This is a genomic window from Dermacoccus sp. 147Ba, from assembly GCF_004151355.1.
In the GTDB taxonomy this organism is placed as follows: Bacteria; Actinomycetota; Actinomycetes; order Actinomycetales; family Dermatophilaceae; genus Dermacoccus; species Dermacoccus abyssi.
Map to the genome: position 1 here is coordinate 1 of NZ_SEHL01000004.1, position 56,690 is coordinate 56,690.

Annotated in this window: 52 protein-coding genes, 2 tRNA genes and 1 other RNA gene (1 of these 55 running past the window's edge); 15 read left to right on the plus strand and 40 right to left on the minus strand. The window is 68.0% G+C overall.

Going from position 1 to position 56,690, the window contains the following annotated elements; all coding sequences use genetic code 11:
- Nucleotides 1-34: 34 nt before the first annotated feature.
- Nucleotides 35-1,156, minus strand: a complete 1,122-nt coding sequence (locus tag EVU97_RS06305) for a D-alanine--D-alanine ligase family protein (protein ID WP_129664419.1) — start codon at nt 1,154-1,156, stop codon at nt 35-37.
- A 74-nt stretch (nt 1,157-1,230) separates the two neighbouring features.
- Here EVU97_RS06305 and EVU97_RS06310 point away from each other — a divergent pair, with 74 nt between their 5' ends.
- Entirely contained in the window at nt 1,231-2,322 is a 1,092-nt protein-coding gene (locus tag EVU97_RS06310) for a PLP-dependent aspartate aminotransferase family protein (RefSeq protein ID WP_129664421.1), read from the plus strand.
- Nucleotides 2,323-2,341: 19 nt separating this feature from the next.
- Here the strand turns inward: EVU97_RS06310 and EVU97_RS06315 are convergent, their stop codons facing one another.
- Both EVU97_RS06315 and EVU97_RS06320 read right to left on the minus strand, forming a co-directional pair.
- Entirely contained in the window at nt 2,342-3,343 is a 1,002-nt protein-coding gene (locus EVU97_RS06315; RefSeq protein ID WP_129664423.1) for an NAD(P)H-dependent glycerol-3-phosphate dehydrogenase, read from the minus strand.
- A complete protein-coding gene (locus EVU97_RS06320) occupies nt 3,340-4,107 on the minus strand; it encodes a 1-acyl-sn-glycerol-3-phosphate acyltransferase (protein ID WP_129664425.1) in 768 nt (255 codons plus the stop codon). Before EVU97_RS06320 ends, EVU97_RS06315 begins: the two co-directional genes overlap by 4 nt.
- Before the next feature lie 144 nt (nt 4,108-4,251).
- On the opposite strand from EVU97_RS06320, the gene EVU97_RS06325 reads away from it, so the two are divergent.
- On the plus strand, nt 4,252-4,854 hold the full coding sequence (locus tag EVU97_RS06325) for a hypothetical protein (RefSeq protein ID WP_129664427.1): 603 nt from the start codon (nt 4,252-4,254) through the stop codon (nt 4,852-4,854).
- Entirely contained in the window at nt 4,851-5,078 is a 228-nt protein-coding gene (locus EVU97_RS06330; RefSeq protein ID WP_118912768.1) for a cold-shock protein, read from the plus strand. Before EVU97_RS06325 ends, EVU97_RS06330 begins: the two co-directional genes overlap by 4 nt.
- A gap of 79 nt (nt 5,079-5,157) precedes the next feature.
- On the opposite strand, the gene EVU97_RS06335 is transcribed toward EVU97_RS06330, so the two are convergent.
- The 3 genes from EVU97_RS06335 to leuC form a co-directional block, all read right to left on the minus strand.
- On the minus strand, nt 5,158-5,484 hold the full coding sequence (locus EVU97_RS06335) for an HU family DNA-binding protein (RefSeq protein ID WP_047311948.1): 327 nt from the start codon (nt 5,482-5,484) through the stop codon (nt 5,158-5,160).
- A gap of 288 nt (nt 5,485-5,772) precedes the next feature.
- Nucleotides 5,773-6,366, minus strand: a complete 594-nt coding sequence (gene leuD / locus EVU97_RS06340) for a 3-isopropylmalate dehydratase small subunit (RefSeq protein ID WP_129664429.1) — start codon at nt 6,364-6,366, stop codon at nt 5,773-5,775.
- Nucleotides 6,367-6,386: 20 nt separating this feature from the next.
- Nucleotides 6,387-7,778: a 3-isopropylmalate dehydratase large subunit gene (leuC, locus tag EVU97_RS06345; protein ID WP_047311946.1), complete on the minus strand. Its 1,392-nt coding sequence runs from the start codon at nt 7,776-7,778 to the stop codon at nt 6,387-6,389.
- Nucleotides 7,779-7,898: 120 nt separating this feature from the next.
- Between leuC and EVU97_RS06350 the strand changes: the two genes are divergently transcribed.
- A complete protein-coding gene (locus EVU97_RS06350) occupies nt 7,899-8,657 on the plus strand; it encodes an IclR family transcriptional regulator (protein ID WP_047311945.1) in 759 nt (252 codons plus the stop codon).
- A 146-nt stretch (nt 8,658-8,803) separates the two neighbouring features.
- On the opposite strand, the gene EVU97_RS06355 is transcribed toward EVU97_RS06350, so the two are convergent.
- From EVU97_RS06355 to clpS, 5 genes are all read right to left on the minus strand, one after another.
- Nucleotides 8,804-8,876, minus strand: a tRNA-Glu gene (locus EVU97_RS06355).
- A 121-nt stretch (nt 8,877-8,997) separates the two neighbouring features.
- Nucleotides 8,998-9,069: transfer RNA gene (locus tag EVU97_RS06360), tRNA-Gln, on the minus strand.
- 171 nt (nt 9,070-9,240) lie between these two features.
- Nucleotides 9,241-10,785, minus strand: coding sequence for a glutamate--tRNA ligase (gene gltX / locus EVU97_RS06365; protein WP_129664431.1), 1,545 nt, complete (start codon nt 10,783-10,785; stop codon nt 9,241-9,243).
- Nucleotides 10,786-10,815: 30 nt separating this feature from the next.
- Nucleotides 10,816-11,574 carry a DUF2017 family protein gene (locus EVU97_RS06370; RefSeq protein WP_129664433.1) on the minus strand — a complete coding sequence of 253 codons (759 nt, stop codon included), beginning with the start codon at nt 11,572-11,574 and terminating at the stop codon, nt 10,816-10,818.
- Nucleotides 11,574-11,885: an ATP-dependent Clp protease adapter ClpS gene (clpS, locus tag EVU97_RS06375; RefSeq protein ID WP_047312197.1), complete on the minus strand. Its 312-nt coding sequence runs from the start codon at nt 11,883-11,885 to the stop codon at nt 11,574-11,576. Before clpS ends, EVU97_RS06370 begins: the two co-directional genes overlap by 1 nt.
- A gap of 24 nt (nt 11,886-11,909) precedes the next feature.
- Here clpS and EVU97_RS06380 point away from each other — a divergent pair, with 24 nt between their 5' ends.
- Both EVU97_RS06380 and EVU97_RS06385 read left to right on the plus strand, forming a co-directional pair.
- A complete protein-coding gene (locus EVU97_RS06380) occupies nt 11,910-13,223 on the plus strand; it encodes a nicotinate phosphoribosyltransferase (protein ID WP_047311943.1) in 1,314 nt (437 codons plus the stop codon).
- The gene (locus EVU97_RS06385) at nt 13,220-13,816 is read left to right on the plus strand and encodes a nicotinamidase (RefSeq protein ID WP_129664435.1); all 597 of its coding nucleotides are present in this window, start codon (nt 13,220-13,222) and stop codon (nt 13,814-13,816) included. The genes EVU97_RS06380 and EVU97_RS06385 overlap by 4 nt, the downstream gene beginning before the upstream one ends.
- Nucleotides 13,817-13,886: 70 nt before the next feature.
- Here EVU97_RS06385 and EVU97_RS06390 read toward each other — a convergent pair whose 3' ends face one another.
- The 6 genes from EVU97_RS06390 to EVU97_RS06415 form a co-directional block, all read right to left on the minus strand.
- Nucleotides 13,887-14,711 carry an RDD family protein gene (locus tag EVU97_RS06390; RefSeq protein ID WP_129664437.1) on the minus strand — a complete coding sequence of 275 codons (825 nt, stop codon included), beginning with the start codon at nt 14,709-14,711 and terminating at the stop codon, nt 13,887-13,889.
- Nucleotides 14,712-14,755: 44 nt separating this feature from the next.
- A complete protein-coding gene (locus EVU97_RS06395) occupies nt 14,756-16,525 on the minus strand; it encodes a DEAD/DEAH box helicase (RefSeq protein ID WP_129664439.1) in 1,770 nt (589 codons plus the stop codon).
- 85 nt (nt 16,526-16,610) lie between these two features.
- Nucleotides 16,611-17,771, minus strand: a complete 1,161-nt coding sequence (locus tag EVU97_RS06400) for an MFS transporter (RefSeq protein WP_129664441.1) — start codon at nt 17,769-17,771, stop codon at nt 16,611-16,613.
- Nucleotides 17,772-17,925: 154 nt separating this feature from the next.
- Nucleotides 17,926-18,261 carry a DUF3039 domain-containing protein gene (locus tag EVU97_RS06405; protein WP_047311938.1) on the minus strand — a complete coding sequence of 112 codons (336 nt, stop codon included), beginning with the start codon at nt 18,259-18,261 and terminating at the stop codon, nt 17,926-17,928.
- 68 nt (nt 18,262-18,329) lie between these two features.
- On the minus strand, nt 18,330-18,893 hold the full coding sequence (locus tag EVU97_RS06410; protein WP_240730148.1) for a YqgE/AlgH family protein: 564 nt from the start codon (nt 18,891-18,893) through the stop codon (nt 18,330-18,332).
- A 117-nt stretch (nt 18,894-19,010) separates the two neighbouring features.
- On the minus strand, nt 19,011-20,807 hold the full coding sequence (locus tag EVU97_RS06415; RefSeq protein WP_240730149.1) for a DEAD/DEAH box helicase: 1,797 nt from the start codon (nt 20,805-20,807) through the stop codon (nt 19,011-19,013).
- Between the two features lie 48 nt (nt 20,808-20,855).
- Between EVU97_RS06415 and EVU97_RS15210 the strand changes: the two genes are divergently transcribed.
- Nucleotides 20,856-21,542, plus strand: coding sequence for a hypothetical protein (locus EVU97_RS15210; protein ID WP_240730150.1), 687 nt, complete (start codon nt 20,856-20,858; stop codon nt 21,540-21,542).
- Nucleotides 21,543-21,831: 289 nt separating this feature from the next.
- Here the strand turns inward: EVU97_RS15210 and EVU97_RS06420 are convergent, their stop codons facing one another.
- Nucleotides 21,832-22,185, minus strand: a complete 354-nt coding sequence (locus EVU97_RS06420) for a VanZ family protein (RefSeq protein WP_129664445.1) — start codon at nt 22,183-22,185, stop codon at nt 21,832-21,834.
- A 364-nt stretch (nt 22,186-22,549) separates the two neighbouring features.
- Nucleotides 22,550-22,916, minus strand: a transfer-messenger RNA (tmRNA) gene (gene ssrA, locus EVU97_RS06425).
- A 371-nt stretch (nt 22,917-23,287) separates the two neighbouring features.
- On the opposite strand from ssrA, the gene EVU97_RS06430 reads away from it, so the two are divergent.
- The gene (locus tag EVU97_RS06430) at nt 23,288-26,668 is read left to right on the plus strand and encodes a pyruvate carboxylase (RefSeq protein WP_129664447.1); all 3,381 of its coding nucleotides are present in this window, start codon (nt 23,288-23,290) and stop codon (nt 26,666-26,668) included.
- Between the two features lie 86 nt (nt 26,669-26,754).
- On the opposite strand, the gene EVU97_RS06435 is transcribed toward EVU97_RS06430, so the two are convergent.
- The 13 genes from EVU97_RS06435 to EVU97_RS06495 are packed head-to-tail and all read right to left on the minus strand — an operon-like array spanning nt 26,755 to nt 37,920.
- The gene (locus EVU97_RS06435) at nt 26,755-28,620 is read right to left on the minus strand and encodes a DUF2207 domain-containing protein (protein WP_165357901.1); all 1,866 of its coding nucleotides are present in this window, start codon (nt 28,618-28,620) and stop codon (nt 26,755-26,757) included.
- A 52-nt stretch (nt 28,621-28,672) separates the two neighbouring features.
- Nucleotides 28,673-29,149, minus strand: coding sequence for an SsrA-binding protein SmpB (gene smpB / locus EVU97_RS06440; protein ID WP_047311934.1), 477 nt, complete (start codon nt 29,147-29,149; stop codon nt 28,673-28,675).
- Between the two features lie 51 nt (nt 29,150-29,200).
- Nucleotides 29,201-30,430, minus strand: a complete 1,230-nt coding sequence (locus EVU97_RS06445; RefSeq protein ID WP_165357902.1) for a M23 family metallopeptidase — start codon at nt 30,428-30,430, stop codon at nt 29,201-29,203.
- 5 nt (nt 30,431-30,435) lie between these two features.
- Nucleotides 30,436-31,347, minus strand: coding sequence for a permease-like cell division protein FtsX (gene ftsX / locus EVU97_RS06450; protein WP_129664453.1), 912 nt, complete (start codon nt 31,345-31,347; stop codon nt 30,436-30,438).
- On the minus strand, nt 31,344-32,111 hold the full coding sequence (gene ftsE, locus EVU97_RS06455; protein WP_129664455.1) for a cell division ATP-binding protein FtsE: 768 nt from the start codon (nt 32,109-32,111) through the stop codon (nt 31,344-31,346). Before ftsE ends, ftsX begins: the two co-directional genes overlap by 4 nt.
- 35 nt (nt 32,112-32,146) lie before the next feature.
- On the minus strand, nt 32,147-33,259 hold the full coding sequence (gene prfB / locus EVU97_RS06460; protein ID WP_047311930.1) for a peptide chain release factor 2: 1,113 nt from the start codon (nt 33,257-33,259) through the stop codon (nt 32,147-32,149).
- Between the two features lie 50 nt (nt 33,260-33,309).
- The gene (locus EVU97_RS06465) at nt 33,310-33,768 is read right to left on the minus strand and encodes a hypothetical protein (RefSeq protein ID WP_129664457.1); all 459 of its coding nucleotides are present in this window, start codon (nt 33,766-33,768) and stop codon (nt 33,310-33,312) included.
- A gap of 38 nt (nt 33,769-33,806) precedes the next feature.
- On the minus strand, nt 33,807-34,268 hold the full coding sequence (locus EVU97_RS06470) for a pilus assembly protein (protein WP_118913694.1): 462 nt from the start codon (nt 34,266-34,268) through the stop codon (nt 33,807-33,809).
- Nucleotides 34,265-34,678, minus strand: coding sequence for a TadE family protein (locus EVU97_RS06475; protein WP_129664459.1), 414 nt, complete (start codon nt 34,676-34,678; stop codon nt 34,265-34,267). Before EVU97_RS06475 ends, EVU97_RS06470 begins: the two co-directional genes overlap by 4 nt.
- Entirely contained in the window at nt 34,675-34,887 is a 213-nt protein-coding gene (locus tag EVU97_RS06480) for a hypothetical protein (protein ID WP_047311926.1), read from the minus strand. The genes EVU97_RS06475 and EVU97_RS06480 overlap by 4 nt, the downstream gene beginning before the upstream one ends.
- A 50-nt stretch (nt 34,888-34,937) precedes the next feature.
- Nucleotides 34,938-35,828, minus strand: coding sequence for a type II secretion system F family protein (locus EVU97_RS06485; RefSeq protein WP_047311925.1), 891 nt, complete (start codon nt 35,826-35,828; stop codon nt 34,938-34,940).
- Nucleotides 35,825-36,697, minus strand: a complete 873-nt coding sequence (locus EVU97_RS06490; protein WP_118913690.1) for a type II secretion system F family protein — start codon at nt 36,695-36,697, stop codon at nt 35,825-35,827. The genes EVU97_RS06485 and EVU97_RS06490 overlap by 4 nt, the downstream gene beginning before the upstream one ends.
- Nucleotides 36,694-37,920, minus strand: a complete 1,227-nt coding sequence (locus EVU97_RS06495) for a CpaF family protein (protein WP_129664461.1) — start codon at nt 37,918-37,920, stop codon at nt 36,694-36,696. The genes EVU97_RS06490 and EVU97_RS06495 overlap by 4 nt, the downstream gene beginning before the upstream one ends.
- 190 nt (nt 37,921-38,110) lie before the next feature.
- Between EVU97_RS06495 and EVU97_RS06500 the strand changes: the two genes are divergently transcribed.
- Nucleotides 38,111-41,494: an FtsK/SpoIIIE domain-containing protein gene (locus EVU97_RS06500; RefSeq protein ID WP_129664463.1), complete on the plus strand. Its 3,384-nt coding sequence runs from the start codon at nt 38,111-38,113 to the stop codon at nt 41,492-41,494.
- Entirely contained in the window at nt 41,491-42,294 is an 804-nt protein-coding gene (locus tag EVU97_RS06505; protein WP_129664465.1) for a hypothetical protein, read from the plus strand. Before EVU97_RS06500 ends, EVU97_RS06505 begins: the two co-directional genes overlap by 4 nt.
- Nucleotides 42,295-42,317: 23 nt before the next feature.
- Here the strand turns inward: EVU97_RS06505 and EVU97_RS06510 are convergent, their stop codons facing one another.
- Complete coding sequence (locus EVU97_RS06510; protein WP_129664467.1) at nt 42,318-42,773, minus strand: hypothetical protein; 456 nt, start codon at nt 42,771-42,773, stop codon at nt 42,318-42,320.
- Nucleotides 42,774-43,020: 247 nt separating this feature from the next.
- Here EVU97_RS06510 and EVU97_RS06515 point away from each other — a divergent pair, with 247 nt between their 5' ends.
- Nucleotides 43,021-43,269 carry a WhiB family transcriptional regulator gene (locus EVU97_RS06515; protein WP_006943843.1) on the plus strand — a complete coding sequence of 83 codons (249 nt, stop codon included), beginning with the start codon at nt 43,021-43,023 and terminating at the stop codon, nt 43,267-43,269.
- Nucleotides 43,270-43,275: 6 nt separating this feature from the next.
- Here the strand turns inward: EVU97_RS06515 and EVU97_RS06520 are convergent, their stop codons facing one another.
- Entirely contained in the window at nt 43,276-44,802 is a 1,527-nt protein-coding gene (locus tag EVU97_RS06520; RefSeq protein ID WP_129664783.1) for a sensor histidine kinase, read from the minus strand.
- Between the two features lie 2 nt (nt 44,803-44,804).
- Nucleotides 44,805-49,733, minus strand: coding sequence for an NAD-glutamate dehydrogenase (locus EVU97_RS06525; protein WP_129664469.1), 4,929 nt, complete (start codon nt 49,731-49,733; stop codon nt 44,805-44,807).
- A gap of 184 nt (nt 49,734-49,917) precedes the next feature.
- On the opposite strand from EVU97_RS06525, the gene EVU97_RS06530 reads away from it, so the two are divergent.
- On the plus strand, nt 49,918-50,505 hold the full coding sequence (locus tag EVU97_RS06530) for a hypothetical protein (protein ID WP_129664471.1): 588 nt from the start codon (nt 49,918-49,920) through the stop codon (nt 50,503-50,505).
- 35 nt (nt 50,506-50,540) lie between these two features.
- On the opposite strand, the gene EVU97_RS06535 is transcribed toward EVU97_RS06530, so the two are convergent.
- The 3 genes from EVU97_RS06535 to EVU97_RS06545 are packed head-to-tail and all read right to left on the minus strand — an operon-like array spanning nt 50,541 to nt 53,020.
- Nucleotides 50,541-50,942, minus strand: a complete 402-nt coding sequence (locus EVU97_RS06535) for a hypothetical protein (protein WP_047311916.1) — start codon at nt 50,940-50,942, stop codon at nt 50,541-50,543.
- Nucleotides 50,943-50,981: 39 nt separating this feature from the next.
- Nucleotides 50,982-52,292 carry a hypothetical protein gene (locus tag EVU97_RS06540; protein ID WP_129664473.1) on the minus strand — a complete coding sequence of 437 codons (1,311 nt, stop codon included), beginning with the start codon at nt 52,290-52,292 and terminating at the stop codon, nt 50,982-50,984.
- On the minus strand, nt 52,289-53,020 hold the full coding sequence (locus EVU97_RS06545; protein WP_129664475.1) for a hypothetical protein: 732 nt from the start codon (nt 53,018-53,020) through the stop codon (nt 52,289-52,291). Before EVU97_RS06545 ends, EVU97_RS06540 begins: the two co-directional genes overlap by 4 nt.
- A 126-nt stretch (nt 53,021-53,146) precedes the next feature.
- On the opposite strand from EVU97_RS06545, the gene EVU97_RS06550 reads away from it, so the two are divergent.
- Nucleotides 53,147-53,359 carry a helix-turn-helix domain-containing protein gene (locus EVU97_RS06550; RefSeq protein WP_047311915.1) on the plus strand — a complete coding sequence of 71 codons (213 nt, stop codon included), beginning with the start codon at nt 53,147-53,149 and terminating at the stop codon, nt 53,357-53,359.
- 7 nt (nt 53,360-53,366) lie between these two features.
- On the opposite strand, the gene EVU97_RS06555 is transcribed toward EVU97_RS06550, so the two are convergent.
- Entirely contained in the window at nt 53,367-53,942 is a 576-nt protein-coding gene (locus EVU97_RS06555; protein WP_052947038.1) for a hypothetical protein, read from the minus strand.
- Between the two features lie 216 nt (nt 53,943-54,158).
- Here EVU97_RS06555 and EVU97_RS06560 point away from each other — a divergent pair, with 216 nt between their 5' ends.
- Nucleotides 54,159-54,968, plus strand: coding sequence for a LysM peptidoglycan-binding domain-containing protein (locus EVU97_RS06560; protein WP_129664477.1), 810 nt, complete (start codon nt 54,159-54,161; stop codon nt 54,966-54,968).
- A complete protein-coding gene (locus tag EVU97_RS06565) occupies nt 54,965-55,501 on the plus strand; it encodes an Rv3235 family protein (RefSeq protein WP_129664479.1) in 537 nt (178 codons plus the stop codon). Before EVU97_RS06560 ends, EVU97_RS06565 begins: the two co-directional genes overlap by 4 nt.
- Before the next feature lie 17 nt (nt 55,502-55,518).
- Here the strand turns inward: EVU97_RS06565 and secA are convergent, their stop codons facing one another.
- Nucleotides 55,519-56,690: the 3' end of a preprotein translocase subunit SecA gene (gene secA, locus EVU97_RS06570; protein ID WP_129664481.1), read on the minus strand. 1,579 nt of this gene lie beyond the right edge of the window; the window shows 1,172 of its 2,751 coding nt (coding positions 1,580-2,751); the start codon falls outside the window, past its right edge — the gene reads right to left on this strand; the stop codon is at nt 55,519-55,521.

Consider the following 56,690-nt stretch of genomic DNA (forward strand, 5'->3'; position numbering starts at 1 on the left):
GCGATCTTCTGCGGGTTTCGAGGCTCAGCCGACGTCAGCGCAGCCCCGTGCGGCGCTCGCGCGCCAACTCGATGAGGTCGGTGATGAGCTCGGTGTATCCGAGACCACTGGCGTTCCACACCTGCGGGAACATCGAGACCGGCGTGAAGCCCGGCAGCGTGTTGATCTCGTTGAGGTACAGCGTGCCCTCGGGCGTGTAGAACCAGTCGACGCGCGCGAGACCCTCGCAACCGGCGGCGTTGAACGCTGTGATCGACAGTTCCTTGATGCGGGCGGCGTCGTCGGCCGGGACGTCGGCCGGGCACGACAGGCGCAGCCCGTCGTCGTTGAGGTACTTGGCCTCGAAGTCGTAGAAGTCGTGCGCGCCGATCTCCTCGATCTCACCGAGTTCAGACGCTCGCGGCAGGTCGCTGCCGTGGCCTTCGAGCACGCCGCACTCGACCTCGCGGCCGACGATGCCCGCCTCGACGACGACCTTCGGGTCGCTCCGGCGTGCCATCTCGATGGCCGCCTCGAGCTCGTCCGGGCCGTTCACCTTCGAGATTCCGACCGACGAGCCCGCACGCGCGGGCTTGACGAAGACCGGCCAACCCAGCGACGCGACGGCGTCCATGGCTGCGGCCTTGTCGCGGCGCCACTCCTTGTCGGTGATGACGGTGTACGGCCCGACCGGCAGACCGGCGGCCGCGAAGACGACCTTCATCATGTGCTTGTCCATCATGACGGCCGACGCCGTCACGCCGGAGCCGACGTAGTGCAGGTCGGCCAGTTCGAGCAGCCCCTGCAGGGTGCCGTCCTCACCGAACGGGCCGTGCAGCAACGGCAGGACGACGTCGACCGAGGTGAGCGCCTCGGGGGTCTCGCCCGGCTCGAGCACAAGGATGTCGTGCTGCTCCGGCGACGGCGCGACGAGCACCTCCTTGCCGGAGCCGCTCTTCACCTCCGGAAGCTGCTTGTCCTTGATGGCGAGCGCCTCGACGTCGTCGGGCATGAGGACCCACTGACCGGTCTTCGTGATGCCGATCGGCACGACCTCGTAGCGGTCGCGATCGATCGCCGCGAGGACACCTGCGGCCGTGGCACACGAGATGGCGTGTTCGGAGGAGCGTCCACCGAAGACGACGGCGACGCGGGTGCGGGTCTGGGAAGTGCTCATCGTCTGTCACTCTAGCCGTCCACATGCCGCAACCTGCGAACCTCTCACCGACGAGCCGTGCCAGGCTCGACGTCATGACAGGCGATTTTTCTCGACCCCTCGCACCTGCGACCCGCCTCGTCGGCTCGGGCCGTCCCCCACGCTCCCCCGGCGCCTCGGTGAGTCCCGAACTGGCGATGACGTCGACGTACGTCGCGGGCGGCGACGTCAACTACGCGCGCGTCGGCAACCCGACCTGGAGCGCCTTCGAGACGACGCTCGCAGCGCTCGAGGGTGACGACTCCACTCGCGCGCTCGCGTTCGCCAGCGGGATGGGCGCCATCAGCGCCACACTGTCCCTCCTGCCGCACGGCGCAACGGTGCTCGCGCCGCGCCACTTCTACAACGGCACCTCAGGGCTGCTCGAGACGTGGGTCGCAAGCGGTCGCGCTCGCCTCGTCCGCATCGATCTGTCCGACACCTCGGCCGTCGAACGAGCCCTGACGGACGGCGTCGACGTCGTGTGGATCGAGTCCCCCGCGAACCCGACGCTCGAGACCTGCGACGTCGCCGCCGTGACGAGGTGCGCGCACGCCGCGGGCGCTCTCGTCGTCGAGGACAACACGTTCAACACCCCGCTCGGCCGCCGTCCGCTCGACGACGGGGTCGACGTCGTCGTCCACTCGGTGACGAAGTACCTCGCCGGACACAGCGATGTCCTCCTCGGCGCGGCGGTGACGAACGATTCCTCACTCGCCGAACGACTGCTCACGGCGCGCACCCTCGGTGGCGCGATCCCCGGGCCGTCCGAGACGTGGCTCGCGCTGCGGGGCATGCGCACGCTCCATCTGCGCTGGGAGCGGGCCTGCGCGAACGCGGCCGAACTGGCCGCGCGCCTGGAGCAGCACCCGAACGTCGTCCGTGTCCGCTACCCCGGCACCGGAGCCATGATCGCCGTCGAGGTGGACGGCGGCCAGTCGGCAGCGAGCGCCGTCGAGGACGCCGTCGACGTGTGGCTGCCCGCAACGAGCCTGGGCGGCGTCGAGTCGATGCTGGAGCGCCGCCGTCGCCACGCCCTCGAGCCCGAGAGCGTGCCGGAGAACCTCCTGCGGCTCTCCGTCGGTGTCGAGGACGTCGACGACCTGTGGCGTGACCTCGACGCCGCCCTCACGGGATCCAGCGCCTGAGTCCGACCAACCTCGAGCCTCAGACGCGCTCGCTCTTGCGCGAACGCGACATGAGGGCGCGGACCATCTCGTCGGGCGTCCAACCCTCGTGGAGGATGGCGTGGACGCCTTCGACGATCGGCATGTCGACGTGGACGCTACGCGCCAGCTCGAGGATCGAGCGGCACGACTTGACGCCTTCGGCGGTCTGGTTGGTCGCGGCAGTGATCTCCTCGACCGTCTTGCCCTCCGACAGCGCGAGCCCGAACTGGTGGTTTCGCGACAGACGTGAGCTGCAGGTGGCCATCATGTCGCCCACGCCGGCGAGACCGAGGAACGTCTGCGGGTCGGCTCCCAGCGCGACACCGAGACGCGCCGTCTCGGCAAGTCCGCGGGTTAGCAGAGTGGCCGTCGAGTTCTCCCCCATACCCAGGCCGTGCGCCATGCCCACGCTCAGGGCGATGACGTTCTTCACCGCGCCGGCGATCTCGGTACCCACGACGTCGGCGTTGGTGTACGGCCGGAAGTACGGCGCCGCGCAGGCTTCCGCCACCTTCGAACGCACTCCGTGACGTGACGCGGCGACGACGGCCGCCGCGGGCTGCTTGTCGGCGACCTCCTTGGCCAGGTTCGGCCCCGAGACGACGACCACCCGGTCGGCGGGAACCTCCGCGACCTCTTCCATGACCTCGGTCATCCGCTTGAGGGTTCCGAGCTCGATGCCCTTCATCAGCGACACGAGCGGCGCGCCGTCCGGGATGTGTTCGCGCCAACCCTCGAGGTTCTCGCGCAACGTCTGCGACGGCACCGCGAGAACGAGGATGTCGGAGCCGTCCATCGCCTCTGCGACATCACTCGTGACATGCACACGGTCGGGCAGGCGCAGGCTCGGCAGGTAGTCGTCGTTGACGCGGGTCGTCTCGATGGCTTCGGCGAGTTCGGGGCGTCTGCTCCACATCGTGACGTCAGTGCCCGCGTCCGCCATCACCGCGGCGAACGCCGTTCCCCAACTTCCCGATCCCATGACCGTGGCCTTGGTCATCGTGCGCCTTCCGTTCGACTCGAGCGCGATCGCACGCGCGGGTTGTCCAGTGGTGTCGTCGTCGGGGACTCGCCCCGGATCTCGACGAGAAGCTCCGTGATGGCCGCCATGACCCGAGCTGTTGCCTCGGTGAGCACCTCGGCGTCAAGTGGCCGCGCTCGCAGGTCGTCGAGGTCGACGGGCGGCCCGGCACTCACCGTGACGTCGTGGCGGCGAACCACCGCGCTCGGCAGCGACTTCAGGGCGTTGCGCGTTGGGGGCAGGATCCGCTCGGGACCCCACATGGCGACGGGCACCAGCGGACACCCGGTCGTCAGCGCAATGCGAGCGGCCCCTGACTTTCCGGCCATGGGCCACAGGTCGGGGTCGCGCGTGAGCGTTCCCTCGGGCAGGAGGCAGACGATCTTGCCCGACTCCACGGCGTCGACGGCAGCGGAGAAGCTGTCAGCGGCCCGCGCTGTGCCTCGGTGGACGGGGATCTGGCCGGCACGCTTGAGAAGCGGCCCCAGGACGGGCGTCGCGAAGACCTCGGCCTTGCCGAGAAAGTGCGGCAGACGCCCTGCGTGCAGGAGGAAACGACCCAGGACGAAGGGGTCGGAGTAGCTCAGGTGATTGCCCGCGATGACAGCCGGGCCGTGGTCGGGCACGTGCTCGGCACCGCGCCAGGTCTCCCGCAACCACGGCGAGATCCCGGGCGCGACGACACCCGTGATGAATCGCACGACACCGTTGCGTTCACTCTCGTCGAGCGAAACGTCGGACATGGGCACCTCCTGGCTCGTGCGCAACTCTAGCCGCGGGCCGGTCCGAGGGCGGGCCGGAGCTCCGAGTCGTCGGCCACCGACCGCAGAAACACACCGGACGGTCCTCCTGGGCATTCGTCCGCGAAATCTGCGAGCATTCAAACCGTGCAGAACCGATCGTCCACCTGGAGCATCGTCCTCGCGTTCAGCGACGGTCGAAGCCTCGCCGCGCCCCGCACCGTCGACCCCGTCGCGTGGGCTCGAGCGAGCGCCCTCGACACGATCGACGCCGTGAGCGCTGCCGTCGAACCTGCCAACCTTCTCGTCCTCAGCGATGACGAGGCCGTGCGAACCGGCGCGACGGAAGCAGGGGCTCACGCACGCGAACAGGGCCGCGATCTCAACGCCGCACTGACTGCGGCGCTCGCCGACTGGGTCAGGTCCCATCCCGAGCGCTCCGGCGCCGTGTTGCTCGGCCCGCTCCCTTACGCCGACGGCGACACGATCAGCGCTCTGCTGCGTGCTTGTGCCGCTACCGAGTCCGCAGTCGTGGTCTCCGACGACGGCGGCTCCGTCGCCATCAGCCACCACGACCCCGCACGGCTGGCTCCCCGTTTCGGTGGCTCGAGCGCCGGACGTCACCAACGCGTCGCCGTGAGTGTCGGATCGCACTTGACGGACGATCTCGCGCGCCACGTCGTCGAGGGTCGTGAACCCGTCGGCTCACGCACCGCAGCCCTCGAACGCTCGACGACGAAGGGAGCATGAGCATCGTGCAGGAACAGGCGAGCGTCCACCGCTTCGATCCCGAAACACTCACCGGCGAGGTCATCACCGACAACGGCCGGGTGCTGGCCTTCTCCACCGAGGCGTTCATGCGCAGCAGCCTGCGCACGCTCCGTGTCGGTCAACGCCTCAACGTCGACATGGGCCCCGACGGTATTCGCCGACTGTGGATCGATGGAATCGGCGCCGGACAAACCATCCGCTGACCTCGACCGGAGTACTGGGAGAACGAAAGAAGGACCCCGAGACCAAGCCGGTCTCGGGGTCCTTCTTCGCTGTCAACGCTCAGCGCGAGGCGCTGGCACGTCCACCCGCATTACCGGTACGCGGAAGCTTGTCCGGGTCCGCAGTGACGACCTTGAAATTGGTGCCGGGGGTGAACTTCGGCACGGCGGTGGCGTCGATGTGGACAGCCTCGCCCGTACGCGGATTGCGACCGGTGCGCGCGGCGCGATCGACGCGCTCGAACGTTCCGAACCCCGTGATGCCGACCTTGTTCCCCGCTGCGACCTCACGGATGATGACGTCGACGACTGCCTCGACAGCCTCCAGTGCCGCCCTCTTGCTCCCGAGTCGCTCCTCGAGACGGTCGACAAGGTCTGCCTTGTTCATTCCTCCACCCTTCACTGGCGTGCATTGCCCCGCGAAACCTCGCAATGCGCAGATATAGATTAAATTACCCACAAGGGTGGAGCATCGTCCATCCGACGCGTGCTGATCGAACGCCGCTTCACGCGAGCGCGAAAGACCCGGACTGCCGCACCATCCGCGGTAGAAGGTGAAGAATCGCCGACATCGTTGAGTGTGAACGTGATTCGCAAACTGTGCAAGACCTCACACTCGATTTGCCGCGCAACTTCCTTGTCGTAGACCGCTACTACCGGGATTCTTCGATCTCACCTATCGGACGCTCGTCGTCGGCTTCCAGGCCGGACGCTGAGCTTCGAACCGCTCGATGTCGCCCTCGTGACGCAGGGTCAGCGAGATGTCGTCGAGGCCCTCCATGAGGCGCCAGCGGATGTAGTCGTCCACCTCGAACGGCACGACGAGTTCGCCTGCTGTGATGGTTCGCGACTCCAGATCGACCGAGATCTGAGCGCCCGGCTCGTTCTCGAGGTACTTCCAGAGCAGTTCGACATCCCCTTGCTCGACCTGGGCCGTGAGCAAGCCCGCCTTGCCCGAGTTGCCTCGGAAAATGTCGGCAAAGCGCGAACTGATGACGACCCGGAAGCCGTAGTCCATGAGTGCCCACACGGCGTGCTCACGCGAAGAGCCCGTACCGAAGTCGGGGCCCGCCACGAGAACGGACGCGTCGCGGAAAGCGTCCTGGTTGAGGACGAACGACTCGTCCTTGCGCCAGGCCGAGAACAGGCCGTCCTCGAAGCCCGTCCGCGTCACGCGCTTCAGGTACACGGCGGGGATGATCTGGTCGGTGTCGACGTTGCTCCGGCGCAGCGGGGCGCCGACGCCCGTGTGGTGGATGAATCGCTCCATGGCAGTTTCCTCCTCGGTGCTCACAGATCGCCGGGCTCGGCGAGGGTGCCCGCGACGGCGGTGGCGGCGGCGACCTGGGGGCTGACCAGGTGCGTACGACCGCCCTTGCCCTGACGCCCTTCGAAGTTGCGGTTCGAGGTCGACGCGCTGCGCTCCCCCGGCTGCAGTTGGTCGGGGTTCATCCCCAAACACATCGAGCAACCGGCCAGACGCCACTCGGCACCGGCCTCGGTGAAGACCTTGTCGAGCCCCTCGGCCTCGGCGTCGAGGCGCACTCGCGCGGAGCCGGGCACCACGAGCATCGTCACGGAGTCCGCCACCTTGCGGCCCTTGATGACCTCCGCGGCGGCGCGCAGATCCTCGATGCGGCCGTTCGTACACGAACCGAGGAACACCGTGTCGACGCTGATCTCCTTGAGCGGCTGCCCCGGCGTCAGGCCCATGTACTCGAGGGCGCTGGAGGCGGCGGCCTTCGCCGAGTCGTCACCGAACGACTCCGGGTCGGGAACGTTCGCCGAGAGCGGGAGACCCTGACCGGGGTTGGTGCCCCACGTGACGTACGGCGACAGCGAGGCCGCGTCGATCGTCACCTCGGCGTCGAACTGCGCGTCGTCATCGGTGCGAAGCTTCTTCCACTCCTCGACGGCGGCGTCCCACTCCTCACCGGCCGGCGCGTACTCGCGGCCCTCGAGGTAGGCGAACGTCGTCTCGTCGGGAGCGATCATGCCTGCGCGGGCGCCGGCCTCGATCGACATGTTGCAGATCGTCATCCGCGCTTCCATCGACAGGCCCTCGATGGCCTCGCCGCGGTACTCGAGCACATAACCCTGGCCTCCCCCCGTGCCGATCTCGGCGATGACGGCGAGGATGATGTCCTTCGCGCTCACACCCTCGGGCAGCGCACCGTCGACGTTGATCGCCATCGTGCGGAACGGCTTGAGCGGAAGCGTCTGCGTGGCGAGCACGTGCTCGACCTCGCTCGTGCCGATGCCGAAGGCCAGGGCGCCGAACGCGCCGTGAGTGGAGGTGTGGCTGTCGCCGCACACGATCGTCGCGCCGGGCTGCGTCAGGCCGAGCTGCGGGCCGATGATGTGCACGATGCCCTGCTGGGCGTCACCCATCGGGAACAGGCGGACGCCGAACTCCTCACAGTTCTTGCGCAGCGTTTCGACCTGCGTGCGACTCACCGGGTCGGAGATGGGGCCCGGCGTCGTGGGGACGTTGTGGTCCTCCGTCGCGAGCGTCAGATCGGTGCGCCGCACGGCGCGTCCCGCGAGACGAAGGCCGTCGAACGCCTGCGGACTCGTCACCTCGTGAAGCAGGTGAAGATCGATGAAAAGCAGATCGGGTTCGCCTTCGGCGCTGCGCACGACGTGCTGCTGCCACACCTTCTCGGCCAGCGTTTTCCCCACGCGTCCTCCTTCGAATCACCGGGCCGTCCGACCCGCGAGACAAATGCCGTTGCTCAAGCGTTACGCTTTCTGCTGGCCTTTGAACTTGCGTCTCGCGTCATGAGACTGCAATATCAGAACATGGACAACTCTAGTGGAGTCGGCGTTCTCGACAAGGCTGCGATCGTGCTTTCGGCGCTCGAAGCCGGTCCGTCCACCCTGGCTCAGCTCGTGGCGGCCACCGGCCTGGCCCGCCCCACCGCTCACCGCCTGGCCGTGGCTCTCGAACACCACCGCCTCGTCGCACGCGACATGCAGGGTCGCTTCGTGCTCGGCCCGCGCCTCGTCGAACTCGCTTCCGCGGCGGGTGAGGATCGCCTCCTCGCCGCCGCCGGCCCGGTGCTCGGGGCTCTGCGTGACCACACGAACGAGAGTGCGCAGCTCTTCCGCCGTCAGGGCGACCAGCGCATCTGCGTCGCCGCCGCGGACCGCCCCATGGGTTTGCGCGACTCGATTCCCGTCGGCGCAACCCTGTCCATGCAGGCCGGTTCGGCAGCCCAGGTGCTTCTCGCGTGGGAGGAGCCCGACCGCCTGCACCGCGGCCTCCAGGGCTCGAAGTTCACCGCCACGATGCTCTCCGGCGTCCGCCGTCGCGGCTGGGCCCAGTCGGTGAGCGAGCGTGAGCAGGGCGTCGCGTCGGTCTCCGCGCCCGTTCGCTCCCCCAGCGGCCACGTCATCGCGGCCGTGTCGATCTCCGGCCCCGTGGAGCGCGTCTCCCGCCAGCCCGGCCGCCTGCACGCCGCCACGGTGGTCGCCGGCGCCAACAAGCTCACGGAGGTCTTGGCTCGCGCCGCCGCTCAGCAGACGAGCCAAGTCACGCCACCTGCTCCGCGCTCCTGAACCCAAGCCTGCAATAGGGCACGACAAAGGGCACCTTTCTCTCGACAAATCATGAGAAAGGCGCCCTTTGTTCGCGCGAGGAAAGAATTGCACGTACAGACAAAGAATCCCCGTCACTTGCGTGACGAGGATTCTTTGTCTCAATGTAGCCCCGACGGGATTCGAACCCGCGCTACCGCCTTGAGAGGGCGGCGTGCTAGGCCACTACACAACGGGGCCATGGCCTGCCTATGCCTTGCGGCTTTCAGCAGCGAGGAAAACTCTAACCGAAGTTATCGATTTCCCGAAATCACTCGACGAGCGCGCGATCGAGATCGCCATTCTGCGCCAGTGATTTGCGCTGGGGTACCAGGACTCGAACCTAGAACAAATGAACCAGAATCATCCGTGTTGCCAATTACACCATACCCCAAGGGGGTTTCAGCGAACGCGCGCCCCGGCCTTGTGGGCCTCGGCCTTCGTTCCCCGAACCGAGTGAAAACTTTACCGAACGTTGGCCCAGGCGCCAAATCGGCGCCCGGTGCCGCTCCCCCGCTCCGGCCCGACCCATCGAGGGGCGGGGCCGGAGCGGGCTACGGCAACGTCAGAGCGTGGCGCGCAGAGCCTTGAGGCGCTCCATCGTCGAGTGCTTGCCCAGAATCTCCATGGACTCGAACAGCGGCGGCGAGATGCGCTGACCGGAGACCGCCGTGCGCAGCGGACCGAACGCGAACTTCGGCTTGATACCGAGCCCCTCGACGATCGCTTCACGCAGCGCCGCCTCGATGCGCTCGTGCGTCCACTCGACGTCGCTTCCGTCGGGCTTGCCGAGCGAGCCGGAGATCGGCTCGAGCGCCTCGATGGCGGCGTCGATGACCTGCGGAGCCGTCTCCTTTAGCTGCGCGCGGGCGTCGTCCGCGATGGGAAGCTCGTCGTCCTTGCAGAAGAACGGCGCCACGAGGGCCGTGGCCTCCGACAGCAGGTTGATGCGTGTCTGGATCTGCTCGGCGACGAGGTTGAGACGCCCGAGCTCCGGCAGCGACGGCTGCTCCGACAGCACGCCGTCCTTGACGAGGAACGGCAACAGACGCGTGGCGAACTCGCGCGTCGGCAACTCGCGGATGTAGTGGCCGTTGAGCCAGTTGAGCTTGTCGAGGTTGAAGATCGGCCCGACGGTGTTGACCTTGCTCCACTCGAAGTTCTTGCTGAACTCCTCGAACGTGAAGACCTCGCGCTCCGAACCGTCCGTCTCTATGACGGGTGGGTAGCCCAGCAGGGCGAGGAAGTTGAGCAGAGCTTCGGGGAGGTAGCCCTGCTCCTTGAACCACGTCAGGCGCGCCCAGGGGCTCTTGCGCTTGGAGATCTTCGCCTTCTTCTCGTCGCGCAGCAGCGGCATGTGCGCGAACTTCGGCGGCTCGAGGCCGAGGCCGTGGTAGAGCAGGATGTGCTTCGGCGTGGAACTGATCCACTCCTCGCCGCGCACGACGTGGGTGATGCCCATCTCGTGGTCGTCGACGACGACGGCGAGGTGGTAGGTCGGGAAGCCGTCTGCCTTGAGGATGACCTGGTCGTCCGGGCGGGGAGCCTTGACCTCCCCGCGGATGAGGTCGGTGAAGGTGAGCGGGGCGTCGTCCGGCACGAACATGCGCACGACGGGGTTGTCGCTGAATCCCGGCTCCTTGGAACGCTCTTCGCGCGTCTTGCCGTAGCACATGCGGTCGTATCCGGTGGGCAGCTTCTGCTTCTGCTGGAACTCGCGCATCTCCGCCAGGCGCTCGCTCGTGCAGTAGCAGTAGTACGCCTTACCCTCGTCGAGAAGCTTCTGGACGTACGGCTTGTACGTGTCGAGGCGCTCACTCTGACGGTAGGGCGCATACGGGCCGCCCTTGTCCGGGCCCTCGTCCCACGTCAGGCCGAGCCATTCGAGCGTGTCGAAGATCTGCTGCTCGGAGTCGGCCTGGAAACGGGCGCGATCGGTGTCCTCGATGCGCAGGACGAACTTGCCGCCCTGCTGGCGCGCGAACGCCAGGTCGAACATCGCCATGTAGGCGGTGCCGACGTGCGGATCGCCGGTCGGGGACGGGGCGACGCGGAGGCGGACCTCGTCGGGCGTCGCGGGCTCGATGGTTGCAGCAGTCTTGTCGCTCATGATGCTCCCATCGTAGTGGTCGCCCCGGAGTCAGGCCTTGCGCATGACCGCCAGGGTCAGCGATTCCGACATCCACGTGAGGAAGTCGTAGTACGCGGCGAGGAGATCCTCGGGCGAGTTCGGTGCGTCCTCACGCTCCACCTGGCGCGACAGCGCCTCGGCGTCCTCATCGGTACGCAGGCCGAGGCGTTCGGCGAGTACCAGCCGGACGTCGGTCAGAGCCATCATCATGGCGCGCGCCGACGCTTCGTCGAGGACGACCTCACGGGAACCGTCGCTCAACCCGTCCTGCAGGTTGTCGTCGTTCCCCTCTCGTTCCCCGGCATCGTCCCGCTCATCCCGGGCGGCCGGGTCGTTCGCGCGCTCGTAGACGTCGTCCGCGATCGCCGCGGCCTGTTCCTCGTCGACGAAGCCCTCCTCGAGGGCGCGCATGGCGATGTCGAGATTGCGCAGCTTCCCGTCGCGCAGCGTCGATTCGGTGAGGCGGCGAAACTCAGATGCCGCGGCGTCGTCGTTCTTGACGCCGTCGGGCAGCAGTCGACGTAGGGCCGGGTCCTGCGGCGCCTCCCGCTCGGCCATCGAACGGCTGAGGGCTGCGAAGAGGTCGTCGTGGGTGTCGCCGTCACTCGGCGCGCCCTTCTCGTCCGTCTCCCCCGCGTCCTCGCTGCCATCCGACAGGAGCACACTCGTCTGGTACATGAGTTCGATGACGAGCGATCGCTCCACGTCCTCGAGGAAACCGATGATGCGAGCGCCGTCGTCCGGGTCGCGGGTGAACGCCTGAGCCATCAGCCCTCCTGCTGGTAGGTCGCCCACAGGCTGTAGCCGTGCATGGCGATCGTGTCGGCCTCCATCCGCTCGCGCGAGCCCTTGCTCACGACGGCGCGGCCCTCGGTGTGAACCTGCATCATGAGCCGCTCGGCCTCGGCCTCGGAGTAGCCGAAGTAATCCTGGAAGACGAAGCTGACGTAACTCATGAGGTTGACGGGGTCGTTCCACACGAGCGTGACCCACGCGCGTTCACCGCTCTCGTGCGGTTCGCTGCGGGTCAACTGCTCGGTCAGCTCGTCGAAATCGATGTCAGGGGGCGCGATCGACACGCCCTCCACTCTAGAGTTCTTCACGTGACTTCCAACATCTCGCCCTCGACGGCCCTGTTGACCGACCACTACGAGCTCACGATGCTCCAGGCGGCGCTGCGTTCCGGCGCGGCCGAGCGCCGCAGCGTCTTCGAGGTCTTCGCTCGCAGGCTGCCCGACGGCCGCCGGTACGGCGTCGTGGCAGGAACCGGACGCTTCCTCGAGGCCCTCAAGAACTTCCGCTTCACCGACGCGGAGATCGACGACCTGCGCGAGCGGGACGTCGTCGACGAAAGCACGCTCGAATGGCTCGCCGACTACCGCTTCTCCGGTGACATCTACGGCTACCTCGAAGGCGAGTGCTACTTCCCCGGGTCGCCCCTTCTCGTCGTGGAGTCGACGTTCGCCGAGGGCGTCCTGCTCGAGACCCTCGCCCTGTCGATCCTCAACCACGACTCAGCCGTTGCCGCAGCGGCCTCCCGCATGACGTCGGCCGCAGCGGGCCGCCCCTGCATCGAGATGGGCTCGCGGCGCACCCACGAGGAGGCCGCCGTGGCCGCCGCGCGTGCGGCCTACGTCGCGGGCTTCGCCACCTCGTCCAACCTTGAGGCCGGGCGGCGCTTCGACGTACCGACCGCCGGCACGTCGGCCCACGCCTTCACGTTGCTGCACGACGACGAGCGCGAGGCCTTCACCGCGCAGGTCGAATCGCTCGGCAAGAACACGACGCTGCTCGTCGACACCTACGACGTGACGAACGCCGTGAACATCGCCGTCGAGGTTGCCGGGACGGAGCTCGGTGGCGTCCGCCTCGACTCGGGCGACCTGCTCGTCCAGGCCCGCGAGGTACGCGCCCAGCTCGACTCGCTCGGCGCGAAGAACACGAAGATCGTCGTGACGAGCGACCTCGACGAGTACGCGATCGCCGCCCTGGCGGCCGGCCCGGTCGACGCTTACGGCGTGGGCACCTCGCTGGTCACCGGCTCCGGCGCCCCGACGGCCGGCATGGTCTACAAACTGGTCCAGCACTCCGACGACAACGGCGAGATGATCGACGTCGCGAAGAAGAGCAAGGACAAGATCTCCGTCGGCGGGCGCAAGTGGGCACTTCGTCGCCGCAACACCGAAGGGGTGGCCGAGGCCGAGATCATCGGCATCGGCACGAAGCCTCAGGACGACGGCGACGACCGCGAGATGCTCGTGCAGCTCGTCCAGGGCGGCGAGGTCATCGTTGCCACCGACGCGAAGACGGCCCGCGAGACCCACGAGCGCTCCCGCGCGGAACTGCCCGCCACGGTGCACCAGATGTCGCGTGGCGAAGCCGTCATCCCGACGCGTTACGAGGGGCGAGGCGTATGAGCGACACCGGCCGCGCCCTCGTCGTCGTCGACGTGCAGAACGACTTCTGCGAAGGCGGCTCTCTGGCCGTGGCCGGCGGCGCCGGTGTGGCGGAGGCGATCGCGGATTACGTGGCGCTCTCGTCCTACGACACGCTCGTCGCCACGCAGGACTGGCACGTCGACCCGGGCTCTCACTGGAGCGAGACACCCGACTACCGCGACACCTGGCCCGTGCACTGCGAGGTCGGCACGCCCGGCGCCGAACTGCACCCCGCGCTCGAACCGGTCGAGGATCGCTTCGACGCTCGCTTCCGCAAGGGCCAGTTCGAGGCTGCCTACTCCGGTTTCGAGGGCCACGACGACCTCGACGGCAAGGGCCAGGGACTGGCCACGTGGTTGCGGGGCGCAGGCGTGGGTGAGGTCGACATCGTCGGCATCGCCACGGATCACTGCGTGCGCGCAACCGCGCTCGACGCCGCGCGCGAAGGTTTTCGCACCCGCGTCCTGCTCGGGATGACGGCGGGCGTCGCGCAGGAGACCACCCACGCCGCGCTCGAGGAGTTGCGCACGGCCGGCGTGGAACTGGTCGGCACACCCGTGGTCAACGGCTGACCGTCGGAACATTGACGAAGGGCGGCTTCCCGGTGGGGATCCGCCCTTCGTCAATGAGGTGTGTACGTCGTCAGCGAGTGCGACGAACCTCGCTCTTGACCGCGAGGTCGTGAAGCCCCTGACGCTTGGCGTTGCTCAGAGCCCAGAGGATGATGAGCGCCTGGAGGAATCCAGCGACGCCGGAGAAGATCGCAACGAGAGCGAGCGCGTCCGGGCCCCACTTCATGAGCGCGCGCAAAGCCGCCCGTCCGAGCGGCAGACGCTCCTTGGCCCCCTGGGCCGTCCCCGCGGGGACCACGGTGATGCCGAGCGCGCGCTTTCCGACGGTGGCGCCACCGGCGAAGTGCGTCATGAGCACCTCGTACACGAACAGTGCCGCGACGAGCGCACCCGCGAGCGCGAGCGGCGGCGTCATGAGGTCGGCCGGGATGGTCGGCATCTGCTCCCCCGCGGAGGCCGCGGACATGAACGTGTCGACGTACTCCTGCATCTGCGTCATCCAGTCGCCGAGAAACGGCAGGACGACGAGCGACACCGGCAGCGAGACGACCAGTCTGTCGAGGAAGGTCGCGAGGATGCGGCGGATGAGCCCCGAGGGTTGACCGGCGGTGTTACCGAACGGCGCCGTGCCCGGCTGGGAGCCCTGGAACTGCGGGCCGTGGAACTCGTCGCGGCGCCCCGCCTGCTCGGGGCCCCAGTGCGCGGGGTAGGTGCGCGGTTCACCGTCACGGCGTGGCGGCTCCTCGACGTGCTGAACGGGCCGGGCCTCACCGACGTGGTCGAGACCGGGGCGCAGCTTCGGCATGGTGCGGTCGCTCCACAGAATGCCGTCCCAGTAGCGAAGCTGGGTGTCGTCGTCGGGGTCGTCGTACCAGCCGGAGGGGCGCTCGTTCATGCCCCTAGCCTAGGTGCCGCAGGAGCCTGCGCCGGACGCCCCGTCTAGCGGCGGCCGACGAACCACCGTCGGATGAGCTCGATCCGAGCGCTCACCTGCTCCGACGAGGCGCGGTCGAGCGTCGGCCCGCCGCACTGCTGACGCAGGTCGTTGTGGATGACGGCGTGGGGCTGACCGCTCTTGCGCGCGTACTGCGCGACGAGCCCGTTGAGCTCCTTGCGTTGGTTCGCGAGGGCTCGGTGGGCGGCCACCGGCTCGTCGTCGTCCCGGCGCTTGCGGCCGGACTTCACGAGCTTGTCCTGACGCTGTCGCAGCAGTTTGGAGACCTGATCGGGCTCGAGAAGCCCCGGCAGGCCGAGGTACTCCTGTTCGTCCTCGGTGCTGACCTCGAAGCCCATGCCGAACTGCTCGGCGTCGAAGAGGACGTGATCGAACTCCGCCTCGGATTCGAGGGCTTCGAACGAGCCGTCGTCGAGCAGGTCGCCGGAGGCCTTCTCCTCGCGGTTGGCCGTGGCGAGCAGGCCCTCCTCCTCGGACCACATGGCGTCCTCGGGGCTCTCCCCCGGCCTGCTCGGCCGGTCGAGCGCGTGATCGCGCTGTTCCTCGAGACGTGCTGCGTGTTCGAGGATGATCGGCACGGTGGGCAGGAAGACCGACGCCGTCTCGCCCCGCTTACGAGCGCGCACGAAGCGGCCGACGGCCTGGGCGAAGAACAACGGCGTCGAGGTGGAAGTGGCGTAGACCCCCACGCACAGACGCGGAACGTCGACACCCTCGGACACCATGCGCACCGCGACCATCCACCGCTCGTCGCTCTTCGCGAAGTCCTCGATGCGGGAGCTGGCCCCGAGATCGTCGGACAGGACGACGGTGGGCTTGGAGCCCGTGATCGCCTCGAGGGTTCGCGCGTACGCCCGTGCCGCAGTCTGATTGGAGGCGATGACCAGCCCACCGGCATCGGGCACGTGGCGGCGCACCTCTGACAGGCGCTTGTCGGCAGCCTGGAGAACTGACGGGATCCAGGCGCCGTTGGGGTCAAGGGCCGTGCGCCACGCACCGGCGACGGCGTCCTTCGTCATGGGGGTGCCGAGGCGCGCGGCGATCTCGTCGCCCGCTCGCGTTCGCCACCGCATATTGCCGCCATAGGCGAGGAAGAGCACCGGCCGCACCACGCCGTCCGCGAGTGCCTCCGCGTAGCCGTAGGCGTAGTCGCTCGCACTGCGCCGAATACCTGCAGCGTCGTGTTCGTAGCGCACGAAGGGAATGGGGCTGGTGTCGCTGCGGAACGGTGTTCCGGTGAGGCAGACGCGTCGAGTGGCGCCGTCGAAGGCGACACGCAGAGCATCGCCCCAGCTCTTGTTGTCACCGCCGTGGTGTACCTCGTCGAGGATGACGAGCGTGCGCGTGCGCTGCGTGCGGATGCGGTGCACCTCGGGGTTGCTCGCCACGCCCTGGTAGGTGAGCGCGACACCGTGGTAGTCGGATGCCTCGTCGACCTGGCGGTTGGTGAACTTCGGGTCGATCTGAATACCGACGCGGGCAGCGGCGTCCGCCCACTGCGTCTTGAGGTGCTCGGTGGGCGCGACGATGGTGACGCTGTCGACGATGCCACGCCCGAGCAGCTCCGTGGCGAGGCGCAGAGCGAAGGTGGTCTTACCGGCGCCCGGCGTTGCGACGGCGAGGAAATCGCGCGGGTTGGTCTCGAGGTAGCGCTGGAGCGCGCCGGCCTGCCAGGCGCGCAGTTTCCCGGCCGTACCCCAGGCTGCCCGCTCCGGAAAGGCGGGTGACAGGTGCTCTGCAGCCGAAGTACTCATAGGCGGGCAAGTCTACCGGCGACCACCGACAGCCCGGACGCCTCCGAGGGTGGCTCCGGCCACGCCGCCGAGCCCGAACGAGCCCTCAGCGAAAGGACCGCGCCAGCGGTGCCAGGAAGAGGACGAGCACCATAGGGATGGCGAATCCGTAGCGCAGCGAGTCGTTGCCGACGGCACCGGTCATCACGGCGCCGAGGATGCCACCGAGGTAGTTGAACTGGTTGAACCGGGCGATGATCGCGTCCACCTTGGCGCGCACGGCCTCGGGCTCGGACGAGGTCTGTTCACGCGCGATCTTGGCCGCTGCGGAGAAGGCGAGAGGTGCCACCGTCGCGAGACCCAGGCCGGCTACGGTGAAGCCGAGCACGGCGATGAGCGGGTGGGGCGCGAAGACCACCACGCCCAGCCCGGCGGCCCCGACGAAGGCCGCGGAGCGCACGAGATGAGCGGCGCCGAAGTGTTCTGCGAGGCGGTCACCGCAGGCGCGTCCCACGAGAGACGCGACGAGGTACGGCAACGTCGCCACGGCCACGAGCGCCGCGCCCGAACCGAAGACGTGGTGGAGGTAGCTCGGGCCCCAGGTCGTGGTGGCGGTGTCGACCGTGTAGAAGAGCACCATCGCGATCCCGACGGGCAGGATGCGGCGCCACGGCACCTTGGAGCCGTCGTCACCGATCGGGGTCACGGTGCCGGCACCGCGCACGTACGGCGCAGCGACCAGAGTGAGCGGCACGAGAACTCCGACAACCGCGACGGCCTCGAAACTCCAGTTCTTCGTGAGGAGCGCGAGCACCGTGGCTGCCACGCCACCGCACGTCCACGCGGCGTGAAACGTGGGCATGATGGTGCGCCCGTAGGAGTGCTCGAGACCGACACCCTGCATGTTGGTGCCCGCATCCGCCAGCCCGAGGGCGATGCCGTAGGCGCTCATCCCGACAGCCAGGAGCGCCACCGACGGCGCGGCCGCCATCGCGGGGACGCTGAGCACGACGAGCGCGAAGCCCAGACGCAGCGCCAGGCCACTCCCCCGTCGCGGTGCAATGCGCTCACCGAGGAGGGAACCCACACCTGCGCAGAGGACGAGCGCCAACATGAGGAGGGAGAAGTCTCCCGGGCTCAGGTCGAAGCGCTCCTGAAGCCGGGGCAGCTTCGTCGTGAGCAGGATGAAGACGAACCCCTGACCGGCGAAGGCAGCCGCGACCGCGGCGCGACGTCGACCGAGATCGGCTCGGGTGACGGAACTCATACGCGGATGGTGCCACGCCGCCACCGCACTCGCGCGCAGTTGGTCGCATGTTCGAGACTCTGCCCACGCCTCGGACGGCGCTCACTCGTCAGGTCAGTGTCGAAGAGAAAACACCAGCGGCCACCGCGTGGGTGTCCGCTGGTGGAAGCGTTGTCTACTCGCCGCCGTCCTGCGGTGCTCGAAGTCCCTGGTAGATCTCCTTACAGGTCGGGCAGACCGGGAACTTCTCGGGGTCGCGCCCCGGCACCCAGACCTTGCCGCACAAGGCGACAACCGGCTCACCCGAAAGCGCCGACTCCATGATCTTCTCCTTGCGCACGTAGTGCGCGAAGCGTTCGTGGTCGCCGGGCTCGGAGAGCTGGTGCTGCGTCTCTTCGCGTTCGAGCACGGCCGTCGACGTGCCCGGTCCGCCGAGTCCGCCCGGGTTTCCGGGGTCGCTCTGCGGCGCGTTCGGGTCGTCGATCGAGGAGTTCGTGACTGGGGCGCTCATGGCCGCCAGTGTAGACCTGGCACACAGGCACCACGGCGAAGTGCGTCCCGGCTCCCGGGGGCTCCAACTCAGTTGAGCGATGGATCGTCCGGGAACGTGGCCATGAGGTTGAGCGGGAACGGCTGGCGCCTCACGATCCGCTGCCACAGCGTGTCCGGATCGTCGTCGAAGAGGTCGCCGATCTCGTAGTCCGCCACGAACCACCATTCATCGGCGAGTTCGGCGTCGAGCTGGCCCGCCTCCCAGCCGGCCGAACCGGCGAAGACGCGCATGCCAGCTAGCTGAGCTGCCACGAGGGCCGGTGGAGCGTCGAGGTCGACGAGCGAGAGCGAACCGAACAGACGGGTCGTGCCGAGCACCTCGTCGCGGCCCGGGACATTGGCCAGGGCGATGGCCCGGTCGAGACCGACAGGACCGCCTTGGAAGAGACGGTCCGGTGCAGACACGACGTCCTGCCATCCGGGAAGCACCGAATCCACGCCGGCTTCCAACGGGAAGTCGAGGACGAGTCCCTGCGCGCCCTCATCGTCGTGGTGCAGGACGAAGACGACGCTGCGCGTGAACAGGTCGCCCTCGTCACCATCGTGCGGACGCGGCACGGCGACGAGCAGACGCCCCGTCAATGAACTCACGCGGCCATTGTGGGCCACGCACGTGGGCGGGGGCGAGCCGCCCCGCATCTCGGAGAACGGGCTCGACCCCGCCCGCACGAAGCGGACGGGGTCGAGCAACAGCACTGACGACTGCGATCAGTCGCGGCCTCCGCGGAAACCACCACGGTCGCCGCCGAAGTTCTGACGACGGTTCTGGCGCTCGAAGCCACCATCGATGTCGTCACGGTAGCTGCCACGACGGTCGTCGCGCTCGCCTCGGTAGCCACCGCGGCCACCACGACCGTCACGGTCACCGAAGCGTCCACGACCACCACGGTCATATCCGCCGCGACCACCGCGGTCGTAACCGCCCCGGCCACCGCGGTCGTATCCGCCGCGGCGACCGCGGTCGTAGCCACCACGGCCACCGCGTCCACCGCGGTCGTTGCGCGGCGAGAGCACGCGACGCAGGTCGTCCTCGGAGATCGAGCGACCCTCGGGCGTCGAACCACCGGCGGCGACGATGACGTCGTCACCCGGGCGGGCCTTCACGAGGCTGGTGTCGACACCGGCCTCGTCGAGCAGACGCTGCATCGAGCGACGCTGGTGCGGCAAGGCGAGGGTCACGACGGTGCCCTTCTCGCCCGCACGCGCCGTGCGACCGGCACGGTGCAGGTAGTCCTTGTGGTCGGCCGGCGGGTCGACCTGGAGGACGACGCCCACCTCGTCGACGTGGATGCCGCGAGCTGCGACGTCCGTGGCGACGAGCACCGGCACGCGGCCGTCCTTGAAGGCGGACAGTACGCGGTTGCGCTGGCCCTGGTTGAGGCCACCGTGCAGCGCAGCCGCCATGACGCCCTGCTCACGCAGTTCGTCGGCGACGCGGTCGGCGCCCATCTTGGTGCGGACGAAGACGACGGTGCGTCCCTCGCGGTTGGCCACCTCGGCCGTGACGACCTTCTTGTCGCGCGGCTCGATGATGAGCGCATGGTGCGCCATCGTCGTGACGGTGGCGGTGCCGTCGTCGGTCGAGTGCGTCACCGGGTCGACGAGGTACTTGTCGACGATCTTGTCGATGCCGCGGTCGAGCGTCGCGGAGAACAGCAGACGCTGACCGCCTTCGGGCACGAGGTCGAGGATCTCGGTGATGGCCTCGAGGAAGCCCATTTCGGCCATGTGGTCGGCCTCGTCGAGCACTGCGATCTCGACGCGGGAGAGGTCGGCCGCACCGCGCTCGATGAGGTCGGAGAGACGCCCCGGGGTGGCGATGAGAACGTCGACACCGCGCTCGAGGGCCGACAGCTGCGGCTCGTACGGCATACCGCCGGCAACGAGCTTGTGCTTGAGGCCCACGACGTGAACGAGCGGCTGCAGCGCGTCGCTCACCTGCATGGCGAGTTCACGCGTCGGCACGAGAACAACGGCGCGCGGCATGTGGGCGCGGGCCGGGCCGCCCTCGGCGAGGCGCGTCAGCATCGGCAGACCGAAGCCGAGCGTCTTGCCCGAACCGGTACGGCCGCGGCCGAGCACGTCCTTGCCGGCGAGGGCGTCCGGAATCGTGGCGGCCTGGATCGGGAACGGCTTCGTGATGCCGTCGCGCGCCATGCGCTCCACGAGAGCATTCGGCAGACCGAGGTCGGCGAAGGTGCGCTCGTCGACGGGCTCCGCGTCGGCTGCAGCGGCGTCGATGTCTGCCTCAGCGGTCGGCTCGGCATCCTCGCCCGGCACGACGATCGGCGCCTCGTCGGTGGGCTCGCCGCCGACGGGGTTCATCTCGTCCGTGGCGTCGATGTTGTCGACGGCCTCAGCCTTGTTCTGCTCGCCCTCGGCGCCGGGCACCTCGGAGTCGACGACACCGGCGTCGCGCACCGGGGTCTCGAACTGCGCCGACGCAGCCTGCTCGTCGATGTTGGCCGTCGCGAGCTCGTCGCCGGTCGCCACGTTCTCGATCACGGCGTCGTCGCGAAGGGTCTCGTCACGGAAGGGACGATCGGGGCGCCCGTGGCGCTCACCCTGGCGCTTGAAGCCGCGGTCGCCGCGGTCATCGCGGCGGGCGAAGCCGCCGTCACGACGGCCACCGAAGTCACGGCCACCGCGGTCGTCGCGGTTGAAACCACGGCCGTCACGACGCGCGAAACCGCCATCGCGACCACCACGGTCGTCACGGTTGAAACCACCACGACGCTCGTCACGGCCCTCGAAACCGCCGTCACGACGGCCACCGAAGTCACGACCACCACGGTCGTCACGGTTGAAACCACCGGAACGACCACCACGGTCGTCACGACGCGCGAAACCGCCATCGCGACCGCCACGGTCGTCACGGTTGAAACCACCACGACGCTCGTCGCGACCCTGGAAACCGCCCTCTCGGCGACCACCGAAGTCACGACCACCACGGTCGTCACGGTTGAAACCACCGCGTCGCTCGTCACGCTCGTCGCGGCGCTGGAAACCACCGTCACGACGGCCACCGAAGTCACGACCACCACGGTCATCACGGTTGAAACCACCACGACGCTCGTCGCGACCCTGGAAACCACCGTCACGGCGGCCACCGAAGTCACGGCCGCCACGATCGTCGCGGTTGAAGCCGCCCTCACGGCGGCCGTTGGACTCGTTGCGCGCGCTCGTGCGGCGCGCTCCCTGCTTGTCGGCGTGCGACCAGCGGGGCTTCTTGTTACCTGAATTGTTGGGCTTGGGAGCCATGAGTTCACTCACTCTCGGTTGCAAAGCACCGAAGATGAACACGCGGGCGCACCCCGTCTAAGAATGGGGGTGTCGCGATCTGTTGCGTGCCAGGTGGGTCGGCGCTGTTTCGTGGGATCTCGGCGCTCACACACACGTCGTCACCCGAAGTGCGACGCTCGTAAAACGGGCCTACTCTCACCACCACGCGCCGTCACAGGGAGTAGCTGTGCAACGCGCTCAAACCGAAAGCAAACCAACTGAACGCAAGATCAATGGTGGAGTAAGTCTACCGGACGCCGCGGCCGCGCCAGACCGCGAAGAGGCCCACAGCGGCCACGATTCCCGTGATGTCCGCCACGATGTCGCGCCAATCCGGGTCGCGATCGACCACGGGAAGCCCCTGGAGCAGTTCGCTGATCGGGGCGTAGGCGGCGAGGAGCACCGGGAGCCACGGCAGGCCTGCGACAAGGGCGAGGATCGCCACTCCCCCGAACATCCCCGCATGTGCCACCTTGTCCACGCCGACGGGCAACGATCCCTCACCCGAAGCCGGCAGATAGAGCAACAGACTCTGAAGAGCGACGGCTGCGGGCAACAGCACCCTTGCCGTTGCGCGGACGACTCTCGTGGGCGCTCGCATCGGACCAGTATGGGTGACGCGGGATCCGACCCGTGCGTCCGGTGTCGCCCAGGAGCGGCACCGGACGCACGGGTCACGACGTACACCGCCGCGCCATCCGGGGTCACTGCCCCCTGGCGCTGCCGAAGCCGAACGTGCGAAGGCTGCCGTGCCTGTGATCCGCGAAATCAATACCGGACGGACGACGCCGAGATCCTCCAACTCTCATCCTTGCGGTGCGGAAACTTCCTCCGGTCAGGAAGGTTGCACGCAGGGACGGACGTGAACGGCCATAGAGCAGAAGAGAAGCCGACGCGCACATGAAAGACGCCGCAGTCCGGACGAACCGGACTGCGGCGTAGGCACAGCGGAACAGCTGATGGGGTGGTGGAGATGGGGGGAATTGAACCCCCGTCCATCGACGGCGATCCAGGGCTTCTCCGGGCGCAGTGCGTATGAGGATTTTCTCGGCCCCACGGCTGGTACGCACACATTCCGTGACAGGCCCAGTCGAGTAAGAGTCCCGCAGCGCCCCTCGACATGACGCTGCAGCAAGTTCTCTAGCTGATGCCAGACACTGAGTCGAGAACTAGCTCAGGCTGACAGACTTCGGGCTCGCTCAGGCGGCGAGGGCGAAGTCGGTGCGCTTGGAATCGGCACCTATTGGTTTGCAGAGGGCGTTAACGAGATAACTCTGCATCCTCGGCCCGCTTCCCCTGGGACGGCGACCGATGTCGAAACCGATCATCCCCATGAGTAGCTGTTCGCACTGTGGAGTTGTGTGCGGCGTCTCGCACCGCGAAACACCACTGTAGCCATCAACGAGCGACGTCGCGACTTCATTCCGCAGCGCCGGCTCCGGCTCGCAAATGACGCACACGCCTGGGTTCACAGCTCGAGGGTGAACAGCAGCGCAGCGTCGTTGTCCGCGATTGGGGACCCGCGCTCCGCCCGCGGCGGGAGTGCACCTCTGCGGCAGACCGCGAGCGCCCTTCGCATGGGCGTGAGGCGCTGTGCGCATGTGTTCAGTATTGGTCGGTATTGCGCGCAGATTCAGGGCAGACGCGATGTGCCCGGCCGGTAGGGTTGATCCGTCCGACATCCCCGTGAACGGAGACTACTGATGTTCCGCAAGGTCCTGGTGGCCAACCGAGGCGAGATCGCCGTCCGTGCGTTCCGCGCCGCCACCGAACTCGGTGCGAGCACCGTCGCTGTGTTCCCGCACGAGGACCGTGGCAGCGAGCACCGCCTCAAGGCCGACGAGGCCTACCAGATCGGCGAGGTCGGCCACCCCGTGCGCGCTTACCTCGATGTCGACGAGATCGTCCGCGTCGCGCGCGAATCGGGCGCCGATGCTGTCTACCCGGGGTACGGATTCCTCTCCGAGAACCCACTGCTCGCCGAGGCGTGCGCCGACGCCGGCATCACGTTCATCGGCCCGCACCCGGACGTGCTGCACATGACCGGCAACAAGGCCACCGCCATCGCGGCCGCCAAGCGCGCCGGCCTGCCGACGCTGCGCAGCGTGCCACCGTCGTCCGACATCGACGAACTCGTGCGCGGAGCCGACGAACTCGGGTACCCGGTCTTCGTCAAGGCCGTCGCCGGCGGCGGCGGACGAGGTATGCGCCGCGTCGAGAAGCCCGAAGCACTGCGCGAGAACCTCGAGGCCGCGATGCGCGAGGCCGAGTCCGCCTTCGGCGACGCAACGTGTTTCATCGAGGAAGCCGTTGTCGACCCACGTCACATCGAAGTGCAGGTGCTCGCCGATCAGTCCGGCGATGTCGTCCACCTCTTCGAGCGCGACTGCTCGGTGCAGCGACGCCACCAGAAGGTCGTCGAGATGGCACCGGCGCCCAACCTCTCCCCCGAACTGCGCGAACGCATGTGCGCCGACGCCGTCGCGTTCGCTAAGGAAATCGACTACTCGTGCGCGGGCACGGTGGAGTTCCTCCTCGACCCGAGCGGACGTTACGTCTTCATCGAGATGAACCCGCGCATCCAGGTCGAGCACACGGTCACCGAGGAGGTCACGGACGTCGACCTCGTTGCCGCCCAGATGCGGATTGCCTCCGGCGACACCCTCGACGACCTGGGCCTGCGCCAGGAGGACATTCACCTGCGTGGAGCCGCCCTCCAGTGCCGCATCACGACCGAGGACCCGGCCAACGGCTTCCGCCCCGACACCGGCACCATCACCGCCTACCGTTCGGCGGGTGGCTCCGGCGTCCGACTCGACGGCGGCACGATCCACATGGGCGCCGAGGTGAGCGCCCACTTCGACTCGATGCTCGTCAAACTCACGTGCCGCGGTCGCGACTTCGCAACCGCGGTGCGTCGGGCCCGTCGCGCCCTCGCCGAGTTCCGCGTCCGCGGCGTGAGTACGAACATCCCCTTCCTCCAGGCCCTGCTCGACGACCCCGCCTTCATCACAGGACACGTCACGACGTCGTTCATCGAACAGCGCCCCGACCTGCTCAACGCGCGCACGCCGGGCGACCGCGGCACGAAGCTGCTCACCTACCTCGCCGAGACCACGGTGAACAAGCCGTACGGCGAGCGTTCGGCGCTCACCGTCACGGCCCGCGAGAAGCTGCCGAGATTCGACGTCACCACCCCGGTGCCCCCGGGCACGCGCGACCGCCTTCTCACAGCCGGCCCCGATGAGTTCGCCCGCCAACTGCGTGAGCAGACGGCGGTCGCCGTCACCGAGACGACGATGCGTGACGCGCACCAGTCACTCCTGGCCACACGCATCCGCACCCGCGACCTCGTCCACGTCGCCCCCTACGTCGCTCGCATGACGCCGGAACTGCTCTCCATGGAGGCCTGGGGCGGCGCCACGTACGACGTTGCCCTGCGCTTCCTGTCGGAGGACCCGTGGGAGCGCCTCGCCAAGCTGCGCGAGACGATGCCGAACGTTCCGCTGCAGATGCTGCTTCGCGGACGCAACACCGTCGGCTACACGCCCTACCCGACGAAGGTGACGGACGCCTTCGTCCAGGAAGCCGCGCGCACCGGCGTCGACATTTTCCGCATCTTCGACGCACTCAACGACGTCGAGCAGATGCGTCCCGCCATTGAGGCCGTGCGCGCCACCGGAACGTCGGTCGCGGAGGTCGCCCTGTGCTACACGGGTGACCTCACCTCACCGAGCGAGAAGCTCTACACGCTCGATTACTACCTCGAGCTCGCCGAGCGCATCGTCGCCGCGGGCGCGCACGTTCTCGCGATCAAGGACATGGCCGGGCTGCTGCGCGCGCCTGCCGCTCGCACGCTCGTCACGGCACTGCGTGAGCGCTTCGACCTGCCGGTGCACCTGCACACGCACGACACGCCAGGAGGTCAGCTCGCCACACTGCTCGCGGCCGTTGACGCCGGCGTCGACGCCGTCGATGTCGCAAGTGCCTCGATGTCAGGCACGACGAGCCAGCCCTCGATGTCCGCATTCGTCGCGGCCACGGACGGCACCGAGCGTGCCACCGGCCTCGATCTGCAGAACGTGTGCGATCTGGAGCCGTACTGGGAGGCCGTGCGCACGCTCTACAAGCCGTTCGAGTCCGGCCTGCCCGCTCCGACAGGCCGCGTCTACAAGCACGAGATCCCCGGCGGTCAGCTGTCCAACCTGCGTCAGCAGGCCATCGCGCTCGGTCTGGGCGACCGGTTCGAGGCGATCGAGGACATGTACGCCGCGGCGAACGACATCCTCGGCAACGTCGTCAAGGTCACCCCGAGTTCGAAGGTCGTCGGTGACCTCGCGCTCGCGCTCGTGAGCGCCGACGCGGACCCCAAGGACTTCGAGGAGAACCCGCGCAACTACGACATCCCCGACTCGGTCATCGGCTTCCTCGGCGGCGAGTTGGGCGACCCGCCCGGCGGCTGGCCGGAGCCGTTCCGCACCAAGGCGCTCGAGGGCCGCACGGTGCGCCCGAGCGTCGAAGAGCTGTCCGAGGAGGACGAGCAGGAGCTTGCTCGCGATCCGCGCTCGACGCTCAACCGTCTTCTCTTCCCCGGCCCGACGAGCGACTTCGTGCGCGCCCGCGAGCTCTACAGCGACCTGTCGGTGCTTTCGACGAAGGAGTTCCTCCACGGCCTCGCGCCGGGCCAGGAGCACGAGGTCGACCTCGAACCCGGCAAGCGCATCCTGCTGTCCGTGGTGTCCGTCTCCGAACCTGACGAACGGGGCATGCGCACGGTGCTGGCCACCGTCAACGGTCAGCTCCGTCCCGTTCAGGTGCGCGACGAGTCGGTCAAGGTCGACGTCGACGCGGTGGAGAAGGCCGACCCGAAGAACTCGGGCCACGTGCCGGCGCCGTTCGCGGGCATGGTGTCGGTCACGGTCTCCGAGGGCGACGAGGTGGAGGCGGGCGACACCATCGCCACGATCGAGGCCATGAAGATGGAGGCGTCCATCACGGCGCCCGTCGCCGGAACGGTGAAGCGCGTGGCGCTCAAGCACGAGACGCAGGTCGAAGGCGGTGACCTCGTCCTCGTCCTGGAGTGACGACCGAACAGTGCATGACGAAGGGGTGACCATCGGATTCGATGGTCACCCCTTCGTCATGCACTGGGGCGGGTCGGTCGGCTACGTCACCAGCCGCCGCCACCGCCGCCGCTCACACCACCACCGGAGAAGCCTCCGCCGCCGGAGAAGCCGCTGCCCCCGCTGGAGCCGGGCGTCGAACTGAGAGCCGCCGAGGCGGCCTCGCCGAAGGAGTCGAGGCCCGAACCGAGATCGTCGAAGCCGCTGAAACCTCCGTAGCCGCCGTACGGGATGTACCAGTACGGCATCGCCAACGGATAGCCCTGAGCTGCAGCGGCCTCGGCCACTTCACCGAAGACCTTGGCCCAGCGCTCCGCGAGCCCGAGCACGACGGCGTACGGCATGTAGCGGCTGAAGATCTGCTCGGCTTCCTCGAACTTGAACTGCTTCGCCTCGGCGGTCTTGAGGTACAGCTCGAACCCGCGTGACTGGTCGTAGACGGCAGAACCCACGGGAGTTCGCGCACCCGCACTGCGCGAGAGGAACAGCGCGAAAACGCCCGCAGCGGCGAAGCCCGCACCGAAGAGGAAACCGTTGAGGTTGAGCGCACTGGCCACGAAGAACGAGACGAGTGCTAGTGCGAAGAAACCGACGACGAGTCCCATCGCCTTCGCGCGGGAGGTGGCCGGCGACTCGTCGAACCACCCGCGTTCGAGCGTCTCGCGGTACATCCCCTCCTTGGCCTCGGCGAGGTGGCCAGAGAACTCGTTGCGCAGATCCGAGAGCTTCACCTCCGTGCCGCCGGCGAAGACGGCGTTGAGCAACGTGGCCTCGTACGGCAGGAGCGAATCACCGCCGGGCGGGTTCTGGGCGGTGAGAAGCCAGTCCTTGTCGCCGAGATCGGTCATCGTGAGGTAGCCACGCACGGACAGATCCACGATCGTGCCGGCGACGTCACGGTTGTCCGCGCTGCGGTCGATGATGGTGCCCATGAGCCCGGGCGTCGTGTCCCGCGGCGGGTCGAAACGGACGGCGACCTCCGGCTCCGGGCCACGCACGACGTCGTAGCGCTGTCCGTCGGCGGGCAGTTCACCGGGCGTCACCCCACCGAAGCGCTGATCGCCGGTCTTGCGCCGCCGCGCGAGCATCCAGGCGCCGGCAAGGCCCGCCACGCCCACGGTGCCTGCGCCGCCGACGAGGTTGAGGTTCTTGCGCGTGCTCTGGGAGAACGGACCACCCGAACCGTAGGCCTCCACCGCAGAGCCGTCCTCGAGAATCGGCGCGGTGTTCGTGAAGGCGCTCGTCGGCATGGCGGACACGATGGACATGCCCTCGCCGTTGCCCACGGAGCGCGCGGAGAAGCTGGCCTGCTCGCCGCTCGTGGCCTGGCACGTCTGCTTGGAGCCCTTCGCGCCGTAGAAGCACTTCGCGTCGTTGACGGCGGCGGGGCCCTTGAGGGTGACGTTCGCCTTGTCGATCGGAATGCCCCATTGCTGGCCGATGGCGTTGATGTAGAACTCGGTGGAGCCGTTCGGCTGCTTGTTGACGACGCCGCCGAGGCGGTAGGTGATCGTGTACTTCTGCACCCCGCTGACAGTGCGGTCGGCGTCGCCGATGCGCAGTCGCGTCGCTCCCCCGTCGGCCGACTTCTCGACGTCCGAGGGCGCACCTGTGCTGGAGGTGACCTTGACGTTCGTCAGCGGGTACACACGGTGCTTCTCGTCGTTGTAGCCCTGCGCCGTAATGATGAACCGGTCGAGCCCGTGGTGAGAGTTGTCGTCGAAGCGGACCGTGATGTTCTCCGTGACGTCGACGGCGCCGTCACGCTTGAGGTCGTAGTCGATGTCGTACGCGCTGATGCGCATGTTCTCGTTGCCGGCGGCCACTGCCGCCTGCGCCCCCGGCAGGACGCTCACCCCGACGAGCGTCGAGGCGGCGGCCAACGTCGTCAACATCCCCGAGAAACGGCTCATGCCCCTACCTTGCCATGAGCGAGGAAGGGGCATGAGCGAAGGGGCGAACGGGTCACCCGCCGCGCTTGAGGCGGATCTGCATCTCGCGCTGGGCCTCGAGGTTGTCCTGACGCTCGCGCAGCGTCTGACGCTTGTCGTGCAGCTGCTTGCCCTTGGCCAGTGCGATCTCGACCTTGGCGCGCCCGTCCTTGAAGTACAGCGACAAGGGCACGATCGTGTAGCCCTTCGACTGCGCCTTGTCGGCCAACTTGATGATCTCGGCCTTGTGCAGGAGCAGCTTGCGCCGCCGACGCGCCGAGTGGTTGGTCCACGTGCCCTGCATGTACTCGGGGATGTGGACGTTCTCGAGCCACATCTCACCGTCACGTTCGAGGACGTAGCCGTCGACGAGCGAGGCCCGACCCATGCGCAGGCTCTTCACCTCGGTGCCCATGAGGGAGAGGCCGGCCTCGACCGTGTCCTCGATGTGGAAGTCGTGGCGCGCCTTCTTGTTGTTCGCGATGACCTTCGTGCCCTTCTCCTTGGGCATGCGGCTCACCTCCTCGTCTCGTGTTCGTCCCGTACTGCGCCCGTCAGCGCGTCACCCTACCCACTTGCGTGGGTTGACCGCGACACCATTTTCTCGGGTCTCGAAGTGGAGGTGGCATCCGGTGACGCGCCCGGTCATGCCGGATACACCGATCTGCTGGCCCTTCTTGACCTTCTGCCCGGCACTGACGCGAAGGCTCGTGAAGTGCATGTACGCCGTGGTGAGCTGTACGCCGTTGACGGTTCCGTGGCTGATGTAGACGTGGTTGCCCGAGATCCCGTTGTAGTTCGCTTCGATGACGGTGCCGTCACCCGACGCGTACACGGGGGTGCCACAGGCGAACGGGTAGTCGTCGCCCTCGTGCAGCTTCTGGATCCGCAGCACCGGGTGGAACCGATAGCCGTACGGCGACACGATCGAGGACGCCGGTCCGGGTGCGGCGAGGAAGCCGCCTTCGTTCGTCAGCTTCGTGACGCTCGGGTCGAGGTTGTCGCTCGTCGAGGTGATGTTCTTGAGTCGGTTGCTCTCCGCCTCGAGGGCCGCGAGCTTCGCCTCTTCCTTCTTCTTCTCCTTGGCCAGTGACGCTCGGTCGCTCTGTTGCGTCGCCTGGACCGTCTTGAGGTCAGATTCGGCGGTGTCGGCCTGCTTCTTGGCCGCGGACGCGGCAGCCACGGCGGCGTCCTGCTTCGTCTTCGTCAGGCTCGCCTTGCGGCGGACCTCGGCAAGACGCGCGGCTTCGCTCTGCCCGGCGGCCGCGGAACTCTTGAGGTTCGTGATGACGCCCTGCTGGCGTCGCATGACGATGTCGGCGAGCGCCATGGAGCCCGTGACGTCGGTCTTCGAGGTGAGCACCTGGACGGTGAAGGTGAGGTCACCCAAGCCACCGGACTCGAAGGCGTTGCGCGCGAGACCACCGACCTGCGTCCGAGCGGCCGCCTGATCGGTGCGGTTGCGGGCGAGCGCCTTGAGTGACGCGTCCTCGTCGGCCTTCGCAAGGTCGTAATCGGATTTGGCGTCGGTCTGCTTCTGCTGCGCGCTCGTCAGTTTGGACCGTGCCGTCGTGACCTTCTTGTGAGCGGCGGCGACCGCGGCGTCGGTCTTCTTGAGCTTCGCGTCCGCGGCCGTCAGTTCCTTCGACAGGTCGTCGATCTCGGACTTGCTCGCCTTGATCTTGTCGTCGACGTCGTCGCCGAATGCCGCCGAGCCGGCGCCCAGCGTCAGGGCCGCGACGACGGCCATCGAGGCAGCCGCGCGAGAGCGTCGCGAGGAGAGTGCACCCACGTTCATCAGACCTTGAGATAACGACGCAGCGTCACCCATGACGTAGAGACAGCGAGGACGAAGGCTCCCAGGAAGAGCCAGGGGACGACGACGAGGACGTCGCTGTCACCGATGAGATTGACGAAGCCGCCGCCCGAACTCGCGAGCCCACTCACGCCGAAGTGCACCATCGCCCACAACAGGCCGGACGCGAGCACCGCACCGGCGAGGGAGGCGATGAGGACCTCCGCGACGAACGGCAGATAGATGGTGGCGCTCGAGGCACCGACGAGTCGCATGATGCCGACCTGGCGGCGGCGGGTGAACGCGACCTGCCGGATGGTCGTGACCATGAGCAGGATGGAACAGACCACCATGAGACCGGCGATGATCGCCGAACCCACACCGAGCATGTTGAGGAAGGAGAAGAACGGCGCGAGCACCTGATGCAGGTTGCTCACGTGCGCGACGCCGGGCATGCCCTGGAATCCACTCGCGATCTCGTCGAAGCGCTGCGGATCCGACAGGCGAACCTCGTAGAACGCCGGCATCGACTTCGCGTCGACGCTGCTGACGTACGGCGAGTCCTTGTACTGCTCGCGGAACATCGCGATGGCTTGTTCGCTCGTCTTGTAGTCGACCTTCGTCACGAGTGGGCGCAGGTTGTCGAGGTTGCTCTTGACCGCCTCGGTCTGGTCTGTACTCGCCTCTCCCCCGGCACACGACGCGACGTTCGTGTCCGAGTCGGTACACAGGAAGACGAAGGCGTGGACCTTCTCGTACCAGTCGCCCTTGGCCTGGTCCACCTGACGCTGGGCGAGCAGGCCGGAACCGACGAAGAACAGCGAGACCATCGAGACGAGCACGACGGACGCGATCATCGAGGTGTTGCGTCGAACGCCCTGCCACACCTCGGAGGTGAGGAAACGAAGTCTCACGGCGTCTCCTCCAGACGATGGGATCCGTGCGCCGCGCGGTAGGCGCTGCGCGTACTGAGTTCACCCAGGTCCGGTTCGAGGGCTTCAGCTCGGTAACCACCGGTGGAGTCGCGCACGAGGCGGCCGTCCTTCATCTCGAGCACGCGACGCTGCAGGCGGTCGACGAGGCTGTTGTCGTGCGTGGCCATGACGAGCGTGGTCGACGTGCGGTTGATGCGATCGAGCACCCCGACGACGTCGTCCGAGTTCGCGGGGTCGAGGTTTCCGGTGGGCTCGTCGGCGAGCAGGATGGCGGGCTGCTTGACGACGGCGCGGGCGATCGCCACTCGCTGCTGCTCACCGCCGGAGAGCTCGTGCGGGAAGCGCTTGGCCTTCTCCGCCAGCCCGACGAGTTCGAGCGACTCGGGCACGGCCCGGCGGATGGCGCCGCGTCGACGTCCGAGGATCTCGAGGACGAAGGCCACGTTCTCCTCGACCGTCTTGTTCTCGAGGAGACGGAAATCCTGGAAGACGACACCGATGTCGCGTCGCAGGCTCGGGACCTTGCGTCGCGGCATGTTGCGCAGTTCGCGCCCGGCGACGTGGATCTCGCCGTCGGTGGGCGCGACCTCGTGCGTCATGAGGCGCATGAGCGAACTCTTGCCGGAACCGGAGGCGCCGACGAGGAAGACGAACTCACCGCGCGCGATGTTGAAGCTGACGTGCTCCAGCGCCGGGGCTTGGTTCTTGTCGTACGTCAGGGAGACGTCGTCGAATCGGATCATCGTGGTGTGGAGCGCTCTCGGTCCCGTCGGTGAGGTCAGTCGTCGTCGCGGTCCGCAGCACGCTTCCAGCGGATGCCTGCTTCGACGAAGCCGTCGATGTCGCCGTCGAAGACGGCGCTCGTGTTGCCGACCTCGTGCTCGGTGCGCAAGTCCTTGACCATCTGGTAGGGGTGCAGGACGTAGGAGCGCATCTGGTCACCCCAGCTGGCCTTGACGTCACCGGCCAGTTCCTTCTTCTGCGCGGCTTCCTCCTGCTTCTTGATGAGCAGCAGGCGCGACTGCATGACGCGCAGCGCGGCGGCACGGTTCTGGATCTGGCTCTTCTCGTTCTGCATCGAGACGACCGTGCCGGTGGGGATGTGCGTCATGCGCACGGCCGAGTCGGTCGTGTTGACGCTCTGACCGCCGGGGCCCGACGAGCGGAAGACGTCGACCTTGAGCTCGTTCTCCGGGATCTCGATCGTGTCGGTGGTCTCGATGAGCGGCACGACCTCGACGGCCGCGAACGACGTCTGGCGGCGGCCCTGGTTGTCGAACGGCGAGATGCGCACGAGGCGGTGAGTGCCGGCCTCGACCGAGAGATTCCCGAAGGCGTAGGGCACGTTGACTTCGAACGTGGCCGACTTGAGACCGGCCTCTTCGGCGTAGGAGGTGTCCATGACCTTCGTCGGGTAGCCGTGACGCTCGGCCCAGCGCAGGTACATGCGCATGAGCATCTCGGCGAAGTCGGCGGCGTCGACGCCACCGGCGCCGGCGCGGATGGTGACGACGGCCTCGCGCTCGTCGAACTCGCCGTTGAGCAGGGTGCGAACCTCGAGTTCGCCGACGGCCTTCGTCAGCTTCGTGAGCTCGCGCTCGGCTTCGGCCATCGTGTCAGCGTCGTTCTCCTCGGTACCCATCTCGACGAGGGTCTCGAGGTCGTCGATCGCGGCGTCCATGTTCTCGACGCGGTCCTTCTCGGCGTTCGCGCGAGACAGGGCGGAGGTGATCTTCTGGGCCGATTCGACGTCGTCCCACAGGTCGGGGGCGGCAGACTGCTCCTCGAGGTCGGCGATCTGCTTCTTCAGCTTCTCGAGGTCGAGCACCTCGCGCACGGACGCCATGGTCGAGCGCAGGTTCTTGATTTCGGTAGGAAAGTCGACAGCCACGCTTTCCAGGGTATCCGTTATGACGCCCGACTCCCCAACCAACCGATTGTTCACCGCTCCAGATGGGCGTCAGCACGTGAGACGACGTCCACGGTCATGGGTTCACCGAGAGCCGCCATGGCCGATCCGACGACCGGCGGACGCACGACGGCGCGTACTCGAACAGTGACCTGCTCGCCGACGACCTCGACGCCTCTGACGCGCCACGACGTGACGTGCTTGGGCAAGGGTGTGGACGCGACGATGCGTGCCGCCTCCGCCGAGGCCGCGTCGGCATCGAGCGTGGCGTTGTCGACTCCCTCGGTATAGGCGCCGGCCAGGGAGATGCGGTCAGCGGCCGCTGCGCTTGCGTGGTCGGCTGCATCGAGCACGTCGAGGCGAGCCATCTGCGCGGATGCCACGCTCACTCCCCCGACGAGCAGCATGCACACGCACACGCTGAGACCGAGACCGAGCAAGCCGATACCTCCGGTCTCGTCGGCCACAACAGCCTTGGTGCGGCGACTCAACAACGCTCGCAAGCACATCCATGGCGCGCGGAAACGGGTCATCGTTGGCCCCCGTACTGTTCGACCTTCTGTTCGTGGGACGACGACACGGTGACCTGAAGGTTCGCGGCCCCGGCGAGCCACTTCGGCACGAACGGCAACGTCACCGTCGCTCGCGAGGAAGCCCGCACCGAGGCACCCGGCGTCAGGCAAGGGCTGAGGGTGCATGTCACGGCCGTCGATCCGACCGGCACGTCTTGGTCGGCGTAGGCGATCCGAGCTGCTGTGTTCGCGCGGGCAGCACCTGCCGCGCTGGAGGATGACGTGACGTAGGTGCGCGCCGCTTCGCGAGCGGCCTGACGTGCCGCGTACGAGGCCGCTTCCACACGCAGGAGCGCGGTCGCGACCCACACGAGCGGCAGGAGCAAGACTGCGATGACCACGATGGTTTCGATGAGAGCGGAACCTTCTTCACTGTGGCGGTCGACGACGTCGTGACCGACAGTCCTTTCGACGCTCACGCGGAACGCTCCTCGACGATCGCGCGCCCGCTGGTGTGCAGCGTGAGCCCGACACCGAACGGCCCGAGCACGGGAACGGGCGCGTCGATGTCCACCCGAATGACGTCGAGCCCCTCCGCACTGCTGCGATGCGCTGAGATCGATCCTGCGTAACGCGGACTGAGGGAATCGGACACGAGGTCGCGGGCGCGCTCCTGTGCCACGCCGGGACCGGCATCGACCCGAGCGCCGTACCGGGCACTCTCTGCTGCTGCCATGGTGAGGGTCGAACGGACGTGGGTGGCGTAGGCGAACTGGCAGACGACGAGGAACACGCCCACGATGAGCGCCATCGTCATCGTGTACTCAGCCACGGCCGAGCCTTCGTCCCCGGAGAGCGCGGCGACGCGACGCTCCGGGCGTCGACTCATCCTCCGGACACCTTGTTCATCGCGGCGGTGAACATGTTCTTGAGCAGGGGCCCCGCCGTCTGCCACAGGAGTGTGACGAGGCCCGCGGTCATGAGGGTGACCAGCACCCAACCGGGCACGTCGCCGCGATCCGGTTGGCCTGTCAGCCGTGTCATGACGTTGCCGGCGGCTCGGCGGACTCGGCGCTGGACTGAGACGAGATGAGACATGGTGTGTTCCTTCCGGTGGGGTGTCGGTGAGGAGTTCCGACAGGGTGGGGTCAGAGGTTGAGGTCCAGGGCGGCGATGCCCGGATAGACGGCGAAGAGGATGGTGATCGGCAGCACTAGGAAGACGACGGGCGCCATCATGAGGACCTCCTTGCGCCCAGCTGATTCGATGAGTTCCCCGCGGGCGGCTTCACGGGCGTCCTGAGCCTGGGCCCGAAGAACGTCGGCAAGCGGGGTCCCCCTCTCGAGAGCGACGATGACGCCCTCGATGAAGCGGTTGACCGCCATGACGTTGGTTCGCCGAGCGACCCCCGTGAGCGACCGCGCCAGTGGCGTTCCTGCCCGCGTCTCGTCGAGAGCGCGACGCAGTTCGTCCGACAGCGGGCCGCTGCACAGGCGGGTCACGTGCTCGAGGGCGCCCAGGGGCCCCTGCCCTGCCGCTACCGCGAGCGCCAGCATGTCGGCCACGGACGGGAACTCGGTGAGCATGCGCGCCTCGCGACGGGTCGCCTGCTGCGTCAACACCTGGTCGCGAAGCACGACACCGAGCCCCGTCGCAAGCAGAATGAGAGCCGTAGCGCCCACCGGCCCGGACTGCGAAGACGACCCACCCACCAGCAACACGAAGCATGCGGCGGCGAAGCCGGTCATGCCCCATACCGCTTGGCTCGTGCGGAACATCTGAACGTCCGGGGCGAGCCCGGCTCGCTCGAGTCGGGAGCGCACGTGGTCAGCGCCTCCGAGGACCCTCCCGAGCCCCGAAGCGACGGAGTCAAGCAGAGCTCGTGCGTTACGGCGTGATCCTGGACCTCGGTCACCGGTGAGAATGCCGGTGAGGCGCTGCTCGAGAAGTGACGTTCGCGGGCGCACGAGCCATGTACCGATGAGCAGTAGCCCGGCACCGATGCACAGTGCCGGCCACCACGCTGCGTAGGTGCTCATCGCATGACTCGTTCCTCTGTCGGCAGCCGACCGATGGCGCGCATGGCGAGGTAGGCAATCCACGAGACGATGCCGCCCACCACGAGAACGGCCACTCCCGTGCTGGAGCGGTAGGCGTCGAGTCCGCCACTGCGGAAACCGACCACGACGAGAGCGAGCCAAGGCGCCGCGAGCGCCAGGCGAGCGGCACTCACCGTCCAGCTCTGTTTGGCAGCCAACTCAGTGCGTGTCGCGGCGTCCTCGCGCAGGAACGAGCTGAGTGTGCGAAGCAGACGTCCGACGTCGGATCCTCCGACGTTGCGGGCGAGTCGCAAGGACTCGATGAGCCGGTCGGCGGCCGGATCCGCGAGGGAGCTCTTGAGTACGTCGAGCGACACGTCGAAGCGGCCGTGCGCGGCATCGTGCCGGGCGAAGGCGGCAAAGTCCTCCCGCAACACCTCGGGACCGTGGTGGGCGAGTTGCCGCAGAGCTTCCGGAATGGAGAGGCCAGCGCGTACCGCGGAGGCGACGTGATCGACAGCGTCGGGCCACGCTTCACGCCGAGCCCGAAGATGGACGACGGCGCGGTGACGCACGAACATCCACGGCGCGTAGAGACCTACGGCACCACCGAGCAACGTCAGAGCCGGAACTGCGGTGGCGACGAAAACGACGCCACCTACGACGAGGGCACTGAGCATTGAGGCCGCGACGACGGCTCCGACCCCCTGCTCTCGAAATCCCGCGAGCGTCAATTGCTCACGCACGCGCTCGTACTGACGTGAGCGGCGTAGAGACGCCACCGGGGCCACGGGCTGAGGCGCGCTCCAGGCACTCCACATGAGGAGTAGACCCGTGCCGACCGCCGCGGCGCACAATAACGCCGTCATGACGACAGCTCCCGCGCCAGTGCAGCCAGGTCAATACCCGCCCGTGCGAAGCGGGGTTCGCCGTCAAAGGCCGCGAGCAGCCGTGGGTAGGTGTCCTGCCCCTCTTCGTAAAGGCTGATCGTCTCCACGGTGTCTCCTTCGACGCGGCCGGTCACGCGCAGCACCTCGCGGGTGGAGCGGCGCCCGTGCCGATCGAGGCCGAGGTGGACGACGAGGTCAACCGCGTTGGCGACCGTCGGGACAACGAACGACGAAGAAATATTGGGGCCCGCCAACAGCGGAAGTGTGCACAGCTTCGTCAGGGCTTCACGGGCAGAGTTGGCGTGCAGAGTGGCGAGGCCCGGCAGACCGCTGTTGAGCGCCAACAACAGATCGAGCGACTCGGCCTGCCTCACCTCCCCCACGACGACACGCGAGGGGCGCATGCGCAGTGCTTCCTTGACGAGCATGCGCAGCGTGACCTCGCCGTTGCCCTCGAGGTTGGGTTGGCGACACTGCATCGCCACCCAGTCACGCGCCGCGAGTTGGACCTCGAAGACCTCCTCGCAGGTGATGACCCGCTCGGTCGGCGGAATGGCACTCGCCAGGCAGTTGAGCATGGTGGTCTTGCCGGCCTGGGTCTGCCCCGAAACGAGCACGTTGAGACCCGCGCGGACACATGCGCTCAGGATCTTCGCGAGCCCCGACGGTAACGAGCCGCGACGCACGAGATCGTCGAGTGAATGACTCGTGGCGACGAACTTGCGAATGTTCACCGCCCAGAACTCGCGGGTGACATCGGGGATGACGACGTGCAGACGTGATCCGTCCGGAAGAGCTGCGTCGACGAACGGAGCGCTGAGGTCCAAGCGACGACCGGACGAGCGCAGCATTCGTTCGACCAGCGCGCGCACCTGTTCGGGCGTGAGAATCGTGTTCGTCAGCTCGGGGATTCCCGAGCGTGCCACGAACACGCGGGCCGGTTCGTTGAGCCAGATCTCCTCGATGGACGGGTCGTCGAGATAGGGCTGCAAAGGCCCGAAACCCGCCACCGCGTCGAACACGGCCTTGGCCTCGTCCTTCGCACTCGGAAGCGCCGGGAGCCCGGCTCGTGCGCGAGCGAGCTCGGTGGCTGACACGATCTCCGCAATGATCGAGCGGACCTTCTCCGGTTCGGTGCTCGGATCGACGGCACGCGAGCGCAATTGCTCACGGACCTCGTCCTCGATGAGACCGACAGCCATGGATGGTCACCTCCCGCCGACTCGCTCGTCGAGTCGATTCGTTCCTGGCGGCCATCAAAGGCTCCGGCGGAACCGAGCGGGGGTTTAGCCGAAATTCTTACCAAATTCTTACCATTCGCTTTCTCGGAGTTATCCACAGGAAGAAATTGGCTCTGTTGCCGGCTCGCGGGTTCGGCACACGCTGGTCACCATGAAGGTGAAACTGCGTCTGGCGCTCGCGAACCCCGACCAAGCCCACACCCGCGTCTTCGACATCGAGGCCCCCGCGGGCACACAGTTCACGACGCTGCGCGAACACCTCGGCCCGGCTCTCGTCGGCAAGAGACTTCGAGTGGACGACATCGACATCGACGACGGATTCCGCCTCGGCGAGCCTCCGCTCGTCGACGGCGCGTCCCTCGAGCCGCAGCGCACGACCATCACGAACTCGGTTCCCACTCCGCTTCGACTGGTGGTGTCCGCCGGGCCGGGTCAGGGACGCTCGTGCCCGCTTCCTCCGGGTGAGCACATCTTGGGCCGCGCCCACCCGCTTCTCACCGACGACCCGCTCGTGTCCCGAACACACGCTCGCGTCATCGTGCGGCGCGGCTCGGTCGAGGTGTGCGACGAAGGCAGCTCCAACGGAACCTCACTCGATGCCCGGGCATTGGATCCGGGTGAGCCCTGCGTGTGGCGGATCGGTCAACATCTACGCCTCGGGGGAACGCGCATCCGGCTCGACACCACGCTCGAGCCCGTAGCGGTGGAAGCCCGAGGGGACGGCACACTGCGCATCCCCGCTCCGGTGGCGAACCGCCTCGAACTGGCGCCCACCCGGCTGGAGTGGCCCTCACGTCCCACGGCCCCGCCCCGCAGCCCGCTCCGGTGGGTGGCAGCACTCGCTTCTGTGCCGGTGGCCCTCGTCATGGCCGTCGTTCTGCACTCCACCCTCATGCTGGCGTTCATGCTCATCGGGCCCCTGACCATCGGCCTCACGTATCTCGACGACCGCCGGCGAGGTCGGCTCGGAGGGCGAGCGGCCGCTCGTGAGTACGCGCGATCCAAGGCGGATACCGGGCGACGAATCGACGACCTCCTGAACCGCGAGCGCCTCGAGCGCACCGCACGGCTCCCGCCACCGGACGTTCTCACCGACGTCGCGGCGGGGCGTCGGCCGGGCATCGCGTCGGGTGAACGCAGCTGGCCCCTGGTTCTGCGTCTCGGACACGGAACGTCTCCGTCGATCCATTCCGTGACTCATGACGGCGTCACACGTCACCTCACCCTTGACGACGCGCCCGTTGCGGTGGCCCTCACTTCTGGCGACCTGCTCCATCTCGACTGTGACGCCGCCTCGGTGGGTGCCTGCATGGAACACGTCGTCGCCCGGCTTCTCGTCGAAGGCGTACCCGGCGCCTGCGGCCTCCACGTCGTCACGGACATGGCTGAGGGTGCGCGGTGGACGTGGTGCCGCGACACAGCTCGCCTCGAGGTGGGAGCAGCCCTACCCGAGGACACGGAACAGGACCTGGCAGAGCGGGCCGCCCGACCCGGTCACACCGGCGACGAGCTTCCGGTTTTCGTCCTCGACGCGCGCAGCGAGGGCGCACGCGAGGCGTTGAGACGCTGGCTCCCCGTGGCCTCGGGGGTTCTCGTCTGGGTCGGACCGTCGGCGCCCGGAATGCAACGCGAGAGGCGCGGCTCAAGCGGGCCGACCGATCTCGTCGTCACGGTCCGCCACGGCCACAACGCCTCCTTGCTGCCGACCGGTCACCGATTCACCTTCGACGAGCCGATCAGTTCGTGGTTCGTCACGACGACCAGGCTCGCGCGGCGGTGGGCGACCACCTCACGCCGAGGCACGAGTTCGTCCATTCCGACGACGGTGCCCGCCGACAGTCTCCTGCCTGCAGACGTCGCCCGGGCATGGGCGGCCGGACCGTCCACCGCCGTCCCGGTCGGGTTCGGGGCAACCGGCCCCGTCCACCTCGACCTCGTCCGTTCGGGGCCACACGCCCTCGTGGCCGGCACCACGGGTGCAGGCAAGTCCGAGTTCCTCCTCGCCTACCTGCGTGGCCTGTTCACACTCAACGGGCCTGGCGACGTCACCGCACTGCTCATCGACTACAAGGGCGGAGCCACCTTCGGCCCGCTCGTCGACGCTCCCCAGGTCGTCGGTCTCGTGACGGACCTCGACAACTCCCTCGCGGAACGGGCTCTGTCCGCGCTCCAGGCGGAGATCAAACGACGCGAGCACACGTTGGCTGCCGCCGGGTACAACTCCTACACGGCATATCGAGCCACCCCACCGAAGAGTGCCACGGCGCTGCCGCGTCTCTTCGTCATCGTCGACGAGTTCCGCGTCCTCGCAGAGGAACTGCCCGAATTCGTTGCAGGCCTTGTGCGGCTGGCGGCTGTCGGTCGGTCGCTGGGCATGCACCTCGTCCTCGCCACCCAGCGCCCCGGTGGCGCCGTCACCGCAGACATGCGCGCCAACCTGGACGTACGGGTCGCACTGCGTGTCCGCGAACGCTCCGACAGCATCGACGTCATCGACTCCCCCGCCGCCGCAGCGATTTCGCCTCGGCATCCCGGGCGAGCGTTCCTCGCCCACGGCGGGTCGACCCCTGTCGAGCTGCAGACGGCCTTCACCGGCGCGCCACGCATGCTCCACACCGACGAACCCCCACTCCACGTTCACGAGGTCGATCTCCGCGCACCGGGCCCCCTTGCTGCCGAGCCCGAGTGCCCCGGATGCCGGCCGGCGGGCCATTCCACGACGAACGACCTGGAAACGTTCGTCGCCGAAGCCAAGGCTGCCGCCACGCACCTACCTGCTCCGCGCCGCCCGGTGCTCCCGCCCCTGTGCGAAAACACCAGGCCTGTTGCCCACCTCGCCATGGGTGAAGTGCGCTGGCCCGACCTCCTGCTCGCGCGCCCCCAAGCAGGCGAGCGCCCGCGAAACAGCGTGCCGATCGCCGTCGTCGACCTCCCGCACGATCAATCGCAACCGGTCCTCTCAGGAGCCGGCACCGAACACATCGGCATCGCTGGGGCTCCTCGCAGCGGGCGCACACACGCTGCCATGACGATTGCGAGCGCCAGACGGTCGACGGGCGAACGCACCTGGTGGGTCGGCGACGTCCCGAGCTTCCCCGTCGACGACCACTTCGCCGCTGACGATCCGGACGACGTCGTGCGCCTGCTCACCGCCCTCAACGAGCCGAGCCCGGTCGCAGAGCGCGTCGCGATCGTCGTCGACGGCTGGGAAGCCCTCAACGACAGCCTCATGCGCATCAACCACGGGCTCGCGGCGGACGAGATGTTGCGGCACGTGCAGCGCGCGCACCAGTTCGGCAGGGTGTTCGTCATCACGGGAGCGCGATTGGTTCTCGCGTCCAAGCTCGCGGCGCTCCTCGAGGTGAAGATCGTCCTGCGTCAGAACGACCAAACGGAGTACTCCCTCGCGGGTCTCCGTCCGGCACAGGTGCCCGCAGCCATGCCGCCCGGACGCGGACTCGTTCTGCCGCACGCGCACGTCCTGCACTTCGTTTCCCCGGGCGAGCCGGGTGAATGTGACACCCTGTCACCATGACGAGTACGCGCAAGATCACCGCCGCCGTCGCGCTCACGGGCGCCCTCATCGCCGCGCCGGCCATCGCCGCCGAGACGAGCACGCCCGGCACGTCGACGCCGAGCAGTACCTCGAGCACGTCCTCCAGCTCGACCTCGAGCAGCTCGTCCTCGTCGAGCAGTACCTCGTCCTCCCCGAACTCCCCCAAGGGGAGTGCCATCACGTTGCGCCTCGACGGTAAGGGCAAGATCGACAAGTCCGCGCTCCCCAAGGAGTCGACCCTTCTGGCTACCGAGGAACTGCGCTCGATCGTGCCGGGTCTTCGGTCGGCCGACTTCTCGGACGGCACGCTCACTCTCACCGTCAAGGGAGAGGAGAGCGACAACCGCAGCCGCATCGTCATCGAGTTCGATCGCTTCGGCACAAAGGCCGACGTCACGAAGGGTTGGGACGCGGACAAGAAGGCTCACCAGGCTCGTGCCGCCAAGAACCCCGGTATCTACACCTTCGCCGGCCCTGGCAAGAACGGTGTGGCCGACTCCTTCAGCGACGGCACGACCACACACGTCCTGCTCACCAACGGTGATGCCGCGGGCCAGATCTCGTTCTCCGGCATCGGGTTCTCCTCACTCGGAGACGACCACGCGAGCGCCCGCAAGGCTTACCGCGACACGGTTGTGCCCAAGCTCGTCCAACTGCTCGGCAACAAGGTGAAGGCCGGCGGGCCGGCCAAGACGCCGACCAAGTCGTCGAGCGCGAGCCCCTCCTCGAACAGTTCGTCGAGCAGTTCGTCGTCAACGTCGAGCAGGGCCTCTGCCTGACACGCTGCATGGTCGACCGGGCGTCAGAGAACGGCGTCCGCCTGGTCGTCCTCGTCCGGGTCGAAGCGCGGCAGCGTGAGCGCCGCGACGAACGAGACGACCGCAACAACGAGCGTCGCGACGCCGAACAGCTTGGCTCCCCCGCTGATGAGGCTGAACGAGACCGGCACGAGCATGCCGTTCCACAGCAACGTCGGGGTCTTTGCCAGGCTCTTGTGACGCAGCAGGTTGATCGCGAGCAACGCCACGCCCGCCGCCAAGACGACCAGAACAGCGGCCTCCGTGAGGGCGCGGGTCGTGGTACTGGCCTCCCCGTTGATCACGCCGTACGCCGACATCGCCGCCATGACGAGCATCGCGAGCGCGGCAAGGCCGGTGCCGGCGGCACTGACGAGCCAGGCTGCGTCACTCGATCGCGCAGGTGTGCGGGATGGCGTCTCGTCGGGCAGTTCTGAGGCATTACGGGGTTTTCGCGTCACGCCGTAAACTGTACGTGGCACCCTCCGCGAGCCGACATGTGATCAGAAACTCACACAATCGAACAAAAAAGTTCGTCGAAACCCCTTGTGCGTACGCCGGGCCAGGTGTGAACCTATAAGGGAACGCCCACCCGCGCCCGAACGATTATCGTTTCGATGCATCGCACAGCGCATCGGACCGTCGGCACCCCGACATCGTTCGCACCGACCCCGCCGGTTTCAGCGGAGACTCAAGGAGCAATGCCACATGGATTGGCGCAATCGCGCTGCGTGCCTGGACGAGGACCCGGAGCTTTTCTTCCCGATCGGCAACACCGGCCCGGCCCTGCAGCAGATCGAAGACGCCAAGGCCGTCTGCCGTCGTTGTGAAGTCATCGACACGTGCCTGAAGTGGGCACTGGAGTCCGGTCAGGACGCCGGTGTCTGGGGCGGCCTTTCGGAGGACGAGCGACGCGCTCTCAAGCGTCGCAACGCTCGCGCGCGCCGCGCCAGCTGATCGTTCTCATCGCGTCCCAGCGGGCGGCCCATCATCACGATGGCCGCCCGTTTTCGCGTCCCCTCCCCCCGATGACGCATCGAGCGGACGCAGCCGTGCACTGAACCGTGCCCTCGTGCCGCCTCCCGGTTCGGCAGCCCATTCGATCGTTCCGTGCAGGTCCTGGACGAAGGTGCGCACGATCTGAGTACCGAGACCCGACGCTCCCCCGGCCACGCCTTCCCCGGCGACGAGGCCGGACCCGTCGTCCACCACGCTGACCTCGAGGCCGTCGCCGTCACGACGCGCCTCCACCGTCACCCGTCCGCCGCGCTCCGCGAGGCCGTGCTCCACCGCGTTCTGTACGAGCTCGCCGAGCACCATGGCCAACGAGGTAGCGTCCTCGCTCGAGAGCACCCCGAAGGTCCCGACGAGCCGCGCCTCGACGGGAGCGTCCGGCAGCCGTGCCACGTCGACACCGGTCGTGAGTCCTCGCTCGGCCACCTCGTCGAAGTCGACCGCTCCGCCGAATCCCGCGCTCAACGTCTCGTGGACCGCCGCAATGACCGCGACGCGACGGCCGGCATCCGCGAGCGCCCGCTGTGCCTCGATGTCCGGCAGGCGCCGCGCCTGCAGCCGCAGGACGGCCGCCACCGTCTGAAGGTTGTTCTTCACCCGATGGTGAATCTCACGGATCGTCGCGTCCTTCGTGATGAGCTCGCGATCGCGGCGGCGCAGCTCGGTGATGTCGCGCAGCAGCAGCGCCGCCCCGAAACGGCGCCCCTCGGCGATGAGTGGCACGGCGCGCACCATGAGCGCGGCCGACCCCTTGCGGAACTCGGCGTGCCACGGCGCACGACCGGCAAGCACGACGCCGCCCTCCACAGGGGCTTCCGCCGACGTCACGCCTCGCTCCTCGAACGCCGTACCGAGCCGAAGGCCGAGGGCGTTCGTCTCGATGCCGAGGCGCCGCAGCGCCGAGACGGCGTTCGGGCTCGCGTAGGTGATGTGACCGCCCTCGTCGAGCGCGATGACACCGTCACCGACTCGGGGTGCACCGCCACGGCCGCTGGAAGCGCCCCCTCCGTCGGGGAAGGTTCCGTCGGCGACCATCGTCAGCAGCGCGTCCGACAGCCCCAGGTAGCGGCTCTCCAAGCGCCCGCGGCGTCCGACGTTGCCACGGATCATGTGTCGACTGAGGACGGCCACCGTGGTGATCGTCCGTCGCACCGGGATGGTCTCGACCGTGACAGGCTCCCCGTCGTCGTCCTCATCGGCCGCCGTCCGTTGCCCGGAGACAGAACTGCGGGTCAGCCGCGCGGCGAGTTCCTGCGAGGGCGCCACGCCGACGAGGTCCTCGGCGAAGATGCTGACACCGGTCGTGGGCCGAACGTGAGCGGCGGCACGCCACCCCTCGTCCGTGCTGACCCACAACACGAGGTCGGAGAACGACAGATCCGCGAGCAGCTGCCAGTCGCCGACGAGCTGGTGCAGCCACTCGTGGTCGGCCTCGTCACTCCACGAGGCCGACCCGAGAATGTCGGTCGTCGTCACGCTCACGCGGTCGGCTCGGCCTGCCCTGCGTCGCCGGAGGTGCCACGCGTCAGCGTGCGCAGCGTGCGCAGCGCGACCGACATCGGTGCGAGACGCGATTCGGCCCGCTCGACGCCGGCGATCGCCGCACGGCCGCGCTCGACCGCGAGCGCGTGCCGCTCGGCCCAGGCGTTCCAGCGCTCCTCGGTGGACCCGGCCTCCGGCGCCTCGAGCATGACGTCGCGTGTGAGGTCGGTGAGCACCGCGTAGGCGTCGTCACGCACCGCACCGCGGGCCAGTGCGTCCCACCGGTCGTCACGCGGCAGCTCGGCGATGGCGTCGAGCATGCGTCCCAGACCGATCTGCGCCGCACCGTGGAAGTACGTGCTCGCCACGGCTTCGACGTCGGCGTCGATCTCGTGCGCCAGATCCGTGATGTCGAGCAGGACGAACAGATCGAGCAGGGCGGCGGCCCGTCGGGCCAACTGCTCGGGAACGCCCTGTTCCACGAGACCCGCCGCCGTGTCCTCGTACTGCTCCCGGCCCACGCCGATGACGAGCTCCGGAACCTTCGGCGCGAGACGGCTGACGGACGGCTCGTAACGCTCGATGAGCGCCGACACCGACGTGTGCTCCACCTCGTGATGGACGAACCAGCGGGTGGCTCGGTCGAGCAGACGACGCAGACGCAGAAGCAGAGAGGACTGGACGTCGGTGCTCACAACGTTGTCGAGTGCCTCGACCTCGTCGATGAAGCTCTGCGCGTCGAAGACCTCACGGGCCACGACGAACGCCTTCACGATCTCCTCCGGGCGGGCCCCCGTCTCCTCGCTCGCGCGGTGGACGAACGTGATGCCGCCGCGGTTGACGAGGCCGTTGACGACCGAGTTCGTGATGATCTCGCGACGCAGTGCGTGCGCCTCGATCGCCTCGGGGTACCTGGTGCGCAAAGCGTCCGGGAAGTAGGCGGCCAGTTCACGGACGAACCACTCGTCGTCGACGACGTCGCTCGCGAGGACCTGATCCTTCAGGCGCAGCTTCGCGTAGGCGAGCAGCACGCTGAACTCCGGCGAGGTCAGGCCCTCACCGGCCTCGATCCGCTCGTCGATCTCGACGTCGTTCGGCAGGAACTCGAGCTCGCGGTCGAGGAAGCCGTCCGCTTCGAGGGCGTCGATGAGACGACGGTGCACGTGCAGCATCGCCGGCGCCTGGACGCGCGCATTGCCGAGCAGCGTGTTCTGGTCGGTGTTGTGACGCAGCACCTTGTGGGCAACCTCGTCGGTCATCGACGCGAGAAGCTCGTTGCGTTCGTCCATCGTCAGCCCGCCGTCGCGTACGACATCGGCGAGGAGGATCTTGATGTTGACCTCGTGGTCGCTCGAGTCGACGCCCGCCGAGTTGTCGATGGCGTCGGTGTTGACACTGACGCCGTTCTGCGCTGCCTCGATACGCCCCAGCTGGCTGACGCCGAGGTTGCCGCCCTCACCGATGACGCGGACGCGCAGGTCACGCCCGTCGACACGGATGGCGTCGTTGGCGCGGTCGCCGATCTGCTCGCTGGTCTCGCTCGAAGCCTTGATGTACGTGCCGATGCCACCGTTCCAGAAGAGGTCGGCCGGAGCGAGCAGCACGGCGTGCATGAGCTCGTTCGGCGTCATCGTCTCCACGTCGCCCTCGATACCCAGGGCCTCGCGGATCTGCGGGGTGAGGCGCACCTGCTTGGCCGAGCGCGAGAACACTCCGCCGCCCTCGGAGATGAGGTTACGTGAGTAGTCCGACCAGGACGAACGCGGCAGCTCGAACAGGCGCTTGCGCTCCGCGTAGGAGGTGGCCGCGTCCGGGTTCGGGTCGATGAAGATGTCGCGGTGGTCGAACGCCGCGACGAGGCGGATGTGCTCCGACAGGAGCATTCCGTTGCCGAACACGTCGCCGCTCATGTCGCCGACGCCGACCACCGTGAAGTCCTCGCTCTGGGTGTCGTGCCCGAGCTCGCGGAAGTGACGCTTGACCGACTCCCACGCACCGCGGGCGGTGATGCCCATGGCCTTGTGGTCGTACCCGTTCGAGCCTCCGGACGCGAACGCGTCGTCCAGCCAGAAGCCTGCGCGACGAGCCACGGCGTTGGCCTTGTCGGAGAAGGCCGCGGTGCCCTTGTCGGCCGCGACGACGAGGTAGGGGTCGTCGCTGTCGTAACGCACCACGTCCTTCGGGGGGATGACCTCGTCACCGTCACGGTTGTCGGTGACCGACAGCATGCCGCTGATGAAGGCCTCGTACGCCTCGACGCCCGCGGCGAGCCACGCTTCGCGGTCGCTCGGGTCCGGGAGCTGCTTCGCGACGAAACCGCCCTTCGATCCGGTCGGCACGATGACGGCGTTCTTGACCATCTGCGCCTTGACGAGGCCGAGCACCTCGGTGCGGAAGTCCTCGAACCGGTCGCTCCACCGCAGGCCGCCGCGCGCCACCTGACCGAAGCGCAGGTGGACACCCTCGACCTTCGGGCCGTAGACCCACAGTTCGAACATCGGAACCGGTGCGGGGATGCCGGGCACGTCGGCGCACCGGATCTTGAAGACGAGTTCGGCGACCTCGCCGGAAAGGACCCGCGGGGTGTACGCGTTGGTGCGCACGATCGCCATGATGACACCCTCGAGAGTGCGCAGGATGCGGTCCTGGTCGAGACTCGCCACGTCGGCCAGTCCGTCGGAGAAGCGCTGACGCACCGCCTTCGTCTGGGCCTCACGCTCGGCGTCGTCGAGGGTCGGGTCGAAGCGCGCCTCGAACAGACGCACGAGCAGCGACGTGAGGTCGGTGTTGGCCAGCAGCGCCGCGACGACGTACTCGTAGCTCAACGAGAAGCCGATCTGGCGCATGTAGCGAGCGAGGGCCCGCAGGTGACTGATCTGGCGCCACGTGAGCCCGGCAGCGAGAACGAGCTGGTTGAGGGCGTCGTTCTCGGCCTGCCCACGCCACGCCGCGAGAACGGTGTCCTGCACGTTCGTGCGGCGGCGCGAACTCTCCTGCGGGGTGTTGCCCCACATGGCCGTGCGGTCCGCGATCAGACCGAAGTCGTACACGTACGAGGTGCGACCGTCCGAGCGTCGAACCGTGTATGGGCGCTCGTCGGAAACCTGCACGCCGAGGTGGGTGAAGATCGGGAAGACCTCGGTCAGCATGAGGGGTTCGTTGCGGAAGATCTTGAGCCGACGTTCGCGGGTGTCGAGGTTCTTGGTGCCGTAGAGCGTGAGCGCGGAGTCGTCGTCACCCAGCCTCTCCAGGCGTTGCATGTCCGCCACCGCCTGGCGTGGCGAGAACGCCTCGGAGTAGGCCGTCGAGAAGCCCGTGCCGTACTGCGTGACGAGAGCGCGGGCCGTCGAACCGTCGAGCTCACCCTCCGTCTGCGCGGCATGCGTGACACGCTCGGTCCACGTCCTGGTCGTCTCCAGGACGTGAGCGCGAATCTGCTCGGGCGTGACGTCGGGAATGGCGGCGCCGCGCGGCATGCGAACCGTGTAGAAGATACGGGCGAGCGCCTCGGAGCTCACCCGAGCCGTGTAGTCGACGTTCTGCGCGCCGTAGGTTTCGCGAAGGAACTCGGCAATGGCTTCGCGCACCCGGGTGTTGTACCGGTCACGCGGCAGGTACACCATGACGGCGACGAAGCGCCCGTAGTCGTCATTGCGTGTGAAGACGCCGACGTGGCGGCGCTCCTGGAGGCGCACGACCTCGGTGGCGATGTCGTAGAGGCGCGCGGACGACGTCTGGAACAGTTCGTCGCGCGGGTAGTTCTCGAGGACGTTGAGCAAGTCACGTCCGGAGTGGGAGTCGGGCGAGTGCCCGGCTCGACGCACGACCTTCGCAACCCGCTCGGCAACGACCGGAACGGTCGACGTCGGTGCCGCGTAGGTGCGGGCCGTGTGCAGACCGAGGAAGCGGCGTTCCCCGGTGACGTTGCCTTCCGCGTCGAAGGTCTTCACGCCGACGTAATCGAGGTAGGCATCACGGTGAACACGTGAGCGCGAGTTGGCCTTGGTCAGCATGAGCAGCTGCGGGGAGCGTGCCATGGCGCGGCTCTCCGGCGTCATGCGCTCGAACCCGGTGGCCGAACCCGATGCGCTGCGCAGGATGCCGAGGGCGGTGCCCTCCACGGGCCGCAGGACGTCCTCCTCGTCCATGGTGGCCAACTCGTACTCCCGGTAGCCGAGGAAGGTGAAGTTGTCGTCGGCCAGCCAGTGCAGGAAGCGGCGCACGTCAGCCGTGGCGAACTCGGGAACACTCACGGGCGGGTCGTTCTCGAGGTCATCGGCCGTCTGGAGGGCCATGTCACGCATGCTCTGCCAGTCCTCGGAAGCCAGGCGCACGTCGCGAAGGACCTTGTGCACGGTCTCCACCATGTCTTGGCTGCCGTCGAACTCGCCCGCCGGCGAGAGGTGGAGATAGACCCACGACTCCGCGACCTCGTGCGCGCCCGCGGGAAGTTCCTCGCTGTGACCGGGCAGACGGACCGCACCCTGACGCTTGCGATTTCGCGTTGCCGTGATGAGGCGACCAGCATCGTCACGCACGGCACGCATCTGCGGGTGGACGAGATCCCCGATGCCCGCACCTCGAGCCGTGAACGCTGCCACGAGTGAGTCCACGACGAAAGCGGTGTCGTCCGTGACAACGCGAACCACGACACCCGAGGTCAGGCTGGAGACACCCGCGTGCTCCACCGCGTCCGCGACGAGCGAGCGCGGCAGTTCCTCCTCGACGACGACGACCGGCTCCCCCTGGCGTCGCTCGGCCGCGGCCCTCCACTGCCCTCGCACGATCCACGCGAGGTGATCGAGGGATTTGCCCTCCAGCTCCGCGGCCGGAATGTCGCCCAACACCCCCTGAGCGACTTCGAGCGTGACACCGACACGTTCGGCGACTTCGGACAGGACGGGCGTGGAAGCCTCGACAGACATGACCTCTCCTGGCAGGACGAAGAAGCGGCACGACGCTGTGCCACCTAGGCGACTCTAACGCGCGCGGACACCCGAGTCCGAGTCGAGGGCGAGCGGTGTTGCCGGGCCCTCGTCCCACCGGGGTTATCCCCAGGCACGGAGGGTGCGCCGACGCCGAGATTCGCCCTGCTCATACGCTGGGGGTATGCCTGCTGCCAGCCTCGCGAGTCGTGACGTCGCCACCCACCTGACGCGTTGTGCGCTGCGCCTGCTCGACATCCCGTTCGACCCTGCGACGGCACTGAACGGTGAGGCGTTCGACCGCGTCGTCGAGTCCCTGAGCGAACAACTGAGTGACGCCGCGGGCGCCGAACTCGCCGGGCAGCCCGCACCGTCGTTCACCGCTCCTCGCACGGGGCCTTTCCCGCCCCTCGTGACGCGACGGGCCCAAGCCGGGCTGAGGCGTCAGATCGAATCCGGCCGCCTGCCGGGGAACGCGGTTTCGGTGCGTCGGGCCGGTGAAGCGATCGACGACATCCATGACGAACTGCGGGCTCTGCTCATCGGTGAAACCGGGCCCCAACATTGCGGCGCGCTCGTCACGTCGGTGGCCGACGCCCTCGACCGTCTCAGCCGCGTTCTCGCCGCGTACCGTCACGGTTACCTTCGTCTCAGCCCGCTCGTGGCCGGCCAGGAGGGGTCGTTCGACGCCCTGGGCGACTCGGCAACACGTCTCGAGCGCTTCCTCACCCGATGTCTCGACCGTGTCGGTGACGACCGGATGCTGCGTTGACCCGACCACGAGGGTGGGCGCGTCGCCCCGAGCGGTCAGCTGCTCAGGAGTGCACGCACGCTGTCACGCTCCCCTGCGTCGTACCAGCTCAGTTCGAGCTCGGCGTCCTCCTGCACGCGCTCGCCCGGGTCCGCGACGAGGAAGCACGCGACATCCCGCAGACCGACGTCGCCCAGGAGCGAGATCGCACCCACGTGGCCCTCCGCGTCCTCCACGCGCTCGGGCCGCACGTCGAACGCGAGAACCGCCACGGGGTCACTGGTGGCTGCGGCTGCGGCGAGCTGGCAGGCGAGGTGCTCGTGCAGTTCCTCGTCACCGTCCGGTGCGAGTGCTCGCACTCCGGGCGTCACGCTCACGACATGGGTGGCCGGAACCGATCCCTCACGGGACAAGATGTCGAGTGCGTCGGCGTCGACAGGCATGTAGGCACGGATCATGGGCGGGCGCTCCTCGCTGGTTTGCGTACGTGCCACACCCTAGCGAGGGGCCCGCAACCGGCGCAGACCGCGGCGGGTCGCAGGTGGCCCGGCGGTGGCCCCGAGGCTCGCCGCGACCCGTGCAACCGCCGCCACGTACGCGCTGTCAGGTCGTGTGGTCGACAACAGCTTCCCGAGCAGAAGGGCGCTGTCCAATTCGTCACGCGCATCGGGCAGCACCGCCACCGGATCGACGTCGGCGAACCGAGCAAGCGCCTTCGCCACCACCTTCTCGGGTGCGCCGCCTACAGCCTGCTCGCGAGCCTTCGAGATGACGACGCGCGTGGCCGGATGCGAGCTCCCCACCTGTTCCCACTCGACGACGAAACGCTGCAACCCGATCGGGTCGCAGGACGCGAGGGCCAGCAGCACGTCACTGCGCTCCACCGCTTCGATGCCGGCCGCGGCGCGCACCGGAGCCACGGTGTCGTACAGCAGTGACTCGTCGACGCTGAGGTCGCTCGCGATGTCGAGGACGATCCACCGGTACCCCGTGACGGCCTGGTCGAGAACCGCGCCGAGATGAAACCGACTGAGCTCGTGCCAGCGTGACGCGCGGCCGATGCCCGTCAGGACGTCGAAGCCCTCGTCGAGGGTGACCGTGAGCGTACGCAGCTGCGACAGGTTCAGCGTCCCTGCATCCACGAGCCTCGCTGCGGCGAGCAGACCGGGCGCTTCGTCGAGGAGACCGAGGACCGGAGCACAGGCCGGCGCCACGGTGTCCGCGTCGATGAGCAGGGTGGGGCCGTCCTGCGAGAGCGCGTGTGCGAGGTGTGTTGCGCACGTCGTGCGACCGGGAGACCCGGCCGGTCCCCACACGGTCACGACGGTCGCGCGTTGCCCGGCATTGGGCGAGGTCGAGAGGGGTCCGACAGTGGCTCGCTGCGAGAAGGTGGACGGGGTGTCCGCCTCCTCACCCACCTCTTCGGTGTTGACCGAGAGCCCCGCGCCGCCCACCGTCACGGGCGAACGCTCCAGTGACCGGACGAGCTGCTCCAGCTCGCCCGAACCGACCAGATGAACGTGACTCAGAGCCCAGGCCTCACACTGGCGGGCGTCGGTCGGGGACGTGGGAGCGACGACGCCGAGGACGAAGGTTCCGCGCAGTGCGAGTTCGGCGACGATGCTGCCGTTCATTCCCGGGAAATCAGGGCTGATCGCGGCGACGGTGACGCTCCCGGCCTCAGCCACGGTGAGGAGTTCCTCCACGTCGGCACAACGACGCACCAGTTCCGCGTCCTCGACATCCTCGAGTTCAGCGGCGAACCGCGCTTCGAGCCGGGCGGAGATGGCTGTGGCGACGCTCGTCATGAGCGTCGACTCCCGGCCAGAGGCACGAGGGTGATCCGCGAGCCCGAGTTCACCGCGTCGATGATCTCGGCGAGCGATGCTCGCGGCACGACGAGCTCGACAGGCTGACCGTCGGCAACGGCGACCACCCCGCCCGAGCCGGAGCCGATGCGCGAGACGAGAGCTCGGTCGATGACCTGTCTCGGCCGTTCGAAGCTGTTCGATGTCGTCTCGCTCGACTTGTCGGCAACCCAGACCTCGACGTCCGTGCCCGCGCGCACGACGTCGGCCTGCCCGCGGTCCAACGTCACGGAGACGGCGCGCACGTCGACGCTGCTCGCGTCGGCCACCGCCGATCGCGGAACGAGCTCGCCCCGCGCGACGGGCCTCTGAACGACGCCCGAGGGCGCCGGGCCGCTGAGGTACACCGACTGGACCTCGTCGAGACGCACGGCAGTGCGCACGACATCGCTCGCCTGAAGGCGCTGCCCCGGCACGAGATTGGTACGCGCCGTCCAGACCTGGACCGAGTCGTCGAGCCCGGAGATGACACGGAGGGTGCCGATGACACCGACAGCGAGCAGGAGGATCCCGACGATCCAGCGAGCGTCCTGGATGCTCGCAGGAACGAACCGCGCACCGGATCCGCCGGCCCGTCGTGACGAATCGTTGCTCGTGCCCGACGCGTCCTCACCGTTCGAACCACGCGCCGTCGTTCTCACGACCTTCTTGCCCCACGGTGTCTGCACCGTCGCTCTCCCTTCACCGGTTGTCCACAGCCACTGACATCGTCAGCGATGAGGGTCTCGGCGCAGGCCTAGAATGATGGTCAGATTTTGGTAAGAATTCCGCAGGCTCGACTCCGAGGAGGCCCCGTGGCTCAGCGCTTCGTTCAGATCGCCGATGTCGCCGAGACGCTCAACGTCTCGGCCCGCCAGGTGTACGGCCTCGTGAAGTCCGGCGAGCTGCCCGCCATCAAGATCAACAACCAATGGCGCGTCGAAGCCGACGAGGTCGAGCGCTACATCGAGCGGCAGTACGAGGCAACACGCAACGCGGTGGCCTCGGGCCACATCGACGACCTGTGACGCTCGTTCAGCGGTAGTCCTCGCCCCGACGGGCTCCCACCTCGATGCACGCCACAGCCTGTGTCGTCAGGACGACCGGTGTTCCTGCGGAGCGTCTCACCACGGCGTGATCGACGCCGACCGCATCGACGAGACCTGTGAACTCGTTGCCACTCGTCGTCCGCCACACGACGGTGACTCGTGAGCGGGCGAGCGCCCGGAGCAGCGAGCCCCAGGTTCGTCCCACACTCGGCGCATCGTCCTTGTGGTGCGAGGCACGCAGACCGGTAGCGCTCTCGAGCGCGGCGGTGGCCACCACGACGGAGCCCGGGCGCGCGAGGTCGTCGACTCCGAGCACCACGTCCTTCCTGGTACTGCGATCCAGCGCGATCCACCCCCTGGCCACCTCGACGAGTCGCCCCCGCACCGGATGCGCCGCAGCAACGACCTCGACGTCGGAACCGAGCGAGCCGCGCAGCCGGTCCTCCAGTGTGACGGCGGCCCGTTCGGCGCGGACGCCCTCAGCGATCTCGACACGTCTCTGGGCTGCGCGTCGGGCAGCCTCCGCTGCCTCGAGATCGGCGAGCAACCTGTCCATGCGCATGGCTGAACGCTAGCCCGGACTCGCGGGCGAGCGGGGATTCTCCGGTGCCGCATCGAGGGCTGACCGCGCACATCGCTCAGGCATCGCTAAACATTGCTCGTCATTAATCGACATCATTTGTCACTGTTCGCCATAGAGTGACCTTCATCAGCAGCGAAGAAGATCGGTCGGAACACCTCGAACGACTCCGGCGCGATTCACGAGAGAGGCGACATGATGACCACTCACACCACTGCCGGCGAGCGACGGCTCGCGGCGACGTTCGCATGCGGCGCCTCCGCAGTGTGCTTCGGCGGCGCCGTGTGGGCGGCCGTACACCTGCTCGGAACTCGGGCACAACAGACGACGGACGAGGCCGTGGCTTCGGTGTTCGTCGCGCTGGCCGGCGCCTGTCTCGTCCGACTGGCCTGGGTGTGTGGCGCAGCCGCCCTGGACATCCTCGCGACTCCGGGTTCACGCCCCGAACCGGGTGCACACGGCTCGACGGAGCGAGCTCACCGCAACCCGGCGAGGGCACGAGCCGCTTCGCTCTTCCTCGCCCTGGCTGCATTCGTCGGGTCCGGTGCAGCGGCGGCGAGCGCCACACCCGTCGCGGGCGTCTCGGTCACAGCGACGACGCAGGCTCCCTCCCCCGACTTCGCGCCACAGGTGCCCGACGGGTCGCCCTCGACCACACCTGACTTTGCGATACCACCCACGTCGGATTCCCACACGGTGCCGCAGGAGTGTCGGTCTGCGCACGAGCCTGGCTGGGTGCCCTCGTCACGAGCCGTGGACGGTCACAGCTGTCGCCTCGTCGTACCTTCAGGACGCGCCGCCGAGACCGGTACGCACGTGGTCCTTCGAGGACAGAACCTGTGGTCCATCGCGGCGGCGCACCTCCCGGAAGGAGCCCCGGCTGAACTCGTGGCCGACGCCGTGGGCACCTGGATCCAGGCCAATCCGGACCTCCGGGCGAACCCGGACGTCATCCAGGTCGGCGACGTGCTTCGCGTGCCCGGCGCGACCGTGGGAGCGCTCCGATGACCACCACGTTGCAACGGGTCGGCGAGCGACGTCCCAACCAGATGCCACCGGTGCTCAGCTCTGAGGAGGTGAGCGCAGTGCTGCGCGGTGAACTCGCCGCACCCACAGCCGGCGAGCTCCGGGCACGCCTGGCCACGGACTACGCGCGACGTTGCGGCGTGGACGAGGACGTCGACCCCATGTTCGGACCACAGCACACGCCGTCGGCCGCGCTCCCCGATGCACGCGTGTGGGTCCAACGATTCGCCCTGGCACTCGTCGAATGCCTCGACGGACGAAGGCCGCCCACGCAACTGTCGCGGCACGTCGACGCCGACGTGCTCGGCCGTCTGACGCGCCGCTACCGCACCGCCGTACGGCGCGGCCCGCGTGCCGGCCTGACGCGGGTGCGCCGAGTACGGGTCTGCGAACCGTGCGACGGGGTGGCCGAGGCAGCGGTCGTCGCACGCATCGGCGGTCGTCCGACGCCCATCGCTCTACGCCTCAACGGCACCGACGGCCGATGGGTCGTCACGGTGCTCGAAATGCTCTGAGGTGGCCGCGATCGCGATCAGCGCTTGCGCTTCTTCGAGCCCTTGGTGTTCTTGCCGCCCTTGGAGCCCTTCTGCTTACGGGAGCGATCGGCGGCGCGACGCTGCTCACGCGACTTCTCCTCGTCCTCGTCCATGACGTGGCCGTCGGCCGCAACGCGGTGCTCCTCGGCGAGCCCCTCCTCGTTCGGGGCGGTGAAGTGCATCACCTGCTGCTTCGGCGCCGGCGTGGAAGCCTCGATCTCGTCGGGATCCACCTGCACGTTGAAGAACAGCTGAACCGACTCCTCCTTGACCGCCTCGGTCATGGCGTCGAACATCTGGTAGCCCTCACGCTGGTACTCGACGAGAGGGTCGCGCTGCGCCATCTGACGCAGGTGGATACCTTCCTTGAGGTAGTCCATCTCGTAGAGGTGCTCACGCCACTGTCGGTCGAGAACCGTGAGGACGACGCGACGTTCCACCTCACGCGCCACCGTCGTGCCGAGGTAGGCGGTGCGGTCGTCGAAGGCGTGCTGGGCGTCGGAGCGAAGTTCCTCACCGAGGATCTCCGGGGTGATACCCGCGCGCCCACCGAACTCCGACTCGAGCTCGTCGAGGGAGATCGAGACCGGGTACAACTCCTGGAGCGCTCCCCAGAGCTTCTCGAGATCCCAGTCCTCGGAGAAACCGGAGGCCGTGGCGACGTCGATGTAGGCGTCGATCGTGTCGTTGATGAAGTGACGCATCTGGCCTTCGATGTCGCCCTCGACGACGCGCTTGCGCTCGGCATAGATCGTCTCGCGCTGGCGGTTGAGGACGTCGTCGTACTTGAGAACGTTCTTGCGGATCTCGAAGTTCTGGCTCTCGACCTGGCCCTGAGCGGACTGGATCGAACGCGAGACGATCTTGTTCTCGATCGGCTGGTCGTCGTCCATGCCCGACGTCGACATGAAGCGGTCGACGAGGCCGGCGTTGAACAGACGCATGAGGTCGTCCTGCAACGACAGGTAGAAGCGCGACTCCCCCGGGTCACCCTGACGACCGGATCGTCCCCGCAGCTGGTTGTCGATACGTCGCGATTCGTGACGCTCGGTGCCCAGCACGTAGAGGCCGCCGAGTTCCGTCACGGCGTCGTGCTCGGCCTTGACGGCCTTCTCGGCCTTCTCAAGTGCCTCGTCCCAGCTCGCCTCGTATTCCTCCGGAGTCTCCT

Bases quoted from the DNA above. Each gene is read 5' to 3' on its own strand.
- EVU97_RS06305 (WP_129664419.1), bottom strand. From the start codon at position 1,156: ATGAGCACTTCCCAGACCCGCACCCGCGTCGCCGTCGTCTTCGGTGGA.
- EVU97_RS06310 (WP_129664421.1), top strand. From the start codon at position 1,231: ATGACAGGCGATTTTTCTCGACCCCTCGCACCTGCGACCCGCCTCGTC.
- EVU97_RS06315 (WP_129664423.1), bottom strand. From the start codon at position 3,343: ATGACCAAGGCCACGGTCATGGGATCGGGAAGTTGGGGAACGGCGTTC.
- EVU97_RS06320 (WP_129664425.1), bottom strand. From the start codon at position 4,107: ATGTCCGACGTTTCGCTCGACGAGAGTGAACGCAACGGTGTCGTGCGA.
- EVU97_RS06330 (WP_118912768.1), top strand. From the start codon at position 4,851: ATGAGCATCGTGCAGGAACAGGCGAGCGTCCACCGCTTCGATCCCGAA.
- EVU97_RS06335 (WP_047311948.1), bottom strand. From the start codon at position 5,484: ATGAACAAGGCAGACCTTGTCGACCGTCTCGAGGAGCGACTCGGGAGC.
- leuD (WP_129664429.1), bottom strand. From the start codon at position 6,366: ATGGAGCGATTCATCCACCACACGGGCGTCGGCGCCCCGCTGCGCCGG.
- EVU97_RS06350 (WP_047311945.1), top strand. From the start codon at position 7,899: ATGGACAACTCTAGTGGAGTCGGCGTTCTCGACAAGGCTGCGATCGTG.
- gltX (WP_129664431.1), bottom strand. From the start codon at position 10,785: ATGAGCGACAAGACTGCTGCAACCATCGAGCCCGCGACGCCCGACGAG.
- EVU97_RS06370 (WP_129664433.1), bottom strand. From the start codon at position 11,574: ATGGCTCAGGCGTTCACCCGCGACCCGGACGACGGCGCTCGCATCATC.
- EVU97_RS06385 (WP_129664435.1), top strand. From the start codon at position 13,220: ATGAGCGACACCGGCCGCGCCCTCGTCGTCGTCGACGTGCAGAACGAC.
- EVU97_RS06390 (WP_129664437.1), bottom strand. From the start codon at position 14,711: ATGAACGAGCGCCCCTCCGGCTGGTACGACGACCCCGACGACGACACC.
- EVU97_RS06395 (WP_129664439.1), bottom strand. From the start codon at position 16,525: ATGAGTACTTCGGCTGCAGAGCACCTGTCACCCGCCTTTCCGGAGCGG.
- EVU97_RS06400 (WP_129664441.1), bottom strand. From the start codon at position 17,771: ATGAGTTCCGTCACCCGAGCCGATCTCGGTCGACGTCGCGCCGCGGTC.
- EVU97_RS06405 (WP_047311938.1), bottom strand. From the start codon at position 18,261: ATGAGCGCCCCAGTCACGAACTCCTCGATCGACGACCCGAACGCGCCG.
- EVU97_RS06420 (WP_129664445.1), bottom strand. From the start codon at position 22,185: ATGCGAGCGCCCACGAGAGTCGTCCGCGCAACGGCAAGGGTGCTGTTG.
- EVU97_RS06430 (WP_129664447.1), top strand. From the start codon at position 23,288: ATGTTCCGCAAGGTCCTGGTGGCCAACCGAGGCGAGATCGCCGTCCGT.
- EVU97_RS06435 (WP_165357901.1), bottom strand. From the start codon at position 28,620: ATGAGCCGTTTCTCGGGGATGTTGACGACGTTGGCCGCCGCCTCGACG.
- smpB (WP_047311934.1), bottom strand. From the start codon at position 29,149: ATGCCCAAGGAGAAGGGCACGAAGGTCATCGCGAACAACAAGAAGGCG.
- ftsE (WP_129664455.1), bottom strand. From the start codon at position 32,111: ATGATCCGATTCGACGACGTCTCCCTGACGTACGACAAGAACCAAGCC.
- EVU97_RS06475 (WP_129664459.1), bottom strand. From the start codon at position 34,678: ATGAGTCGACGCCCGGAGCGTCGCGTCGCCGCGCTCTCCGGGGACGAA.
- EVU97_RS06480 (WP_047311926.1), bottom strand. From the start codon at position 34,887: ATGTCTCATCTCGTCTCAGTCCAGCGCCGAGTCCGCCGAGCCGCCGGC.
- EVU97_RS06485 (WP_047311925.1), bottom strand. From the start codon at position 35,828: ATGAGCACCTACGCAGCGTGGTGGCCGGCACTGTGCATCGGTGCCGGG.
- EVU97_RS06490 (WP_118913690.1), bottom strand. From the start codon at position 36,697: ATGACGGCGTTATTGTGCGCCGCGGCGGTCGGCACGGGTCTACTCCTC.
- EVU97_RS06495 (WP_129664461.1), bottom strand. From the start codon at position 37,920: ATGGCTGTCGGTCTCATCGAGGACGAGGTCCGTGAGCAATTGCGCTCG.
- EVU97_RS06500 (WP_129664463.1), top strand. From the start codon at position 38,111: ATGAAGGTGAAACTGCGTCTGGCGCTCGCGAACCCCGACCAAGCCCAC.
- EVU97_RS06505 (WP_129664465.1), top strand. From the start codon at position 41,491: ATGACGAGTACGCGCAAGATCACCGCCGCCGTCGCGCTCACGGGCGCC.
- EVU97_RS06515 (WP_006943843.1), top strand. From the start codon at position 43,021: ATGGATTGGCGCAATCGCGCTGCGTGCCTGGACGAGGACCCGGAGCTT.
- EVU97_RS06525 (WP_129664469.1), bottom strand. From the start codon at position 49,733: ATGTCTGTCGAGGCTTCCACGCCCGTCCTGTCCGAAGTCGCCGAACGT.
- EVU97_RS06530 (WP_129664471.1), top strand. From the start codon at position 49,918: ATGCCTGCTGCCAGCCTCGCGAGTCGTGACGTCGCCACCCACCTGACG.
- EVU97_RS06535 (WP_047311916.1), bottom strand. From the start codon at position 50,942: ATGATCCGTGCCTACATGCCTGTCGACGCCGACGCACTCGACATCTTG.
- EVU97_RS06540 (WP_129664473.1), bottom strand. From the start codon at position 52,292: ATGACGAGCGTCGCCACAGCCATCTCCGCCCGGCTCGAAGCGCGGTTC.
- EVU97_RS06555 (WP_052947038.1), bottom strand. From the start codon at position 53,942: ATGCGCATGGACAGGTTGCTCGCCGATCTCGAGGCAGCGGAGGCTGCC.
- EVU97_RS06560 (WP_129664477.1), top strand. From the start codon at position 54,159: ATGACCACTCACACCACTGCCGGCGAGCGACGGCTCGCGGCGACGTTC.
- EVU97_RS06565 (WP_129664479.1), top strand. From the start codon at position 54,965: ATGACCACCACGTTGCAACGGGTCGGCGAGCGACGTCCCAACCAGATG.